This window comes from Streptomyces sp. NPDC127595, assembly GCF_042671685.1.
Lineage (GTDB): Bacteria > Actinomycetota > Actinomycetes > Streptomycetales > Streptomycetaceae > Streptomyces.
On record NZ_JBHXWK010000014.1, the window covers coordinates 1 to 57,417 of the forward strand.

At 69.0% G+C, this 57,417-nt stretch carries 51 protein-coding genes (1 of these 51 only partly in view); 20 read left to right on the top strand and 31 right to left on the bottom strand.

Annotation, left to right across the window (positions count from 1 at the left end):
• Positions 1-201 precede the first annotated feature (201 nt).
• From ACFVKT_RS33915 to ACFVKT_RS33930, 4 genes are all read left to right on the top strand, one after another.
• Positions 202-1,614 (top strand): hypothetical protein, encoded by a 1,413-nt coding sequence (locus ACFVKT_RS33915; RefSeq protein WP_385738742.1) that lies wholly within the window; start codon positions 202-204, stop codon positions 1,612-1,614.
• A 180-nt stretch (positions 1,615-1,794) separates the two neighbouring features.
• Positions 1,795-3,051 carry an AAA family ATPase gene (locus ACFVKT_RS33920; protein WP_385738744.1) on the top strand — a complete coding sequence of 419 codons (1,257 nt, stop codon included), beginning with the start codon at positions 1,795-1,797 and terminating at the stop codon, positions 3,049-3,051.
• Complete coding sequence (locus tag ACFVKT_RS33925) at positions 3,048-4,358, top strand: VWA-like domain-containing protein (RefSeq protein WP_385738746.1); 1,311 nt, start codon at positions 3,048-3,050, stop codon at positions 4,356-4,358. The genes ACFVKT_RS33920 and ACFVKT_RS33925 overlap by 4 nt, the downstream gene beginning before the upstream one ends.
• 230 nt (positions 4,359-4,588) lie before the next feature.
• Entirely contained in the window at positions 4,589-5,263 is a 675-nt protein-coding gene (locus ACFVKT_RS33930; protein ID WP_385738748.1) for a response regulator, read from the top strand.
• A 238-nt stretch (positions 5,264-5,501) separates the two neighbouring features.
• Here the strand turns inward: ACFVKT_RS33930 and ACFVKT_RS33935 are convergent, their stop codons facing one another.
• Positions 5,502-6,719: a sensor histidine kinase gene (locus ACFVKT_RS33935; protein WP_385738750.1), complete on the bottom strand. Its 1,218-nt coding sequence runs from the start codon at positions 6,717-6,719 to the stop codon at positions 5,502-5,504.
• 302 nt (positions 6,720-7,021) lie between these two features.
• Here ACFVKT_RS33935 and ACFVKT_RS33940 point away from each other — a divergent pair, with 302 nt between their 5' ends.
• A complete protein-coding gene (locus ACFVKT_RS33940; protein WP_385738751.1) occupies positions 7,022-9,298 on the top strand; it encodes an MMPL family transporter in 2,277 nt (758 codons plus the stop codon).
• Between the two features lie 137 nt (positions 9,299-9,435).
• On the opposite strand, the gene ACFVKT_RS33945 is transcribed toward ACFVKT_RS33940, so the two are convergent.
• Positions 9,436-10,242 (bottom strand): HAD family hydrolase, encoded by an 807-nt coding sequence (locus tag ACFVKT_RS33945; protein ID WP_385738753.1) that lies wholly within the window; start codon positions 10,240-10,242, stop codon positions 9,436-9,438.
• 305 nt (positions 10,243-10,547) lie between these two features.
• On the opposite strand from ACFVKT_RS33945, the gene fahA reads away from it, so the two are divergent.
• Entirely contained in the window at positions 10,548-11,834 is a 1,287-nt protein-coding gene (gene fahA, locus ACFVKT_RS33950; protein WP_385738754.1) for a fumarylacetoacetase, read from the top strand.
• Between the two features lie 489 nt (positions 11,835-12,323).
• Here fahA and recQ read toward each other — a convergent pair whose 3' ends face one another.
• Positions 12,324-14,384 carry a DNA helicase RecQ gene (recQ, locus tag ACFVKT_RS33955; RefSeq protein WP_385738756.1) on the bottom strand — a complete coding sequence of 687 codons (2,061 nt, stop codon included), beginning with the start codon at positions 14,382-14,384 and terminating at the stop codon, positions 12,324-12,326.
• 233 nt (positions 14,385-14,617) lie between these two features.
• Between recQ and ACFVKT_RS33960 the strand changes: the two genes are divergently transcribed.
• A complete protein-coding gene (locus tag ACFVKT_RS33960; protein WP_385738758.1) occupies positions 14,618-15,112 on the top strand; it encodes a hypothetical protein in 495 nt (164 codons plus the stop codon).
• 111 nt (positions 15,113-15,223) lie between these two features.
• On the opposite strand, the gene nuoN is transcribed toward ACFVKT_RS33960, so the two are convergent.
• The 14 genes from nuoN to ACFVKT_RS34030 are packed head-to-tail and all read right to left on the bottom strand — an operon-like array spanning position 15,224 to position 31,199.
• Entirely contained in the window at positions 15,224-16,873 is a 1,650-nt protein-coding gene (gene nuoN, locus ACFVKT_RS33965; RefSeq protein WP_385738760.1) for an NADH-quinone oxidoreductase subunit NuoN, read from the bottom strand.
• Positions 16,870-18,465 (bottom strand): NADH-quinone oxidoreductase subunit M, encoded by a 1,596-nt coding sequence (locus ACFVKT_RS33970; RefSeq protein ID WP_385738762.1) that lies wholly within the window; start codon positions 18,463-18,465, stop codon positions 16,870-16,872. Before ACFVKT_RS33970 ends, nuoN begins: the two co-directional genes overlap by 4 nt.
• 5 nt (positions 18,466-18,470) lie before the next feature.
• Entirely contained in the window at positions 18,471-20,384 is a 1,914-nt protein-coding gene (gene nuoL, locus ACFVKT_RS33975) for an NADH-quinone oxidoreductase subunit L (protein WP_385738764.1), read from the bottom strand.
• A 14-nt stretch (positions 20,385-20,398) separates the two neighbouring features.
• Positions 20,399-20,698 (bottom strand): NADH-quinone oxidoreductase subunit NuoK, encoded by a 300-nt coding sequence (nuoK, locus tag ACFVKT_RS33980; RefSeq protein WP_003974374.1) that lies wholly within the window; start codon positions 20,696-20,698, stop codon positions 20,399-20,401.
• Positions 20,695-21,510, bottom strand: a complete 816-nt coding sequence (locus ACFVKT_RS33985) for an NADH-quinone oxidoreductase subunit J (protein WP_385738766.1) — start codon at positions 21,508-21,510, stop codon at positions 20,695-20,697. Before ACFVKT_RS33985 ends, nuoK begins: the two co-directional genes overlap by 4 nt.
• A complete protein-coding gene (gene nuoI, locus ACFVKT_RS33990; RefSeq protein ID WP_385738768.1) occupies positions 21,507-22,109 on the bottom strand; it encodes an NADH-quinone oxidoreductase subunit NuoI in 603 nt (200 codons plus the stop codon). Before nuoI ends, ACFVKT_RS33985 begins: the two co-directional genes overlap by 4 nt.
• Complete coding sequence (gene nuoH / locus ACFVKT_RS33995) at positions 22,102-23,475, bottom strand: NADH-quinone oxidoreductase subunit NuoH (RefSeq protein WP_385738770.1); 1,374 nt, start codon at positions 23,473-23,475, stop codon at positions 22,102-22,104. Before nuoH ends, nuoI begins: the two co-directional genes overlap by 8 nt.
• The gene (locus ACFVKT_RS34000; RefSeq protein ID WP_385738772.1) at positions 23,472-25,976 is read right to left on the bottom strand and encodes an NADH-quinone oxidoreductase subunit G; all 2,505 of its coding nucleotides are present in this window, start codon (positions 25,974-25,976) and stop codon (positions 23,472-23,474) included. Before ACFVKT_RS34000 ends, nuoH begins: the two co-directional genes overlap by 4 nt.
• The gene (gene nuoF, locus ACFVKT_RS34005) at positions 25,973-27,358 is read right to left on the bottom strand and encodes an NADH-quinone oxidoreductase subunit NuoF (RefSeq protein ID WP_385738774.1); all 1,386 of its coding nucleotides are present in this window, start codon (positions 27,356-27,358) and stop codon (positions 25,973-25,975) included. The genes ACFVKT_RS34000 and nuoF overlap by 4 nt, the downstream gene beginning before the upstream one ends.
• On the bottom strand, positions 27,358-28,200 hold the full coding sequence (gene nuoE, locus ACFVKT_RS34010; RefSeq protein ID WP_385738776.1) for an NADH-quinone oxidoreductase subunit NuoE: 843 nt from the start codon (positions 28,198-28,200) through the stop codon (positions 27,358-27,360). The genes nuoF and nuoE overlap by 1 nt, the downstream gene beginning before the upstream one ends.
• The gene (locus ACFVKT_RS34015; RefSeq protein WP_385738778.1) at positions 28,197-29,540 is read right to left on the bottom strand and encodes an NADH-quinone oxidoreductase subunit D; all 1,344 of its coding nucleotides are present in this window, start codon (positions 29,538-29,540) and stop codon (positions 28,197-28,199) included. Before ACFVKT_RS34015 ends, nuoE begins: the two co-directional genes overlap by 4 nt.
• A complete protein-coding gene (locus ACFVKT_RS34020; RefSeq protein ID WP_385738780.1) occupies positions 29,537-30,274 on the bottom strand; it encodes an NADH-quinone oxidoreductase subunit C in 738 nt (245 codons plus the stop codon). Before ACFVKT_RS34020 ends, ACFVKT_RS34015 begins: the two co-directional genes overlap by 4 nt.
• Positions 30,271-30,825 (bottom strand): NuoB/complex I 20 kDa subunit family protein, encoded by a 555-nt coding sequence (locus ACFVKT_RS34025; protein WP_385738782.1) that lies wholly within the window; start codon positions 30,823-30,825, stop codon positions 30,271-30,273. The genes ACFVKT_RS34020 and ACFVKT_RS34025 overlap by 4 nt, the downstream gene beginning before the upstream one ends.
• Before the next feature lie 14 nt (positions 30,826-30,839).
• Positions 30,840-31,199: an NADH-quinone oxidoreductase subunit A gene (locus tag ACFVKT_RS34030; RefSeq protein WP_007383963.1), complete on the bottom strand. Its 360-nt coding sequence runs from the start codon at positions 31,197-31,199 to the stop codon at positions 30,840-30,842.
• A gap of 713 nt (positions 31,200-31,912) precedes the next feature.
• On the opposite strand from ACFVKT_RS34030, the gene ACFVKT_RS34035 reads away from it, so the two are divergent.
• A complete protein-coding gene (locus ACFVKT_RS34035) occupies positions 31,913-32,752 on the top strand; it encodes a C40 family peptidase (RefSeq protein WP_385738784.1) in 840 nt (279 codons plus the stop codon).
• A 295-nt stretch (positions 32,753-33,047) separates the two neighbouring features.
• The gene (gene def, locus ACFVKT_RS34040) at positions 33,048-33,674 is read left to right on the top strand and encodes a peptide deformylase (protein WP_385738786.1); all 627 of its coding nucleotides are present in this window, start codon (positions 33,048-33,050) and stop codon (positions 33,672-33,674) included.
• Between the two features lie 23 nt (positions 33,675-33,697).
• On the opposite strand, the gene ACFVKT_RS34045 is transcribed toward def, so the two are convergent.
• The gene (locus ACFVKT_RS34045; RefSeq protein ID WP_385738788.1) at positions 33,698-34,993 is read right to left on the bottom strand and encodes a geranylgeranyl reductase family protein; all 1,296 of its coding nucleotides are present in this window, start codon (positions 34,991-34,993) and stop codon (positions 33,698-33,700) included.
• Between the two features lie 98 nt (positions 34,994-35,091).
• Here ACFVKT_RS34045 and ACFVKT_RS34050 point away from each other — a divergent pair, with 98 nt between their 5' ends.
• Positions 35,092-35,598: a GNAT family N-acetyltransferase gene (locus ACFVKT_RS34050; protein ID WP_385738790.1), complete on the top strand. Its 507-nt coding sequence runs from the start codon at positions 35,092-35,094 to the stop codon at positions 35,596-35,598.
• Between the two features lie 81 nt (positions 35,599-35,679).
• Positions 35,680-36,021, top strand: a complete 342-nt coding sequence (locus ACFVKT_RS34055; RefSeq protein ID WP_385738792.1) for a PASTA domain-containing protein — start codon at positions 35,680-35,682, stop codon at positions 36,019-36,021.
• 58 nt (positions 36,022-36,079) lie between these two features.
• Here the strand turns inward: ACFVKT_RS34055 and ACFVKT_RS34060 are convergent, their stop codons facing one another.
• The 4 genes from ACFVKT_RS34060 to ACFVKT_RS34075 form a co-directional block, all read right to left on the bottom strand.
• Positions 36,080-36,775, bottom strand: a complete 696-nt coding sequence (locus tag ACFVKT_RS34060) for a demethylmenaquinone methyltransferase (RefSeq protein WP_385738794.1) — start codon at positions 36,773-36,775, stop codon at positions 36,080-36,082.
• An 82-nt stretch (positions 36,776-36,857) separates the two neighbouring features.
• Positions 36,858-38,195 carry an acyltransferase family protein gene (locus ACFVKT_RS34065; RefSeq protein ID WP_385738796.1) on the bottom strand — a complete coding sequence of 446 codons (1,338 nt, stop codon included), beginning with the start codon at positions 38,193-38,195 and terminating at the stop codon, positions 36,858-36,860.
• A complete protein-coding gene (locus ACFVKT_RS34070; RefSeq protein ID WP_385738798.1) occupies positions 38,196-40,514 on the bottom strand; it encodes a bifunctional polysaccharide deacetylase/glycosyltransferase family 2 protein in 2,319 nt (772 codons plus the stop codon).
• 19 nt (positions 40,515-40,533) lie between these two features.
• Positions 40,534-40,974, bottom strand: coding sequence for a hypothetical protein (locus ACFVKT_RS34075; protein ID WP_385738800.1), 441 nt, complete (start codon positions 40,972-40,974; stop codon positions 40,534-40,536).
• Positions 40,975-41,281: 307 nt separating this feature from the next.
• On the opposite strand from ACFVKT_RS34075, the gene ACFVKT_RS34080 reads away from it, so the two are divergent.
• Positions 41,282-42,307 (top strand): chitinase, encoded by a 1,026-nt coding sequence (locus ACFVKT_RS34080; protein WP_385738802.1) that lies wholly within the window; start codon positions 41,282-41,284, stop codon positions 42,305-42,307.
• A gap of 9 nt (positions 42,308-42,316) precedes the next feature.
• On the opposite strand, the gene ACFVKT_RS34085 is transcribed toward ACFVKT_RS34080, so the two are convergent.
• From ACFVKT_RS34085 to ACFVKT_RS34100, 4 genes are all read right to left on the bottom strand, one after another.
• Complete coding sequence (locus tag ACFVKT_RS34085; RefSeq protein ID WP_385738803.1) at positions 42,317-42,766, bottom strand: hypothetical protein; 450 nt, start codon at positions 42,764-42,766, stop codon at positions 42,317-42,319.
• A 21-nt stretch (positions 42,767-42,787) separates the two neighbouring features.
• Positions 42,788-43,987 (bottom strand): cyclic dehypoxanthinyl futalosine synthase, encoded by a 1,200-nt coding sequence (mqnC, locus tag ACFVKT_RS34090; RefSeq protein WP_385738805.1) that lies wholly within the window; start codon positions 43,985-43,987, stop codon positions 42,788-42,790.
• Between the two features lie 275 nt (positions 43,988-44,262).
• The gene (locus ACFVKT_RS34095) at positions 44,263-45,156 is read right to left on the bottom strand and encodes a prepilin peptidase (RefSeq protein WP_385738807.1); all 894 of its coding nucleotides are present in this window, start codon (positions 45,154-45,156) and stop codon (positions 44,263-44,265) included.
• Entirely contained in the window at positions 45,153-48,125 is a 2,973-nt protein-coding gene (locus ACFVKT_RS34100) for a BTAD domain-containing putative transcriptional regulator (RefSeq protein WP_385738809.1), read from the bottom strand. Before ACFVKT_RS34100 ends, ACFVKT_RS34095 begins: the two co-directional genes overlap by 4 nt.
• Positions 48,126-48,488: 363 nt before the next feature.
• Between ACFVKT_RS34100 and ACFVKT_RS34105 the strand changes: the two genes are divergently transcribed.
• The 4 genes from ACFVKT_RS34105 (at position 48,489) to ACFVKT_RS34120 (ending at position 51,959) form a co-directional block, all read left to right on the top strand.
• Positions 48,489-49,145, top strand: a complete 657-nt coding sequence (locus ACFVKT_RS34105) for a hypothetical protein (protein WP_385738811.1) — start codon at positions 48,489-48,491, stop codon at positions 49,143-49,145.
• A gap of 95 nt (positions 49,146-49,240) precedes the next feature.
• A complete protein-coding gene (locus ACFVKT_RS34110) occupies positions 49,241-49,906 on the top strand; it encodes a hypothetical protein (RefSeq protein ID WP_385738813.1) in 666 nt (221 codons plus the stop codon).
• A gap of 338 nt (positions 49,907-50,244) precedes the next feature.
• Positions 50,245-50,892: a hypothetical protein gene (locus ACFVKT_RS34115; RefSeq protein WP_385738814.1), complete on the top strand. Its 648-nt coding sequence runs from the start codon at positions 50,245-50,247 to the stop codon at positions 50,890-50,892.
• Between the two features lie 2 nt (positions 50,893-50,894).
• Positions 50,895-51,959: a hypothetical protein gene (locus tag ACFVKT_RS34120; RefSeq protein WP_385738816.1), complete on the top strand. Its 1,065-nt coding sequence runs from the start codon at positions 50,895-50,897 to the stop codon at positions 51,957-51,959.
• A 14-nt stretch (positions 51,960-51,973) separates the two neighbouring features.
• Here the strand turns inward: ACFVKT_RS34120 and ACFVKT_RS34125 are convergent, their stop codons facing one another.
• On the bottom strand, positions 51,974-52,381 hold the full coding sequence (locus tag ACFVKT_RS34125; RefSeq protein ID WP_385738818.1) for an ATP-binding protein: 408 nt from the start codon (positions 52,379-52,381) through the stop codon (positions 51,974-51,976).
• A 238-nt stretch (positions 52,382-52,619) separates the two neighbouring features.
• Here ACFVKT_RS34125 and ACFVKT_RS34130 point away from each other — a divergent pair, with 238 nt between their 5' ends.
• From ACFVKT_RS34130 to ACFVKT_RS34145, 4 genes are all read left to right on the top strand, one after another.
• Complete coding sequence (locus tag ACFVKT_RS34130; RefSeq protein ID WP_385738820.1) at positions 52,620-53,471, top strand: helix-turn-helix domain-containing protein; 852 nt, start codon at positions 52,620-52,622, stop codon at positions 53,469-53,471.
• 8 nt (positions 53,472-53,479) lie between these two features.
• Positions 53,480-53,683: a DUF397 domain-containing protein gene (locus ACFVKT_RS34135; protein WP_385738822.1), complete on the top strand. Its 204-nt coding sequence runs from the start codon at positions 53,480-53,482 to the stop codon at positions 53,681-53,683.
• Positions 53,684-53,815: 132 nt separating this feature from the next.
• Positions 53,816-53,989 carry a hypothetical protein gene (locus ACFVKT_RS34140; protein WP_385738824.1) on the top strand — a complete coding sequence of 58 codons (174 nt, stop codon included), beginning with the start codon at positions 53,816-53,818 and terminating at the stop codon, positions 53,987-53,989.
• A gap of 79 nt (positions 53,990-54,068) precedes the next feature.
• A complete protein-coding gene (locus ACFVKT_RS34145) occupies positions 54,069-54,407 on the top strand; it encodes a hypothetical protein (protein ID WP_385738826.1) in 339 nt (112 codons plus the stop codon).
• Between the two features lie 15 nt (positions 54,408-54,422).
• Here ACFVKT_RS34145 and ACFVKT_RS34150 read toward each other — a convergent pair whose 3' ends face one another.
• The 4 genes in view from ACFVKT_RS34150 to ACFVKT_RS34165 are tightly spaced (at most 1 nt apart) and all read right to left on the bottom strand, a layout consistent with a single transcriptional unit that may run on beyond the window.
• Complete coding sequence (locus tag ACFVKT_RS34150; protein ID WP_385738828.1) at positions 54,423-55,097, bottom strand: hypothetical protein; 675 nt, start codon at positions 55,095-55,097, stop codon at positions 54,423-54,425.
• 1 nt (position 55,098) lies between these two features.
• Entirely contained in the window at positions 55,099-55,770 is a 672-nt protein-coding gene (locus tag ACFVKT_RS34155) for a hypothetical protein (RefSeq protein ID WP_385738829.1), read from the bottom strand.
• Positions 55,767-57,131 carry a putative T7SS-secreted protein gene (locus tag ACFVKT_RS34160; protein WP_385738831.1) on the bottom strand — a complete coding sequence of 455 codons (1,365 nt, stop codon included), beginning with the start codon at positions 57,129-57,131 and terminating at the stop codon, positions 55,767-55,769. Before ACFVKT_RS34160 ends, ACFVKT_RS34155 begins: the two co-directional genes overlap by 4 nt.
• Positions 57,128-57,417 carry the 3' portion of a hypothetical protein gene (locus ACFVKT_RS34165; RefSeq protein ID WP_385738833.1) on the bottom strand. It continues 22 nt past the right edge of the window, so only the last 290 of its 312 coding nucleotides appear in the window; the start codon falls outside the window, past its right edge; the stop codon is at positions 57,128-57,130. The genes ACFVKT_RS34160 and ACFVKT_RS34165 overlap by 4 nt, the downstream gene beginning before the upstream one ends.

Here is a 57,417-nt window from a genome sequence, read left to right on the forward strand (position 1 = left end):
CGTCCGCCCCGGGCACCCGCTAGCCCGGGGCGGACGCACCCGACAGCCTCGTGCCGACGCACCCGACACACCCGTGCAGACGCACCCGACGCACCCGCTGAAAAGAAGCTGCCGGATCGCGGGTGGGGGCGTTACGCTCGCCGCGATGATGAATCAATCTCCTCGCAGATTGGGGGACCCGTCCGCGCAAGGTGAGTGCTGATGCTCACTGAGACCGCGAACGAGGACTCCCGCCTTTCCTTCTGGTTGCGCGTGCGCGAGTTCGCCGTGCCACCCTCGATGATCGAGACCGCGACCGCCCGGCGTCTTGCCGGGGACTGGGCGGGTGCGTGTGCCGCCGCAGGCATCGATGTCGATCTCAACCTGCGCTCCGTGGCACGCAGTCACGGCCGCGATCTCGCCGCCCGTATCCGGGCCGATCTCCGCCATCTGGCACCTGACCTGCTGCGCTGGCATCTCCCGAGGGTCGCGCCCGACGGGCTGTTGCGCCCGGGTCTGACCATCGCGCTGGCCGAGTACGAGGCCGAGTCCGAGTCCGACGGTGGACGCCCGGTGTACCTCGTGGTGCGGACTCCGCCTGCCTGGGCGGACGCCGGTCAGCGGATCAGCCTCGCGCTGTGGGGCGGTCCCGGCTTCGAGGCCGGGGCGTTCCGGCATCCGCATCCCCGCCCCAACCGGCGGTTCCGCCTCGATCTGCACCGCCATCTCTGGGACGCACGCAGGGCCGGCGAGCTGCGGGTCCGGTCCGGGGCCGACCGGCACCCTTCCATGAACCCGGATCCGCCGGGGATGGTGCCGCGGGGGCGGCGGTGTGCCGTCGAGCGGTGGGCGGCCGAGGCGGGGATCCTGCTGCACGCCGAGGGGCGGGCGACCGGTGCGGGTGCCGTCGCCGTGCGGGTCGGGGGCCGGCGTCGGCTGATCCTGAACCTGGCCGGGGACGCAGACCGCTCTGGTTCTCCCGCCCTGCGGATCACGGCGGCGCCCACGCCCATGAAGGCCGGCGCCTCCGCACTGCCGGTCCTGCCCGACGCGGCGACCTGGGTGCTGCCCGACCTGGAACTGCTCCGCGCAGGTGCGTTGGAGGCCGACCGGCTGCATCCGCTGGTCGCCTCGGCACTGGTACCGGGTCGTACGCCCACCCGCGCCTCCCCCGTTCCGGCCCTGGCCGCAGGTCAACCACGACTCGTGGAGTGCCGTGGGGCCGAGCACCGTATCGGCCTGGTCGACGGGGTACTGGCGGCGCTGGATCACGACCCGGCCGAGATCCGCCGCGAGGAACTGCTGGTCGCGCTGACCGGAACCCCGCTTCCCTGCCTGCAAGCCATTGATGAGGCACACCGTCGTCCCGAGTGTCTCGCGGGCATCCGCGAACGCCTGGTCCACGGCGACATCGCCGGTGCGCTGGCCGTCGTCGAGGGCCTGTTGGGGCCCGACGCGGTGCTGCGCGGCGGCGCTCTACGAGACGAGCTGGAGGCGGCCGCGGAGCGCCGGATCACCTACGGGTTGTTCCGGGCAGGCCTGGTCGAACCCGGCCCCGGCCGCATCCACTTCCACCCGGACTGTCACCGTCCTCGCGGCCGCCGCACCCACTCGCACCACGCGCTCGCCGGCTGACCCGCGGACCTCCGCCTCCTTCGGCCGACCCGCGGGCCCCCGCCTCTTTCGCGGGCCTCCATCTCTTTCGCGGACCTCCGCCTCCTTCAAGGGCCTCCGTCTCTTTCGAGGGCCTCCGGCCTTCGCACCCACTCGCCTTCGCACCCACTCGCTGCACCACGAACCCAAAGGTGATCAAACATGCCCACACGCACGCTGTCGCCCTCCTCATCCCCCACATCCCAACTCGACGTAGCCGGCGAGTTGCTGACCCTGCTGCGCGACTCCGGTACCGAACCGCGCCCCGACATCCAGCTGGAGGCCCTGACGCTCGCGGTCGCGGCCGATCTGCCCGTACTTCTGTGGGGTGAGCCGGGGATCGGCAAGACCGCGGCCCTGACGCAGCTCGCGGCGGCCCTGGATCTTCCGCTGACCACGGTGATCGCCAGCGTGCACGAGCCGTCCGACTTCTCGGGGCTGCCCATCATCGGAGACGATCCCGCGGAGCAAGGTGTCCCGATGGCCCCGCCGGACTGGGCGGTACGCCTGGTGCGGGCCGGCCGAGGGCTGCTGTTCCTGGACGAGTTGTCCACCGCGCCGCCGGCCGTCCAGGCCGCCCTGCTCCGTCTCGTACTGGAGCGGCGGATCGGCTCACTCCAACTGCCGCCCGGCGTACGGATCGTGGCCGCCGCCAATCCGCGTTCCTCGGCGGCCGACGGCTGGGAGCTGAGCCCGCCGCTGGCCAACAGGTTCGTCCATCTTCAGTGGACCCACGACCACGAGGTCGTCGTACGCGGTCTTGGTGGGACGTGGCCCCGGGCGACGTTGCCGCAGCTGGACCCGGAAAGGCTGTCGGGGGCCGTCGAGTTCGCCCGGCGTGCGGTGTGCGAACTCCTCGCCGCCCGCCCCACGCTCGTACACCGGCTGCCCAGCAACGAAACCCGCCGGGGCGGCCCCTGGCCGTCACCCCGGAGCTGGGAGATGACCCTGTGCCTGATCGCCTTCGCGACCGCGGCCGGCTCCTCACGGGAGGTGCTGTCCCTGCTGGTCAGAGGCACCGTCGGGGACGGCCCGGGGCTCGAACTGCTGGCAAGCCTGGACCGGATGGACCTCCCCGACCCCGAAGTCCTGCTCGCCGACCCGGCGGGGGCGAGCCTGCCCGAGCGCGGGGATCTGCGCCAGGCGGTGCTCGACGGTGTGGTGGCGGCGGTCCGCCGGCGCCCGGAGAGATCCCGCTGGGACGCGGCCTGGGCGCTCCTGGTCCGGGCCTTGGAGACCGGAGCCCCTGACCTGGTGGTCGTCCCCGCGACCACACTCGCCACACTCCGGCAGGAGGACTGGGACGTTCCGGCATCGATCGAGCGGCTCGCCGGAGCGGTGTCCCTGTCCCGGCGTGCGGACCAGGCCGCGGCCCAGTCCGCTTCCCGTGCGGCGGTCACCACGAAGGCGGGCCGATGACACCGGACGCACCGACAACACCCAGCCACCGTCCCAGCCCCAACTTCGACCTCGCTTTCGACCTCGACCTCGACCTCGACAAGCTCTTCGCCGCCCGGCTGCACGCCGCCCGGGTCCGGCCCTACTTGGCGACGGCGCTCTTCGCCCTGTACACCGTGCCGTCACGGCGGGTACCGACGATGGCCGTCGACCGGCACTGGCGGTGCTATGTCTCGCCGGGGTTCGTGGACCGCACACCGGTGGAGGAACTGGCCGCGGTATGGGTGCACGAGGTGTCGCACCTGCTGCGCGACCATCACGGGCGCAGCGACCGGTTCGCGCGGCAGCACGGCCTGACCGGCCCTGCGGAACGGCTGCGGATGAACATCGCCGCGGACTGCGAGATCAACGACGACGTGTACGGCGACGGACTGATCCGGCCCGAAGACGCCCTCCAGCCAGTGTCCTTGAGGTTGCCCGAGGGACAGCTCATGGAGGAGTACCTGCGCCAGTTCCGACTCGGGCCGCTCACCCAACACCTGGCCTGGCTGGACTGCGGAAGCGGCGCCGACGGACTGGAACGGGAGTGGGAGCTGGGGCCCGACGGTGCGCACGGCCTCAGCGCGCAGGAGCGGGACGCGGTCCGGTTCCGGGTGGCGCAGGGCATCAAGGCCCGCCCGGGGCGCTCCTCCAGAGGTTGGCAACGGTGGGCGGAGGAGGCGTTCCATCCGCCGCAGCCGTGGCGGGAGTTGCTCGGCGCGGCGGTCCGCTCGGCGGTCTCCGGCTCCGGCGCGGGCGAGGACTACACGTACGGCCGTCCGTCACGGCGCTCTGCCGGGGTGCCGGGCGCCATACTGCCGAGCCTGCGGCGCAGGCCGCCTCGGGTCTGCGTGGTCATCGACACCTCCGCGTCGGTCAGTGACACCGAACTGGGCAGCGCGCTCCTCGAAGTCGCCGCGATCTCCCGCGCCCTGGGCGGCCGCCGCGACCTGATCACCGTGGTGCCGTGCGACGCGGCGGCCCGGATCGCCCACCCGCTGTGCCGCGCCGAGGGGATCCCCCTGATGGGCGGCGGGGGTACGGATCTACGCACAGGCTTCGCCAAGGCCCTGCGAACCGGCCCCCGGCCGGACGTCGTCGTCGCCCTGACCGACGGCCAGACGCCCTGGCCGTCCACGCGCCCACCCTGCCGGACGGTGGTGGGCCTCTTCCCCCGACAGGACGAAACCCCGTCCTGGGACGAGGACGACCCCGACTACGTACCGGATTCGCCGCCGGAGTGGGCACGGGTGGTGGAGATCGGGTCGGCTCCGGCCATGCGCTCTTGAGTGCCGGGCAGGCCCGCGAACCGATCTCGGGCCCACGGCGGTGGAGCCGGAGAACGGTGTCGGCCGAATGACCGACAGCTGCGCGTGAAACCGCGACGTGGGGCTGACTCGGAGGCGCTCGGCCCCGAGCGAGCATGGGCGGACGATGCACTGGCCGTTCGGTGGGGACGGCGGGGCCCGGCGGCCGTCGGTCGGGGCGGCGCCGCTGATCGCTGTGGTAGGAACAGATAGTGGCCGATACACGGATCAATGTGGTGATCGCCGACGACCAGCAGTTGGTGCGCACCGGATTCAGCCTGATTCTGGGGGCGCAGCCGGGCATCACCGTGGTCGGGGAAGCGGCTGACGGTGTCGAGTGCATCGATCTTGCCCGCCGGCTGCGCCCGGATGTGGTGCTGACCGACATTCGTATGCCCCGGCTGGACGGTCTGGACGTGGTGCGGCAGTTGGCCGGGCCGGGCGTGGCCGATCCGCTGAACGTCGTGTTGATCACCACGTTCGACCAGGACGACTACGTACGGACCGGCCTGCGCAACGGGGCCTGCGGATTCCTGCTGAAGGACGCCTCTCCGGGGCTGCTGGTGGAGGCGGTTCAGGCAGCGGCCCGTGGGGACGCCCTGGTGTCACCGGCGGTGACGGTCCGCCTGTTGCGTCGGCTGGAGGAGACCGAGCGGGGCGCGGCGTCGGGTGACGCGGGGGCTGCCGGGCTCAGCGAGCGCGAGCTGGACATTGTGCGTCTGGTGGCTGTGGGACGTACGAATCAGGAGATCTGCGACGGGCTGTTCTTGTCGTTGTCGACGGTGAAGACGTATCTGGCGCGTATCCAGGCCAAGTTGAAGGCCCGGAACCGGGTGGAAGTCGCGGCGTGGGCCTGGGAGCACGGCGCGGTTCACCCGGAGCGCTGACGCTGAGCCCGTCAACGCTTGGGCTGGTCGTAGGGCACGGTTCACCCGGAGTGCTGACGCCGGGCCCGTCAACACTTGGGCTGGTCGTACGGCGTGGTCCACAGGGACCGCCGACACCGAACCCGTCAATGCTTGGGCCGGTCGTACGGCGTGGCCCACAGGAACCGCCGACACCGGGCCCGTCAACGCTTGCGCTGGTCGTACGGCGTGGCCCACAGGAACCGCCGACACCGGCCCGTCAACGCTTGCGCTGGTCGTACGGGAGCGCGTTGGCGGTGGGTGTTGCCAGGGGGACGGTGGCGTGGACCTCCCAGCCTCCATGGGGGAGTGCGCCGGCGCGGACCGTTCCGTCGAGGGCTTCGACGCGTTCGCGCAGGCCCAGTAGGCCGAAGCCGCCGCGGCCGCCGGCGGGTGTGGCGGTCCTGTGCGAGGGCGCGGTGTTGGTGACCGTCACGCGCAGCCAGGCACGGTCTACGTCCAGGTGGACGGTGGTGCGGGCGCCGGGGGCGTGCCGGCGGACATTGGTCAGGGCTTCCTGGACCAGCCGCTCCACGGTGAGCTCGATTTCGGGGCTGAAGAGGGTGGTGCGGGCGGCTGCCGTGACTTCGAGCCGGGCCGGTGTGTCGGCGCCGGCGGCGGAGTGGGCGGAGACAAGGTCGGCCAGTTCGGTGAGCAGGTCGCCCGGACGCAGGGCGGGTTGGTTGTCCTCCCGCAGGACGTGTACCAGACGGCGCATCGACTCCAGGGTTTCCGTGCCGGACCGGGCGATGGTGCGCAGGATGGGATCCACCTTGTCCGGAGCGGTGGCCTGGATGGTCAGCGCTGCATTGGCCTGGACGATGATGCCGGTCATGTGGTGGGCGATCAGGTCGTGCAGGTCCCGGGCGAGGGCCAGGCGTTCCGCCTGGCGTACGTCGTGCACGGCCCGTTCCCGGCGGACCTCCAGGGCACGGACGGCACAGCCGATGACGATGCAGATCGCCAGGGCAATGGTCAGGACGTAGCCGCCGGCGAGGAAAGCGCCCCATGATCTGCTGCGCAGCGGCAGTGCGAGGATCGCGGCGACCAGCGCGAGGGTGTAAGCGGTCGCGCGTCCCGGCCGCCAGGCGTGCGCCGTGGTGTGCACGGTGAGGAAGAGCAGCCCGCAGGTCTCCAGAGCCCCCCACCAATGCAGGGTGGGGGGCTCGACCAGGCTCCAGACGGTCAGGGCGAGGGAGATCGTCACGGCGCCGATGACGCGCCTGTCCAGGCCGGCCGAGCGGGGCATGCCGAGTGCGAGCAGCCCGATCAGCGGACCGGTGACGATCACGGGCAGCCATGCCGTGGGTGATCCGAACGGATCGGGGCCCCGGGCGAGCAGAGCGAAGTCCGCGAACCAGGTGAGCGTGAACGCCACCAGGCTGCTGATCTTGATGAGCCTGCCGCCGGCCGGGTTGAGCGGGAGTTTCCAGTCCACGCGGATCAGCGTAGGAGCGCAGGCCCGGATCGGTGTCGGCCGAATGACCGACAGGCCGGTGCGCGTGAGGTCCGAACGGCCGACGCAGCACGCCCCGGCCCGGCGGAACCATGGTGCCCACGGCGGTCGGCGCCCCACCCCCCGAGGCCTGGCCGCCGGCTTCATCACCGGTACCGGGCTCCTACCGGTACCGGGCTCCTCGTCGACGGCGGAGTCTCCTCCGTGCTCGCCGCCCTCCCGCTGAGCCCCACCAGCCGGGCACTGCCCGTTCGTATCGACAGACAGAGAGTTGTCGCACCCTCATGGCCACCTTCCTGCACCGAATCGGCCTGGCCGCCTTCCAGCGGCGCCGACTGGTCGTCCTTCTGTGGGCGCTCGTCCTGGGCGTCATGGGCGCCGCCGCCGCCACCAGTTCGGGCCCGCAAAGCTCAAGCGTCTCCCTGCCCGGTACGGAAGCCCAGCGCGCCAATGATCTGCTGGCGACGAAGTTCCCGTCCGCCAACGCCGAAGGCGCCAGCGCCCGCGTTGTCATCAGGGCCCACAACGGGGAGAAGATCAGCAGCACCGAGAACAAGGCAGCACTCGAAGCGACCCTGGCCGAGGTGAAGGACTCCTCGCCGCATGTCGCCCAGGTCAGCGACCCGTTCACGGCGAAGACGGTCAGCGCGGACGGCACCACCGCCTACGCGCAGGTCACCTACAACGTCAAAGACTCGGACCTGACCGACCGTGACCACACCGGCCTCGACAAGTCACTGGAGTGGGGCCGCGGTCAGGGACTGACGGTGGAGGCATCCGGCAACGCGGTGCCGACCACCGCGGAGGGCTCCTCGGCCGAGGTCATCGGCTTCGCCCTGGCCGCCGTCATCCTGTTCATCACCTTCGGCTCACTGATCGCCGCCGGTCTCCCCCTCGTCACCGCGATGGTCGGTGTGGGCGTGACCATGACCGCAATCACCACGCTCAGCGGGCCGCTCAACCTCAGCAGCAGCACCTCGTCCCTGGCCACGATGCTGGGCATCGCCGTCGGCATCGACTACGCGCTGTTCATCGTCTCCCGCTACCGCGCCGAACGCGCGGCCGGCCATGACGCAAGAGAAGCCGCCGCCCGCGCCAACGGCACCGCCGGATCAGCCGTCGTCTTCGCCGGACTGACCGTGGTGATCGCTCTCGTGGGGCTGGCCGTGGTGAACCTGCCGATCCTGACCATGATGGGTCTGGGCGCCGCCGGTGCCGTCGTCGTCGCCGTTCTCGTCGCCATCACGCTGATCCCCGCGCTCCTGGGCTTCGCCGGCGAACGTATCGGCGGCAAGGCCCGCGAGCGGTCCGCCACCCGAATCTCCGGGATCCGACTCCCCGGGTCCCGACTCCCCGGGTCCCGACTCTCCGGGATCCGGTCCGTCCGCCCGGGACTGGCACAACGGTGGATCTCCTACGTTCTGCGCAAGCCGGCGAGGGTCCTGATCCTGGCGGTGATCGGTCTCGGCGTCGTCGCCCTGCCCGCCGCGAAGCTCGAACTCGGGCTGCCGGACGACGGTTCCGCGGCCACCTCCTCAACCCAGCGCAAGGCCTACGACATGCTGTCGCAGTCCTTCGGTCCCGGCTTCAACGGCCCGCTCACGGTGACCGTCGACAACCAGGACCCCGCCGTCGCACGCACCGGCTCCCAGCAGATGGGCAAGTCCCTCGCCGAGTTGCCCGGTGTGGCCGCGGTGACCCCGGCCGTCTTCAACGAAGCGGGCGACACCGCCATCATCACGGTCATCCCCAAGAGCCCACCGGCCAGCGACGCGACAAAGGAACTCGTCGGCGACATCCGTTCCCTGGCCGACAGCACCGGCGCGGAAACGGGAGCCCGCTCCCTGGTGACCGGCACGACGGCCCTCAACATCGACGTCTCCGCCAAGTTCAGCAAGGCGATCGCGCCCTACCTGGCGGTCGTCGTCGGCCTGGCCGTTCTCGTACTGATCCTGGTGTTCCGATCGATCCTGGTGCCCGTCAAGGCCGCCCTCGGCTTCCTGCTCTCCGTACTGGCGTCTCTGGGAGCACTCGTGGCCGTCTTCCAGTGGGGCTGGCTGAAGGACCTGATCGGTCTCGACCAGACCGGCCCCATCATGAGCCTGATGCCCATCCTGATGGTCGGCATCGTCTTCGGCCTGGCCATGGACTACCAGGTGTTCCTGGTCACCCGCATGCGCGAGGCATACGTCCACGGCGCCGACGCCCGTACGGCGGTCGAGGCGGGATTCAGGCAGAGCGCCACCGTTGTGACCGTCGCGGCCCTCATCATGATCACCGTCTTCTCCGGGTTCATGGGCGGCCACGACGCCATGATCAAGTCACTGGGCTTCGGACTAGCCGTCGCCGTCGCCTTCGACGCTTTCATCGTCCGCATGACGATCATCCCTGCCGCACTGGCCCTTCTCGGCGAGCGCGCATGGTCCCTGCCTGCCTGGATCGACCGCATCCTGCCCAACGTCGACATCGAAGGGGAGAAGCTGGGGCACCCCAAGCCCCCGTCGTCCTCGGAGGAGCAGCCGGGCCGCGCCCTCACTCACGACTACAGCAAACAGAGCTGACACACACATGGGGGGGTGGTGCCGTCGCCAGTCGGGCACCCCCCCTCACCGTTTTCCGGCGTCACCCGAAGCCGAACGGCCCGAGACGACTCGGCGGCCGGCCGGTACCCGACACGTTCCTCGTGCGGACGCCCCGGCTAGCCGAACAGCCGCTCCAGTACCACCGCGATCCCGTCATCCTCATTGGACAGCGTCACCTCGTCCGCCACCGCCTTGAGCTCCAGATGCGCATTGGCCATGGCCACCCCCCGCGCCGCCCAGTCGAACATCGGGATGTCGTTGGGCATGTCACCGAAAGCGATGGTGGCGGAGGAACTGAGGCCGAGATGACGGGCGGCGAGAGCCAGGCCCGTCGCCTTGGTCACGCCGCATGGCTGGAGTTCGACGGTCCCCGGCCCCGACATGGTGACGGTCGCCAGCGAACCGGCCACCGCTCGCGCCGTCATCGCCAACTCGTCGTCCGACAAGTACGGGTGACGGAGCAACACCTTGCTGATCGGTTCCGCCCACAGGTCGTCACGCCGCCGCACCCGTACCGCCGGGAGCGTCGGATGCGGCATCACGTAGCCCGGCTCGATGAGCGTGAGCCCGTCCACGCCGTCCTGGTCCACGGCCGCGTAGACCTGCCCGACCTCCGCCTCGATCTTGCCGAGCGCCGTCTCGGCCAGCTCCCTGTCCAGGGCCACCGACCACAGCAGACGGTCCGCCCCCGCGTCGTACAACTGTGCCCCCTGACCGCACACCGCCAGCCCCTGGCTGCCGAGTTCGTCGAGCAGCGGCCGCACTCTCGGCGCGGGCCGGCCCGTCACCACCAGATGCCGGGCACCCTCGGCCGTGGCCTTCGCCAACGCGGCCCGCGACCGGTCGGAGAGCGTGTCGTCGCCGCGCAGCAGCGTTCCGTCCAGGTCGGTGGCGATAAGTGAATATGCAGTCGGAGCGGCCATGATCCGAAGAATACGGATCGAACGACTCATCGGCCCGGCGTGAACCGGACGACGTCCGGTATCCCGTCAGCAACGCCGTTCACCGCACGGGGATTACGAGCGGTACGAAGCCCTGACGGCCACAACCCGGCTCCCCGCACCCGGCATAACTTGACGCCCCCGAATGGCACTTACGGAGCATTACGAACCCACCAGGCACAGCCCCAACAAGTTCATCCCCCGTAACGTGTGCCGCGACCAAGCAGAACCCATGTCCCGCATGGCAAGTACGCCCCCCGCAAGCCACGAGAGCGAGGCACCCCCCGATGCCGAAGCCGCTGCCGACGCCCCTCTTCGACGTCCCCGAGGGCGATCCCTTCGGCCCGCACAACCTGCCGTACGGGGTGTTCTCCTTGAACACCCCGACCCCAACCCCGACCAGCCCGGCCACCGCCACCGCCACCGCCACCGCCACCGCCACCGCTCGAACCATCGGCGTCCGCCTCGGCAACCACGTACTCGACGCGGGCGCGGCAGCCCGGGCACTCGGCTCCCCGTACGCGGAACTGCTCGCCCGACCGACCCTGAACCCCCTCCTCTCAGCCGGCCGCACCGCCTGGTCCGACGTCCGCCGCGCCCTCACCGCATGGGTGACGGTCCCGGCTCACCGCGAGACGCTCGAACCTCACCTCCACCCGCTCTCCGAGGTGACCCTGCACCTCCCCTTCGAGGTCGCGGACTACGTCGACTTCTACGCCTCCGAGAACCACGCCCGGAACGTCGGCCAGATCTTCCGCCCCGACGCGGCCGACTCCCTCACCCCCAACTGGAAGCACCTGCCCATCGGCTATCACGGCAGGTCCGGCACGGTCGTCGTGTCAGGAACGGACGTCGTACGCCCCTCCGGCCAGCGCAAGGCACCCACGGACGCGGCCCCCGTCTTCGGCCCCTCCATCCGTCTGGACATCGAAGCGGAGGTCGGCTTCGTGGTCGGCACCCCCTCGGCCATGGGCGCCCCCGTCCCCCTCTCCGCCTTCCGCGACCACGTCTTCGGCCTCTGCCTCCTCAACGACTGGTCGGCGCGCGACATCCAGGCCTGGGAGTACGTCCCTCTCGGCCCCTTCCTGGGCAAGTCGTTCGCCACGTCGGTGTCCGCGTGGATCACCCCGCTCGACGCTCTGACCGACGCCCAAGTCGCACCCCCATCACGCACACACCCCCTCCTCCCCTACCTGGACGACTCCGAGGACGAGCCCGGCGGCTACGACCTCCGCATCTCCGTCGCCATCAACGGCCACGTCGTCTCCGAACCCCCCTTCTCCACCATGTACTGGACGGCCGCCCAGCAACTGGCCCACATGACGGTCAACGGCGCCTCCCTCCGCACAGGCGACCTCTACGGATCCGGAACCGTGAGCGGCCCCTCCGCCTCCGAGCGCGGCTCCCTCCTCGAACTCACCTGGAACGGCCGAGACACCCTCGACCTCCCCACCGGCAAGCGCACCTTCCTTGAGGACGGCGACGAGGTGACACTGACAGCCTGGGCCCCGGGCCCAGGCGGAACCCGCGTAGGCCTGGGCGAGGTAACGGGCCGAATCAAGCCGACCCCCTGAGCGACATCCCCCCTCCCCCCACCCCCACACACCCGGCAACAACCCCCGAGCACCACGCACCCCTATCCGCTACCGCAGCCGGAGCCACAGGGAGAGCCGGAATCGAAACCGGAGCCGGAGCCGGAATCGAACCTGAGTTGATGCCGGAGCCGAAACCGGAGCCGGAGCCGGAGCCGGAATCGAAACCGGAGCCGAAGCCGCAGCCGCAGCCGGTGCCGTCGCCGGAGCCGCAGTCGGAGTCGGAGTCGGAGTCGGAGCCTGTGCCATCACCGCAGCCGCAGCCGCAGCCGCCAAACCACGGAAGGGGCCGTGCCGGTACGTCCAAATGCTCGTCGCGTACGTTCGCGTCACCGGACCCCCACCCCACTGCCCGACGTCTGATCCGGCGGCGACGAGCGGGACGTACCGGCACGGCCCCGACCCGCCCAGCCACGGCCGCCGCCCCCGCCAAGGCCAGCGCCGCGCCCGGCAGCAGACCCCGCCGACGCCCTAGGCCCAGTCCTCCGGCTCGGGCTCAGGCTCCTCGCCCATCTCCGGCCAGTCCGGATCCGGAGCCTCACCAACCGCCGAAGCCGCAGCTCCCCCGGCCCCCGAACCCCCGGATACCCCTGAACCCCCGGCCCCGGAACCCCCAGATGCCCCAGAGTCCCCGGAGTCCCCGGAGGCACCCCCAAGCGCCCCAAGCACCCCCAACACCCCCTCCCCCCAAGTCGCCAGCTTCTTCTCACCCACGCCGCTGATCGTCCCCAACTCAGCCACCGACTTGGGCCACACCGTGGCAATCTCCCGCAGCGTCGCGTCATGGAAGATGACGTACGCCGGAACACCCTGCTCCCGAGCCTGCTCGGCACGCCAGGCACGCAGGGCCTCGAAGGCGGGGACCAGCTCCAGTGCCAGCTCGGCCACGGCGGCCTTGGCCTTCTTCTCGCCCCGAGAGGAGGACGAACGGGCGCCCACCGGCTTGGGCGGCTCCTTCCGCAACGGCACCTCCCGCTCGCGCCGCAACACCGTCCCGCTCGCCTCGGTCAGCACCAGCGTCCCGTACTCACCCTCGACGGCAAGCAGCCCCTGCGCCAGCAACTGCCGTACGACGCCCCGCCATTCGTTCTCGGAGAGATCCTCACCGATGCCGAACACGGACAGCTGGTCGTGGTCGAACTGGATCACCTTGGCGGTCCGGCGCCCGAGCAGGATGTCGACGATCTGGACCGCACCGAACTTCTGCCCACGCTCGCGCTGCAATCGCACCACCGTGGACAGCAGCTTCTGCGCCGCGACCGTGCCGTCCCAGGTCTCGGGCGGCAACAGACACGTGTCGCAGTTGCCGCACGCGGGGGTGTGCGGGTCCTGGCCGAAGTAGGCGAGGAGCTGGGAGCGCCGGCACTGGGCCGTCTCGCACAGGGCCAGCATTGATTCCAGGTGGGCGGCCGCCCGGCGGCGGAACGCCTCGTCGCCCTCCGAGCCCTGGATCATCTTGCGCTGCTGGACCACGTCCTGAAGCCCGTATGCCATCCAGGCCGTGGACGGGAGTCCGTCGCGCCCCGCGCGGCCCGTCTCCTGGTAGTAGCCCTCGACGGACTTCGGCAGGTCGAGGTGGGCGACGAACCGTACGTCCGGCTTGTCGATGCCCATGCCGAACGCGATGGTGGCGACCACGATCAGGCCCTCTTCGCGCAGGAACCTCGACTGGTGACGCGCGCGGGTGCCCGCGTCCAGGCCCGCGTGGTACGGCACGGCCTCGATGCCGTTGCGGGAGAGGAACTCGGCCGTCGCGTCCACCGACTTGCGCGAGAGGCAGTAGACGATGCCCGCGTCGCCGGCGTGCTCCTCGCGGAGGAAGGACAGCAACTGCTTCCTGGGGTCGGCCTTCGGCACTATCCGGTACTGGATGTTGGGGCGGTCGAAGCTCGCCTCGAAGTGCCGGGCGTCCGGCATGCCCAGGCGCTGAGTGATCTCCTTGTGCGTGGCGCGCGTGGCGGTGGCCGTCAGCGCGATCCGCGGCACGTCCGGCCAGCGCTCGCCCAGCACCGAGAGCGCCAGGTAGTCGGGGCGGAAGTCGTGCCCCCACTGGGCGACACAGTGAGCTTCGTCGATCGCGAAGACCGAGATCTTCCCCCGTGAGAGCAGGTCCAGCGTCGTGTCCAGACGCAGCCGCTCCGGAGCCAGGTAGATCAGGTCGAGCTCCCCCGCGAGGAACTCCGCCTCGACCGTCCGCCGCTCGTCGAAGTCCTGCGTCGAGTTCATGAAGCCGGCGCGCACGCCCAGCGCCCGCAGCGCGTCCACCTGGTCCTGCATCAGCGCGATGAGCGGGGAGACCACGACACCCGTACCAGGTCTGACCAGGGCCGGAATCTGGTAGCAGAGCGACTTGCCGCCGCCGGTCGGCATCAGGACGACGGAGTCACCGCCCGTCACCACATGCTCGATGATCGCTTCCTGTTCGCCGCGGAAGGCGTCGTACCCGAAGACCCGGTGGAGCGTGGCCAGCGCCTCGCTCTCACCCAGCGTCTCCGTCGTACCCGCTTCGGTCATCACACCCGTCCCACCCATCGCCCGTCCCCCGTCCGTCGTACTTCGCCCACGACTGCCACCTTAGGCCTCCGCACCGACAGCCTCGGAGTTATCCACAGGCTGCCCCTCGGACCGCCCCACCCTCCGTCAGTCCAATGGGTTCGCCGGATGGCGGTCACCAGGCGGAACGGGACATTCTGCTCGTGCGGGACGGGGGAGGCCCGCTCCGCTCACGGGCGCCCCACGCGCCCCTCTCCCCAAGGAGCCCCCACATGTCCCCCCTCAAGGCCGCCTGCGCCCTCGCCCTGGCCACCGCCCTCTCCCTGGCCGCCGCCCCGGCCCACGCCGCCGACGAAGACACCGGCGCCTGGGCAGAGCTCAACACGACGTACACGGCGACCGGCGCGTACGCGTACGAGCCGTTCGGCGTCGCCGCCGGATACAAGCGCTCCGACGAATGCGCCTTCGATTCGGTGGGCGGCAAGGGCGCCATGGGCTACCACTACTTCAACGAGTCATATGTCGACTCGCTCGACCCCGCCACACCCGCGGCCCTCCTGTACGAGACCGGCCTCGGCGGGAAGCGCAAGCTGGTCGCGGTGGAGTGGATGGTCAAAGACACCGGTCAGGCCAAAGCGCCGACGCTGTTCGGCAAGGAGCTCGACAACACCGTGGCCGAAGGCTTCTACACACTCCACGCCTGGATCTACAAGCCCAACCCCAGCGGCCTGTTCAAGCCGTGGAACCCTAACGTGAAGTGCCCGTGACAACGAGTCGGGGCCCACTCCCCGAAGGGAGCGGGCCCCGATCCGTACCCGGATCGATCCGTACGCGGCTCGATCCGTAGCCGACCCGACCCGTCGCCGACCCGGCGCGGCTCAGCGCACGAACACCCCGGCCTGACCCGCCAGGTCCAGGAAGTACTGCGGCGCCACACCCAGCACCAGTGTGACCGCCACGCCCACCCCGATCGCCGTCATGGTCAGCGGCGACGGCACGGCGACCGTCGGCCCGTCCGCCCGCGGCTCACTGAAGAACATGAGCACGATCACGCGGATGTAGAAGAACGCCGCGATCGCCGAGGAGATCACACCGACCACGACCAGCGCGCCCGCGCCACCCTCCGCCGCCGCCTTGAACACGGCGAACTTCCCGGCGAAGCCGGAGGTCAGCGGGATGCCCGCGAAGGCCAGCAGGAAGACCGCGAACACGGCCGCCACCAGCGGAGACCTGCGCCCGAGCCCCGCCCACTTGGACAGGTGGGTCGCCTCTCCGCCCGCGTCCCTCACCAAAGTCACCACGGCAAAGGCGCCGATCGTGACGAAGGAGTACGCGCCGAGGTAGAAGAGCACGGACGAGACACCGTCCGGCGAGGTCGCGATGACACCCGCGAGGATGAAGCCGGCGTGCGCGATGGACGAGTACGCCAGCAGCCGCTTGATGTCGGTCTGTGTGATCGCGACGATCGCACCGCCCAGCATGGTGACGATCGCGACGGCCATCATGACCGGCCGCCAGTCCCAGCGCAGGCCGGGCAGGACGACGTACAGCAGGCGCAGCAGCGCCCCGAAGGCGGCCACCTTTGTCGCGGCGGCCATGAAGCCGGTGACCGGTGTCGGCGCGCCCTGGTAGACGTCCGGGGTCCACATGTGGAACGGCACCGCGCCGACCTTGAACAGCAGGCCCATGACGACCATCGCGACGCCGATGAGCAGCAGCGCGTCGTTGCCCATGGTGTCTGCGAGCGCCGGGTCGACGTTCTGGATGGTGCCGTCGACGACCTGGGAGATGGTGGCGTACGACACCGAGCCCGCGTAGCCGTACAGCAGGGCGATGCCGAAGAGGGTGAACGCGGAGGCGAAGGCGCCGAGCAGGAAGTACTTGACCGCCGCTTCCTGTGACAGGAGCCGCTTGCGGCGGGCCACGGCGCACAGGAGGTACAGCGGGAGCGAGAAGACTTCCAGCGCGATGAACAGCGTCAGCAGGTCGTTGGCCGCCGGGAAGATCAGCATGCCGCCGACCGCGAAGAGCAGGAGCGGGAACACCTCGGTGGTGGTGAACCCGGCCTTCACGGCGGCCTTTTCGCTGTCACTGCCGGGTACGGACGCGGCCTGCGCGGCGAAGGAGTCGACCCGGTTGCCGTGTGCCTCCGGATCGAGCCGCCGCTCGGCGAAGGTGAACACGCCGAGCAGTCCGGCCAGGAGGATCGTGCCCTGGAGGAACAGTGCGGGCCCGTCGACGGCAATCGCGCCCATGGCCGCGATGTGCGCCTTCGTGGTGCCGTATCCGCCCGCCGCGAGCGCCACGACCGCGGCGAACGCGGCGGCGAGTGCGACGGCGGACACGAACACCTGGACGTAGTAACGGGACTTGCGCGGGACGAACGCCTCGATCAACACTCCGACGATCGCCGCCCCGATGACGATCAAGGTGGGCGACAATTGCCCGTATTCGATCTTCGGCGCGTCGATCTTCGAGATCGGGTCGGCTGCGGTTGTCCACAGGCTGTGGACGGCTGCTGTACTCACTTGGCCGCCTCCACCTCGGGCTGAGGGTCCGTTTTATGGACGTCTGACATGGTCTGCTTGACCGCCGGGTTGACGATGTCGGTGAGCGGCTTCGGGTAGACACCCAGGAAGATCAGCAGGGCGATCAGCGGGGTGACGACCAGAAGTTCACGCACCCTGAGGTCGGGCAACTGCGCCACCTGTGGCTTCACCGGGCCGGTCATCGTCCGCTGGTAGAGGACGAGCGTGTACAGCGCGGCGAGGACGATGCCGAAGGTGGCGATGATGCCGACGGCCGGATAGCGCGCGAACACGCCGACCAGGACCAGGAATTCACTCACGAAGGGCGCGAGCCCGGGGAGCGAGAGAGTCGCCAGGCCGCCGATCAGGAAGGTGCCCGCGAGCACCGGGGCGACTTTCTGCACCCCTCCGTAGTCGGCGATCAGACGCGAACCGCGCCGCGAGATCAGGAAGCCCGCCACCAGCATCAGGGCGGCGGTCGAGATCCCGTGGTTGACCATGTAGAGCGTGGCGCCCGACTGGCCCTGGCTGGTCATCGCGAAGATGCCCAGGATGATGAACCCGAAGTGCGAGATCGACGCGTACGCCACCAGCCGCTTGATGTCCCGCTGGCCGACCGCGAGCAGCGCCCCGTAGATGATGCTGATGAGCGCCAGTACGAGGATGACGGGCGTCGCCCACTTCGAGGCCTCCGGGAAGAGCTGGAGGCAGTAGCGGAGCATCGCGAAGGTGCCGACCTTGTCGACAACTGCCGTGATCAGTACCGCGACCGGGGCCGTGGCCTCCCCCATGGCGTTGGGCAGCCAGGTGTGCAGCGGCCACAGCGGCGCCTTCACGGCGAACGCGAAGAAGAAGCCCAGGAAGAGCCAGCGCTCCGTGTTGGTCGCCATCTCGAACGAGCCGTTGGCCCGGGCCTCGGCGATCTCCTGGAGCGAGAAGTTTCCGGCCACCACATAGAGGCCGATCACCGCGGCCAGCATGATCAGGCCGCCGACCAGGTTGTAGAGGAGGAACTTCACGGCGGCGTACGACCGTTGCGTCGCCGCGACCTCGTCGCCGTGCTCGTGGGCCTTGTCCCCGAAGCCGCCGATGAGGAAGTACATCGGGATGAGCATGGCTTCGAAGAAGATGTAGAAGAGGAAGACGTCGGTGGCCTCGAAGGAGATGATCACCATCGCCTCGACGGCCAGGATCAGTGCGAAGAAGCCCTGCGTCGGCCGCCAGCGGCCCGCAGCGAAGCTGCCAAGAGATTCAGCGCCCGTCTCGTGCGGGTCGGCGTCGTGCCAGCCCGCCAGGATGATGAACGGGATCAGCAGCGCGGTCAGCGCGACGAGCGCCACTCCGATGCCGTCCACACCCAGCTCGTACCGCACCCCGAAGTCCGCGATCCAGGCGTGGGATTCGGTGAGCTGGTAGCGGCCGCCGTCGGGATCGAAGCGGACCAGGACCACGATCGCCAGCACCAGGGTGGCCAGCGAGACGAGCAGCGCCAGCCACTTGGCGGCGACTCTTTGCGCGGCCGGCACGGCGGCCGTGGCGATCGCCCCGAGGGCCGGGAGCGCCGCCGTCGCTGTCAGCAGAGGAAACGACATCGGTATCAGACCGCCCTCATCAGCAGGGTCGCGGCGATGAGGATCGCCGCACCGCCGAACATCGAGACCGCGTACGACCGCGCGTACCCGTTCTGCAGCTTGCGGAGACGGCCGGAGAGGCCGCCCATCGAGGCCGCCGTGCCGTTGACGACGCCATCGACCAGGGTGTGGTCGACGTACACGAGGGAGCGGGTGAGGTGCTCCCCGCCGCGCACCAGTACGACGTGGTTGAAGTCGTCCTGGAGCAGGTCGCGCCGGGCCGCCCTGGTGAGCAGCGAACCGCGCGGGGCGACGGCCGGGACGGGACGGCGCCCGTACTGGGCGTACGCGATTCCGACGCCGATGACGAGCACCACCATGGTGGCCAGGGTGACCGTGGTGGCGCTGATCGGTGCGTCGCCGTGGTCGTGTCCGGTGATCGGCTCCAGCCAGTGCAGGAACCGGTCGCCGATGCTGAACAGGCCGCCCGCGAAGACCGATCCGAAGGCGAGCACGATCATCGGGATCGTCATCGACTTGGGCGACTCGTGCGGGTGCGGCTCATGGCCCTCGGCGTCCGGCTGCCAGCGCTTCTCCCCGAAGAAGGTCATCAGCATCACGCGCGTCATGTAGAACGCCGTGATGGCCGCGCCCAGCAGGGCCGCGCCGCCGAGGATCCAGCCCTCGGTGCCGCCCTTGGCGAAGGCCGCCTCGATGATCTTGTCCTTGGAGAAGAAGCCGGACAGGCCGGGGAAGCCGATGATGGCGAGGTAGCCGAGGCCGAAGGTGACGAAGGTGACCGGCATGTACTTCCGCAGGCCGCCGTACTTCCTCATGTCGACCTCTTCGTTCATGCCGTGCATGACCGAGCCGGCGCCGAGGAAGAGGCCGGCCTTGAAGAAGCCGTGTGTCACCAGGTGCATGATCGCGAAGACGTAGCCGATGGGGCCGAGGCCTGCGGCCAGCACCATGTAGCCGATCTGCGACATCGTCGACCCGGCGAGGGCCTTCTTGATGTCGTCCTTCGCGCAACCGACGATCGCACCGAAGAGGAGTGTGACGGCGCCGACCACGGTGACGACGAGCTGTGCGTCCGGCGCCGCGTTGAAGATCGCGCCGGAGCGGACGATCAGGTACACGCCCGCGGTCACCATCGTCGCGGCGTGGATGAGGGCCGAGACCGGTGTCGGGCCCTCCATCGCGTCGCCGAGCCAGGACTGCAGCGGCACCTGGGCGGACTTGCCGCAGGCCGCGAGGAGCAGCATCAGCGCGACGGCCGTGAGCTTGCCCTCGGTGGCGTCGCCGACGAGACCCGGCTCCTCATGGGTGCCGAGCAGCGGTCCGAAGGCGAAGGTCCCGAAGGTCGTGAACATCAGCATGATGGCGATCGACAGGCCCATGTCACCGACGCGGTTGACCAGGAAGGCCTTCTTCGCGGCGGTGGCGGCGCTGGGCTTGTGCTGCCAGAAGCCGATCAGCAGGTACGAGGCGAGGCCGACGCCCTCCCAGCCGACGTACAGCAGCAGGTAGTTGTCGGCGAGGACGAGCAGCAGCATCGCCGCAAGGAACAGGTTCAGATAGCCGAAGAAGCGGCGGCGCCGCTCGTCGTGCTCCATGTACCCGATCGAGTACAGGTGGATCAGCGAGCCGACGCCGGTGATCAGCAGGACGAACGTCATCGACAGCTGGTCCAGCTGGAAGGCGACGTCCGCCTGGAAGCCCTCGACCGGGATCCAGCTGAACAGGTGCTGGCCGATGGCCCGGTGCTCGGCGTCCTTGCCCAGCATGTCGGCGAAGAGGATCGCGCCGATCACGAAGGAGGAGGCCGCGAGGGCCGTACCGATCCAGTGGCCGACGGCGTCCAGCCGCCGGCCGCCGCACAGCAGTACGGCCGCTCCGAGCAGAGGCGCCGCTACGAGCAGCGCAATCAGGTTGTCCACGATTCAGCGACCCCTTACAGCTTCATCAGGCTGGCGTCGTCGACCGAGGCCGAGTGGCGGGAACGGAACAGCGACACGATGATCGCGAGCCCGACCACAACCTCCGCGGCGGCGACGACCATCGTGAAGAAGGCGATGATCTGGCCGTCGAGATTGCCGTGCATACGGGAGAAGGCGACGAACGCGAGATTGCAGGCGTTGAGCATGAGCTCGATGCACATGAACACCACGATCGCGTTCCGCCTGATCAGCACACCGGTGGCGCCGATCGTGAACAGGAGGGCGGCGAGGTAGAGGTAGTTGACGGGATTCACTTCGACGCCTCCTCTGTCTTCGTGCGCTCCAGGCGTTCCTCGGCGCGCTGTTCCAGGGCCTTCAGGTCGCTCAGCGCCTGGGTCGACACGTCACGGATCTGGCCGCGGTCCCGCAGCGTCTTGTTGACCGTGAGCTCGGACGGGGTGCCGTCCGGGAGGAGGCCCGCGATGTCCACCGCGTTGTGCCGGGCGTACACACCGGGCGCCGGCAGCGGCGGCAGGTGCTTGCCCTCACGGACCCGCTTCTCGGACATCTCGCGCTGGGTCAGCGCCCGTTCGGTGCGCTCGCGGTGGGTGAGGACCATGGCGCCGACGGCGGCCGTGATGAGCAGGGCGCCGGTGATCTCGAAGGCGAACACGTACTTCGTGAAGATGAGGGCCGCGAGGCCTTCCACGTTCCCGCCCGCGTTCGCCGCGGCCAGGCCGTTGAACTCCGTGATGGACGCGTTGCCGATGCCGGCGAACAGCAGGATGCCGAAGCCGAGTCCGCACACCAGGGCCAGCCAGCGCTGCCCCTTGATGGTCTCCGTCAGGGAGTCCGCCGCGGTGACACCGACGAGCATGACCACGAAGAGGAACAGCATCATGATCGCGCCTGTGTAGACGACGATCTGCACGATGCCCAGGAAGTAGGCGCCGTTGGCGAGGTAGAACACCGCCAGGATGATCATGGTTCCGGCCAGCGAGAGCGCACTGTGCACGGACTTCTTCATGAAGACGGTGGACAGCGCGCCGATCACGGCGACAGTGCCGAGGACCCAGAACTGGAAGGCCTCTCCGGTGGAGGTGGAGTAGGCAGCCAGGTTGCTCATGTGCCCACCCCCTCTTCCTCGGGCTTCTCGCCCCTGGAGACGGCGACCTGGCGCTGCGTACCGGGCGCGGCCTCCGTGACCAGGCCCTGGTAGTAGTCCTGCTCGTCCGTGCCGGGGAAGATCGAGTGCGGGCTGTCGACCATGCCCTCTTCGAGCCCGGCGAGCAGCTGCTCCTTGGTGTAGATCAGGTTGGCGCGGCTGCTGTCGGCGAGCTCGAACTCGTTCGTCATCGTCAACGCGCGCGTGGGGCACGCCTCGATGCACAGGCCGCACAGGATGCAGCGGGCGTAGTTGATCTGGTAGACGACGCCGTACCGCTCGCCCGGCGAGTAGCGCTCCTCGTCGGTGTTGTCCGCGCCCTCCACATAGATGGCGTCCGCGGGGCAGGCCCAGGCGCACAGCTCGCAGCCGACGCACTTCTCCAGGCCGTCCGGGTGGCGGTTGAGCTGGTGCCGGCCGTGGAACCGCGGGGCGGTGATCTTCGGCTGCTCCGGATACTGCTCGGTCAGCCGCTTCTTGAACATGGCCTTGAAGGTCACGCCGAAGCCGGCGACGGGGTTCTGGAAACCGGTCTTGGTCTCCTTCGGCTCCTCAGCCATCGGACCCCTCCTTTCCGTCACGAGATCCGCCAGTTGATCCGTCACTCGCAGTATCGGACCCACCACTGACAATCAACTCCCGCTCGCGGCGCGGGCCGCGCCGTGGCACCGGTGGAAGCTCCTGCCCCGGCAGCGGCGGCACGGGGAATCCACCGGCCATCGGGTCGAACACCGGGGTCTCGGCGGGCACTTCCTCGGCTCCCTGCTTCTCTCGGAAGATGTCCACGAGGAACGAGAGCAACAGCAGGACGAGGACGCCTCCGCCGACGTACAAGGCGATGTCGGCGAAGTCGTAGTTCTCGTTCCTGAGCGTCCGCACGGTCGCGACGAGCATCAGCCAGACCACGGAGACCGGGATGAGGACCTTCCAGCCGAGCTTCATGAGCTGGTCGTAGCGGACGCGAGGGAGTGTGCCGCGCAGCCAGATGAAGAAGAACAGCAGCAGCTGCACCTTCACCACGAACCAGAGCATCGGCCACCAGCCGTGGTTGGCGCCCTCCCAGAAGCTGCTGATGGGCCACGGGGCACGCCAGCCGCCCAGGAAGAGCGTCGTCGCCACGGCCGAGACCGTCACCATGTTCACGTACTCGGCGAGCATGAAGAGCGCGAACTTGATCGACGAGTACTCCGTGTTGAAGCCACCGACCAGGTCGCCCTCGGACTCCGGCATGTCGAAGGGGGCGCGGTTGGTCTCGCCGATCATCGTCACGATGTAGATCAGGAACGAGACCGGCAGCAGGACGATGTACCAGCGGTCCTGCTGTGCGTCGACGATCGTCGAGGTCGACATCGACCCCGAGTAGAGGAACACCGAGGCGAACGCGGCGCCCATGGCGATCTCGTACGAGATCATCTGCGCGCAGGACCGCAGACCACCGAGCAGCGGGTACGTGGATCCGGAGCTCCAGCCCGCGAGCACGATTCCGTAGATGCCCACCGAGGCGACCGCGAGGATGAAGAGCATCGCGATGGGCAGGTCCGTGAGCTGCATCGTGGTGCGGTGGCCGAAGATCGAGACCTCGTTGCCGGAGGGCCCGAAGGGGATCACCGCGATCGCCATGAAGGCCGGGATGGCCGCGACGACCGGTGCGAGGACGTAGACCACCTTGTCCGCGCGTTTGACGATGAGGTCTTCCTTGAGCATCAGCTTCACGCCGTCGGCGAGCGACTGGAGCATGCCCCAGGGGCCGTGCCGGTTGGGGCCGATGCGCAACTGCATCCAGGCGACGACCTTGCGCTCCCACACGATGGAGAAGAGCACGGTCACCATCAGGAAGGCAAAGCAGAAGACCGCCTTGACGACAACCAGCCACCAGGGGTCGGTGCCGAACATGGAGAGGTCTTCCGCGGCGAGGTACGGCGTCATGCCTCCACCTCCTTGGGGGCCTCGGTGGCGAGCGTCGCCGGACCGATGCGGACGAGTGCGCCGGGCAGCGCCCCGGTGTCGGAGGCGACGCCCCCTCCGGTGGAGTTCAGCGGGAGCCAGACCACCCGGTCGGGCATCTCGGTGATCTGCAGCGGCAGTTCGACCACTCCGAAGAGGCCGGTCACGGCCAGCAGGTCACCCTCCTTGACGCCCGCCTCGGCGGCCGTGGCGGGCGACACGCGTGCGCGTGCCGCGTGCCTGGTCCCGGCCAGCGCGTCGTCGCCCTCCTGGAGGCGGCCCTGGTCGAGCAGCAGGCGGTGACCCGCGAGCACGGCCTCCCCCGCGGCGGGCCGCGGCAGCCCCACCGCGGTCTCCAGGGGATCGGTGGCCCGCGGCCCGTCCCAGGCGCCCAGCCGGTCCAGCTCCCCGCGCGCGGTGCGCAGGTCCGGCAGACCGAGGTGTACGTCCATGGCGTCGGCCAGCATCTGCAGGACGCGTGCGTCGCTGGGCGCAAGCCGTCGGGTCATCTGGTCGGGCTTGAGCGCGGCCTCGAAGAGGCGTGCCCTGCCCTCCCAGTTGAGGAAGGTGCCCGCCTTCTCGACGACCGCGGCCACCGGGAGGACGACGTCCGCGTGCTCGGTGACCTCACTGGGACGCAGTTCGAGCGACACCAGGAAGCCCACTTCGGAAAGTGCTTCACGCGCGCGTGCCGGTTCGGGAAGGTCGGCGACCTCCACACCGGCGACGACCAGTGCCTGCAGCTCACCACTGGCCGCCGCTTCGACGATCTGCCCGGTGTCGCGGCCGTGCCGGTGCGGGAGTTCGGAGACTCCCCAGGCCACCGCGACCTCGTCCCGCGCGCGCGGGTCGGTCGCCGGACGTCCGCCCGGCAGCAGCGTGGGCAGTGCCCCCGCCTCGATCGCGCCGCGCTCTCCGGCCCGGCGCGGAATCCACACCAGCTGGGCGCCGGTCGCGGCCGCGGCCCGGACGGCGGCCGTGAGCCCGCCCGCCACGGCGGCGAGCCGCTCTCCGACAGCGATCACCGAGCCCTCGGCCTGCAGCGCCTCGGCGGCCCTGGCCCCGTCGCCCTCCAGACCGAATCCGCTCGCGAGCGCGTCCAGCCACTCGGTCTCGGTGCCGGGTGCGGCGGGCAGCAGCGTGCCGCCCGCCTTCTCCAGACCGCGCGTCGCGTGCGTGGCCAGCGAGAAGGTCTTCTGCCCGTGCGTGCGCCACGCCTTGCGCAGCCGCAGGAAGACACCCGGTGCCTCCTCCTCGGCCTCGAAACCGACGAGCAGGACGGCGGGCGCCTTCTCCAGAGAGGTGTACGTGACGCCCGTACCGTCGAGATCCCGTCCGCGTCCGGCGACCTTGGCGGCCAGGAAGTCGGCCTCCTCGCTGCTGTGCACGCGCGCGCGGAAGTCGATGTCGTTCGTGTCGAGGGCCACGCGCGCGAACTTGCTGTACGCGTAGGCGTCCTCGACGGTGAGACGGCCGCCGGTCAGCACGCCGGTCCTGCCGCGAGCCGCCAACAGCCCCTGAGCTGCGGCTTCCAGGGCCTCGGGCCACGAAGCAGGCTCAAGGACCCCTTCCGGGGAGCGCACCAGGGGCGTCTCGATCCGGTCCCGCTGCTGGGCGTACCGGAAGCCGAACCGCCCCTTGTCGCAGAGCCACTCCTCGTTGACCTCGGGGTCGGGAGAGGCGAGGCGCCGCATGACCTTGCCGCGCCGGTGGTCGGTGCGGGTGGCACAGCCGCCGGAGCAGTGCTCGCAGACGGAGTGCGAGGAGATGAGGTCGAAGGGGCGCGAGCGGAAGCGATACGCCGCCGAGGTCAGGGCGCCCACCGGGCAGATCTGGATGGTGTTACCGGAGAAGTACGACTCGAAGGGGTCGCCCTCTCCGGTACCGATCTGCTGGAGCGCGCCCCGCTCGACCATCTCGATCATCGGGTCGCCGGCGATCTGGTTGCTGAACCGGGTGCAGCGGGCGCACAGCACGCACCGCTCACGGTCGAGCAGTACCTGTGTGGAGATCGGGACCGGCTTCTCGTACGTCCTCTTCTTGCCCTCGAAGCGGGACTCGGCCTGGCCGTGCGACATGGCCTGGTTCTGCAGGGGGCACTCGCCGCCCTTGTCGCAGACCGGGCAGTCCAGCGGGTGGTTGATGAGCAGGAGCTCCATCACACCGTGCTGGGCCTTCTCGGCGACGGGCGAGGTCAGGTGGGTCTTGACGACCATCCCGTCCGTACAGGTGATCGTGCAGGACGCCATGGGCTTGCGCTGGCCCTCGACCTCGACGATGCACTGGCGGCAGGCGCCGGCCGGGTCGAGGAGCGGGTGATCGCAGAACCGCGGGATCTCGATGCCGAGTTGCTCGGCGGCCCGGATGACCAGGGTGCCCTTGGGCACGCTGATCTCCACGCCGTCGATCGTCAGCGCGACGAGGTCCTCCGGCGGGACCGCCGCTTCCCCGCCTCCGGAGGGAGCGCTGGTGGTCACTGTCATGCGTTCACCTCCGTGTGGTGGTCCGCCCAGACGGTCGACTTGGCGGGGTCGAAGGGGCAGCCGCGGCCCGTGATGTGCTGCTCGTACTCCTCGCGGAAGTACTTGAGCGAGGAGAAGATCGGCGAGGCGGCGCCGTCACCGAGGGCGCAGAACGACTTGCCGTTGATGTTGTCGGCGATGTCGTTCAGCTTGTCGAGGTCGGACATGACGCCCTTGCCGGCCTCGATGTCGCGCAGCAACTGCACGAGCCAGTACGTCCCTTCGCGGCACGGTGTGCACTTGCCGCAGGACTCGTGGGCGTAGAACTCGGTCCAGCGGGTGACCGCGCGTACGACGCAGGTCGTCTCGTCGAAGCACTGGAGCGCTTTGGTGCCGAGCATGGAACCCGCGGCGCCCACTCCTTCGTAGTCAAGAGGGACGTCGAGGTGCTCGTCGGTGAACATCGGGGTCGAGGAGCCGCCCGGTGTCCAGAACTTCAGCCGGTGTCCGGGGCGGATCCCGCCGCTCATGCCGAGGAGTTGGCGGAGCGTGATGCCGAGCGGGGCCTCGTACTGGCCCGGATTGGCGACATGGCCGCTGAGCGAGTAGAGCGTGAAGCCCGGGGACTTCTCGGTGCCCATCGACCGGAACCATTCCTTGCCCTTTTGCAGAATGGCGGGAACTGATGCGATCGATTCGACGTTATTTACAACAGTTGGGCACGCATAGAGGCCCGCGACGGCAGGGAAAGGGGGACGGAGCCGCGGTTGACCACGGCGGCCTTCGAGCGAGTCGAGCAGTGCGGTCTCCTCACCGCAGATGTACGCGCCCGCGCCCGCGTGCACGGTGAGCTGGAGGTCAAGGCCACTGCCCAGGATGTTCTCGCCGAGGTAGCCCGCCGCGTAGGCCTCACGTACGGCCTCGTGCAACCGCCGCAGTACGGGGACCACTTCACCACGCAGATAGATGAAGGCATGCGAAGACCGGATGGCATAACACGCGATCACAATGCCCTCGATGAGGCTATGCGGGTTCGCGAAGAGGAGCGGGATGTCCTTGCAGGTTCCCGGCTCCGACTCGTCGGCGTTGACAACTAGATAGTGAGGTTTGCCATCGCCCTGAGGAATGAACTGCCACTTCATTCCGGTAGGGAATCCAGCACCACCACGGCCACGCAGACCGGAGTCCTTGACGTACGCGATGAGTTCGTCCGGCGACATGGCGAGCGCCTTGCGCAGACCCTCGTACCCCTCGTGCCTTCGGTAGACGTCCAGAGTCCAGGACTTCTCCTCGTCCCAGAAGGCCGACAGCACGGGTGCGAGCAGCTTCTCGGGACTCGTCTCGCCCCCACGGTCGAATTCGCTCGCGTGGGCGGTGCCCCCGTTTTCGGGTGCCAAGGTCATCACTCCCCCTCCTCGGCGACAGGACCCGCCGGGTGGGACGGGTCGGACGCCGACGTGTCCTGCGGCGCGTCGTGTGAGCTCAGGTGCTCGGCGGGCGGCTGGTCCTTGGGGACCCCACCACGCGGATGTACTACGCGCACAGGCTGCGTCTCGCCCTTGGCCAGGCGCAGCCCGATCAGTGAGGCCGGTCCCCCGCTGCCACCCGCCTCGACGGCGCCCTCGCGCTCGTCGGGGAAGCCCGCCAGGATCCGGGCGGTCTCCTTGAAGGTGCACAGGGGGGCGCCCCGGGTGGGGTCGACCTGGGCTCCCGCGCGCAGGTCGTCCACGAGGCGCTTCGCGGAGGCCACGGTCTGGTTGTCGAAGAACTCCCAGTTGACCATCACGACCGGCGCGAAGTCGCAGGCCGCGTTGCACTCGATGTGCTCCAGGGTGACCTTGCCGTCGTCGGTGGTCCCGCCGTTGCCGACGCCCAGGTGGTCCTGGAGGGCCTCGAAGATGGCGTCGCCGCCCATGACGGCGCACAGGGTGTTGGTGCACACACCCACCTGGTAGTCACCGCTCGGCCCGCGCCGGTACATGGAGTAGAAGGTCGCGACGGCGGCGACCTCGGCCGTGGTCAGGTCGAGGACCTCCGCGCAGAACCGCTGCCCGGTGCGCGTGACATGGCCCTCCTCCGACTGCACGAGATGCAGCAACGGAAGGAGCGCGGAGCGGGAGTCCGGGTAGCGGGCGATGATCTCGCGCGCGTCGGTCTCCAGCCGGGCCCGGACGTCGTCCGGGTAGGCGGGCGCGGGCAGTTGGGGCATGCCCAGGCCTACACCCTGGGAGGGAGTGGTGGTCACCGGTCGACGCCTCCCATCACGGGGTCGATGGACGCGACGGCGACGATGACGTCGGCGACCTGGCCGCCCTCGCACATCGCCGCCATGGCCTGAAGGTTGGTGAAGGACGGGTCGCGGAAGTGGACCCGGAAGGGGCGGGTGCCTCCGTCGGAAACGGCGTGCACCCCGAGTTCCCCCTTGGGTGACTCGACCGCCGCGTACGTCTGTCCCGGCGGGACGCGGAAGCCTTCGGTCACCAGCTTGAAGTGGTGGATCAGGGCCTCCATGGAGGTGCCCATGATCTTCTTGATGTGGTCGAGGGAGTTGCCGAGACCGTCGGGGCCGAGCGCGAGCTGGGCGGGCCAGGCGATCTTCTTGTCGGTGACCATGACCGGGCCGGGCTGCAGCCGGTCCAGGCACTGCTCGACGATGCGCAGGGACTGGCGCATCTCCTCCAGGCGGATCAGGAAGCGCCCGTAGGAGTCGCAGGTGTCGGCGGTCGGGATCTCGAAGTCGTACGTCTCGTAGCCGCAGTAGGGCTGCGACTTGCGCAGGTCGTGCGGCAGGCCCGCGGAGCGCAGGACCGGGCCGGTGGCGCCGAGGGCCATGCAGCCGGCCAGGTCGAGATAGCCGACATCCTGCATACGGGCCTTGAAGATGGGGTTCCCGGTGGCGAGCTTGTCGTACTCGGGAAGGTTCTTCGTCATCTTCTTCACGAACTCGCGGATCTGGTCCACCGCGCCCGGCGGCAGGTCCTGGGCGAGTCCGCCGGGGCGGATGTACGCGTGGTTCATCCGCAGGCCGGTGATCAGCTCGTAGATGTCGAGAATGAGTTCACGATCACGGAAGCCGTAGATCATGATCGTGGTGGCGCCCAGCTCCATACCACCGGTGGCGATGCACACCAGGTGGGAGGAGAGCCGGTTCAGCTCCATCAGGAGCACGCGGATGATCGTGGCGCGGTCGGGGATCTGGTCCTCGATGCCGAGGAGCTTCTCGACGGCGAGACAGTAGGCCGCCTCGTTGAAGAAAGGCGTCAGATAGTCCATGCGTGTCACGAACGTGGTGCCCTGCGTCCACGTGCGGAACTCGAGGTTCTTCTCGATGCCGGTGTGCAGATAGCCGATGCCGCAGCGGGCCTCGGTGACCGTCTCGCCGTCGATCTCCAGGATGAGCCGGAGCACGCCGTGCGTGGACGGGTGCTGCGGGCCCATGTTGACGATGATGCGCTCGTCGTCGGACTTCGCGGCCGACTGGACGACCTCGTCCCAGTCGCCGCCGGTGACCGTATATACAGTGCCCTCGGTCGTCTCGCGGGCCGCGGCGGCGGACGCGCCGGGGGAAGGGGTCTGCGTGCTCATGAGTACGACCTCCGCTGGTCCGGAGCCGGGATCTGGGCGCCCTTGTACTCGACGGGGATGCCGCCGAGGGGGTAGTCCTTGCGCTGCGGAAAGCCCTGCCAGTCGTCCGGCATCATGATCCGCGTCAGCGCCGGGTGACCGTCGAAGATCAACCCGAAGAAGTCGTACGTCTCGCGCTCGTGCCAGTCGTTCGTCGGGTACACGGCGACGAGCGAGGGGACGTGCGGGTCGGCGTCGGGGGCGCTGACCTCCAGGCGGATCAGCCGGTTGTGGGTGATCGAGCGCAGGTGGTAGACGGCGTGCAGTTCGCGGCCCTTGTCGTGCAGGTAGTGGACACCTGAGACGCCGGTGCACAGTTCGAAGCGCAGGGCCGGGTCGTCGCGCAGGGTCTGGGCGACCGGAACCAGGTACTCGCGTTCGATGTGGAAGGTGATCTCGTCGCGGTCGACGACCGTCTTGTCGATCACGTTCTCGGGGACGAGTCCCTGTTCTTCCAGGGCGCCTTCGAGTTCGTCGGCGACCTCGTCGAACCAGCCGCCGTACGGGCGGGTGGTCGGGCCCGGCAGCCGGATCGAGCGGACCAGGCCGCCGTAGCCGGAGGTGTCGCCGCCGTTGTTGGCGCCGAACATGCCGCGCTGGACGCGGATCTCCTCGCCGCCCTCGCCCCGCATGCCGGGCAGGTTGGAGGCGCCGAGGTCCTTCTCGGGGTTGACCCCGTTGCTGGCGTCGCTCACCGCAGCAGCCCCTTCATCTCGATGGTGGGGAGCGCCTTGAGCGCCGCTTCCTCCGCCTCGCGGGCCGCCTCCTCGGCGTTCACGCCGAGCTTGGAGGTCTGGATCTTGTGGTGGAGCTTGAGAATCGCGTCGATCAGCATCTCGGGCCGCGGCGGGCAGCCGGGCAGATAGATGTCGACCGGGACGATGTGGTCAACACCCTGCACAATTGCGTAGTTGTTGAACATTCCACCCGATGAGGCACAAACCCCCATGGAGATCACCCACTTGGGGTTGGGCATCTGGTCGTAGACCTGTCGCAGCACCGGCGCCATCTTCTGGCTGACCCGGCCGGCGACGATCATCAGGTCCGCCTGCCGCGGTGATCCGCGGAAGACCTCCATACCGAAGCGCGCCAGGTCGTAGCGCCCCGCACCGGTCGTCATCATCTCGATGGCGCAGCAGGCGAGTCCGAACGTGGCGGGGAAGACGGACGACTTACGCACCCAGCCCGCGGCCTGCTCGACGGTGGTCAGCAGGAATCCGCTCGGCAGTTTTTCTTCGAGTCCCATGTCTTAAAGGCCCCTCAGTCCCATTCCAGGCCGCCGCGCCGCCATACGTACGCGTACGCGACAAAGACGGTGAGCACGAAGAGCAGCATCTCCACGAGCCCGAAAACACCCAGGGCGTCGAAGGTGACGGCCCAGGGGTAGAGGAAGACGATCTCGATGTCGAAGACGATGAAGAGCATCGCCGTCAGGTAGTACTTGATGGGGAATCGCCCGCCGCCGGCCGGCGTGGGGGTCGGCTCGATACCGCACTCGTAGGCCTCGAGCTTGGCTCGGTTGTACCGCTTTGGACCGATAAGCGTGGCCATGACCACGGAGAAGATCGCAAAGCCTGCCCCGAGGGCTCCCAGTACGAGGATCGGCGCATACGCGTTCACGCTCCTCGCTCCTCTCAGTCGGCGTTGACTGCTGGCGGTTGCGTCGGACAGGTACCTCCGCCCCGCGTGCCTCACGAGCCCCACCCGTCCCGGCGAAGATCGCGCACATGTGAAGCAGGTCACAAGCCCAACTGCCCCGCATCTTATGCCCGCCGGTCTGTGATCTGCGACACGGGGTACGACAACGACTTTGTGATCTCCACCACCTGGCGAACGATCATGAAGTCGGACGAGCGTCGATCTTCGTACGTGAAGCGTCCAACCGGTCACGAGAGGTGATATTCCTGCTCGTCACCCCAGGTCCAGGACGGCGTCTCCATATCAAGAGACTTCCGCTGCATGCAAATTGGTGCTGGACGCACGGACTTGATAGAGGGCGCGTTCACACGCCAGAGGGAGGGCGACGGACGGATGTGGACGCGTGCACGCGTTCACGAACGGCGACGGCCGGGGAGCCCGCGCGAGACGCCGTCGCCGCGGTGACCGTTCCGTGACCTGTGCCACATCTCCCTATGGTCCAGATAAGCCGGGCTTGGCCATCAATCCAACCGGTGATAGGCGCCGGGCAATCCGGACGTAATGCGGAAAGCCCATGATCACGGGCTTGATGGGCCGTGTCCGCAATGCCCGTTACGGCGTCAATAAGGAGTGACGCCAGGTGAATTCGACACAGGGATTGAACAACTGTGGCGCAGCACACGTTTCTTGAAGGTATGAGGGAGTCCCTGGTACCGGTTGTTCTCATGTCCCACACCGCTCACATACGCAGCCACCGGAAACCCCGCCGCAACGGGTCGACGCTCGCGATGCGCGCCGGAGTTGCCGGTGGCGTTCTCAGCACCCTGGCAGTGGCCGGGGCGTCGGGTTCGGCGAACGCCGCCGAGTCGTCCACGACGCAGACGCTCGACCTGTCCGCTCTGACGGCCGATCTGGCCACTCAGATCGCGCAGTCCGCGGACGCCACCCAGCAGGCAGCGGCGAACTACGAGCTGCAGGCGGAGCGAGACGCTGCCGCCGCCGCGGCCGCGCAGCAGGCGAAGACGGACCTCGCCGACGCGAAGGCGAAGGCAGCGGCCAAGAAGAAGGCCGACGAGGCCGCGCGCAAGGCCGCCGCCGAGGAGGCCGCCTCGCGCTCCGCGGAGCGGACCACCCTGTCCGCCTCCACGTCGACGTCCACGACCGTCTCGGCCCCGGCCAGCGGCAGTGTCGCGACCGTTATCGCCTTCCTCAAGGCGCAGGTCGGCGACGCGTACGTGATGGGCGGCACGGGCCCCAACTCGTGGGACTGCTCCGGTCTCGTGCAGGCCGCGTTCAAGCAGGCCGGCGTGGACCTGCCGCGCGTCTCCAGCGACCAGTCGACGGCCGGCACGCCGGTCTCGCTGTCCAACCTCGCGGTCGGGGACATCCTGTACTGGGGCTCGGCCGGTTCGGCGTACCACGTGGGTGTGTACATCGGCGACGGCCAGTACCTGGACGCGGCCAACCCCTCCAAGGGTGTGGTGATTCAGGACCTTTCGGGCTACCCCGCCACCGGTGCGGTGCGCGTCCTCTGAGTCGCAGGACTGAGCTGAGCCGCACGATTCTTCACGGCTCGGGGCCGTCGCTTCTTCACGGCTGAGGGCCGTCGCTTCTTCACGGCTGAGGGCCGTCGCTTCTTCACGGCTGAGGGCCGTCGCTCGGGAGAGCGGCGGTCCCTTCGCCATGTCCGGTTCCCCGCCGGGCGCGCTGTCGGCGCCGTGCGGGGTGCGCTGTGGCGCTGTGCCAGGTGTTCTGCTGTTGTGGAGCCGCAAGGGCTCACAAGGGCCCCCAGGGCTTCACAACAGCCCCACACCTGAAGGAGACACAGTCATGCCCCGAGTGTTCGTACAGGGCAAGCCCGTCGACTCGTACCCGGCGCTCTCGCCGGAGGCCCGGCGCGGGGTGGTGCGGCGGATCACCGAGGCCGGGGAAGAGGTGCTGCACCGGCCTTGTCGGGACGTGACCGAGTTCGGTCCCGATCTCGCGGCGCTCATCGGCGACATGTTCCTGACGATGCGCGTCGCGGACGGAGCGGGCCTCGCCGCCAATCAGGTGGGCGTCGATCTGCGCCTGTTCGTGTACGACTGCCCGGACGACGACGGAGTCCGGCATGTCGGCCATATCGCCAACCCGGTACTGGATCAACTCGCCCCGGCCGGACGGCGGCTCCTCGACGAGGGAGAGGGGTGCCTGTCGGTGCCGGGCGCCGTCATGGACGTACCCCGCCCCGATCGCGCCGTCGTACGCGGCTTCGACAAGGACGGGAACGCCCTCACGGTCGAGGGAACGGGGTACTTCGCCCGCTGCCTCCAGCACGAGACCGACCACGTCAACGGCCAGGTCTACCTGGACCGGCTCTCCAAGCGGGAACGGCGGGAAGCGCTCCGGCAGATGGCGGACCGGCGGGAGCGGGTCGTCGCCCGCCGCGCCGCCAGGACGGCGGAACTCGACCGCTGATCAGGCCATCGCGAGAAAGCTGATCAGGCCTTCGGAGCCACCTTCGACAGTCCGTTGATGATGCGGTCCATCGCGTCGCCGCCCGTCGGGTCCGTCAGGTTGGCGAGCATCTTCAGCGTGAACTTCATCAGGATCGGGTGGGTCAGGCCGCGCTCCGCCGCGATCTTCATGACCTTCGGGTTGCCGATGAGCTTCACGAAGGCGCGGCCGAGCGTGTAGTAGCCGCCGTAGGTGTCCTTGAGCACGCGCGGGTAACGCTGGAGGGCCAGTTCACGCTGGCCGGGAGTGGCCCGCGCGTGCGCCTGGACGATGACGTCGGCGGCGATCTGCCCGGACTCCATGGCGTAGGCGATGCCCTCGCCGTTGAAGGGGTTCACCAGGCCGCCGGCGTCGCCGACCAGCAACAGCCCCTTGGTGTAGTGCGGCTGGCGGTTGAAGGCCATGGGGAGGGCGGCGCCGCGGATCGGGCCCGTCATGTTGTCCGGGGTGTAGCCCCAGTCCTCCGGCATCGACGCGCACCACGCCTTGAGGACCTCGCGCCAGTCCAGTTCCTTGAAGGAGTCGGAGGTGTTCAGGACACCGAGGCCGACGTTCGACGTGCCGTCGCCCATGCCGAAGATCCAGCCGTAGCCGGGGAGGAGACGGTCCTCGGCTCCCCGGCGGTCCCAGAGCTCCAGCCAGGACTCCAGGTAGTCGTCCTCGTGACGCGGGGAGGTGAAGTACGTACGGACCGCGACGCCCATCGGGCGGTCCTCGCGGCGGTGCAGGCCCATCGCCAGGGAGAGGCGGGTGGAGTTCCCGTCGGCCGCGACGACCAGCGGCGCGTGGAAGGTGACCTCGCGCTTCTCGCCCGAGTCTCCCAGCTTCGCGTGCACGCCGGTGATGCGGCCGGTGCGGTCGTCGATGATCGGGGCGCCGACGTTGCAGCGCTCGTAGAGGCGCGCGCCCGCCTTCTGTGCCTGGTGCGCGAGCTGCTCGTCGAAGTCGTCGCGCTTACGGACGAGTCCGTAGTCGGGGAAGGTGGCGAGATCCGGCCAGTCGAGCTGGAGGCGGACGCCGCCGCCGATGATGCGCAGGCCCTTGTTGCGGAGCCAGCCGGCCTCTTCCGAGATGTCGATGCCCATGGAGACGAGCTGCTTGGTGGCGCGCGGGGTCAGACCGTCGCCGCAGACCTTCTCCCGTGGGAACGCGGTCTTCTCCAGGAGCAGGACGTCGAGTCCGGCCTTGGCCAGGTAGTACGCGGTGGTCGAACCGGCTGGCCCGGCCCCGACGACGATGACATCGGCGGTGTTTTCGGAGAGGGGCTGGGGCTCGGTCACGGCGGGTTCTCCCCAAGATTCGCAATCAACGTGCCGATGGGCACTGGACATGGGCAGTCTATGCAGCGGTACTGATCACCTGGCTGAAGGGCTGCCCCGTGAACCGAGCTCTCCCCGACGTGACACTCCGAGTCCCCACCGACGAGGACGCCTTCACCTGGTACCGGATCTTCGCCGACCCGGAGGTCATGGAGTTCCACGGGGGCAGAGCGGCCGAGCTGTCCGTGTACGAGGAGCTCACCGCGCGCCAGCGCCGGCATGACGCGGAGCTCGGCTTCTGTCTGTGGACCATGCTCGGCTCGCAGGGTGAGGTGCTGGGGTTCACCGGCGCGCAGCCGTGGCCTCGGGAATGGGGACCCACGGGCGAGATCGAGATCGGCTGGCGGCTCGGGCGGGCGCACTGGGGCAAGGGGTACGCCATGGCGGCCGCCCTCGCGACCCTGGAGAGGGTGCGTGCGGCAGGCGTCCCCCACGTCGTCGCCGTGGTCCGAGCCGACAACGAGCGGTCCATCGGCCTGACCCGGCGCCTCGGCATGGAACTGGCCGAGCACTTCCTGCACCCCGAGCTGGGGCAGCCCGCGCACTGCTACCGGCTGGCCTTCTGACCGCTGCCGGCAAACCACCCGACGGCTTCCGGAAGGGCACAGCCGGGGCTTACCCTTCCGGTACCGCTGGGGGTGACGTCCGTGCGCCTAACACCCAAAACACCCGAAGTGCGCGTGCCGCGGCTCGTGGGCCTGATGGCTGTGGACGCGCGTGAGACGGCCGATGCGCGAGGTGTGCTGCTCGCCACGCCCGACCGGCCCGACTTCCATCTCACGGTCGTCGACTATGTCGTACGGCAGTATCCGCCGCCCGATGCGGAGGTGCCGCGCGGCACCGTGATCACCGTGTGGTTCGACTTCGGTGACTCCGAGGGCGGCGGGGGCGCGGGGGTGCGTGAACCGCGCCGGACCGGTCCCCCGCCGGGCGGTCTGTACCGCGAACTCGACGAGCCGGGCGACCCGTTCGATGTCCTCAGGTACTGACGACCGGAGCCCATGACCGTAAGGCCCGCACGCAGCCCTCGGCTCAGGAGGCCTCGGCTCAGGAGGCCTTGAAACCCCGGTGGAGTGCCACAACCCCGCCCGTCAGGTTCCGCCAGGCCACCTTGGACCAGCCCGCCTTGCGCAGGCGCTCGGCCAGCGCGGGCTGGTCGGGCCACGCACGGATGGACTCGGCGAGATAGACGTACGCGTCGGGGTTGGAGGAGACGGCACGGGCGACCGGCGGCAGCGCGCGCATCAGGTACTCCGTGTAGACGGTGCGGAAGGGCGCCCAGGTCGGGTGCGAGAACTCGCAGATCACGACGCGGCCGCCGGGCTTGGTCACCCGGTACAGCTCGCGCAGCGCCGCGTCCGTGTTCTGCACGTTGCGCAGCCCGAAGGAGATCGTGACGGCGTCGAAGGTGTCGTCCTTGAAGGGCAGCTTCGTCGCGTCGCCCGCGGTCAGCGGCAGCCAGGGGTGGTGCTTCTTGCCGACGCGGAGCATCCCGAGGGAGAAGTCGCAGGGGACGACGTACGCGCCGGTACGGGCGAAGGGGAGGGACGAGGTGGCCGTGCCCGCCGCCAGGTCCAGGATCTTCTGCGCGGGCCGCGCGTCGACCGCCTTCGCGACCTCCTTGCGCCACACCCGGTCCTGGCCGAGGGAGAGCACGTCGTTCGTCAGGTCGTAGCGTTCCGCGACGTCGTCGAACATCGAGGCGACTTCGTGCGGCTGCTTGTTCAGGGATGCGCGGGTCACGCTCCCATTGTGGCAGTACGGACCGGGCGACTCTCCAGCGCCCGGCCCGTACGCCGGTCTCCATAAAAAGGGCCTTACCGCCCTACGGCAGCAGTTTCGGCTTCTTCTTCGCCGCGACGTCCTCGACCCAGCCGAAGAGCGGGATCGCGATCCAGATCAGCACCCAGCCGATGCCGAACATGAACCACTGGCTCTCCAGCGGCAGCCATTTCTCGAACGCGGGAACCTTCCAGAACTGGTCGATCAGTGGAACCGCCAGTACCAGTGCGATCTCGTGCCAGAGATAGATCGTCACGGCCCGCCCATTGAAGATCGTCACGATCCGATCGAGCCGTTTGAAGCGGGCCAGCCACGCGAAGTCGACGTCGTAGTGCGCCTTGAAGTACATCAGGAGCGTCACGAAACCGGCCGACCAGAAGGCCTGCGCGAGCGGGATCTCGTCCAGGTCGTAGGTGCCGAACTCCCCTTGGTGGGCGAAGGCGTACCAGCCGCCGTACGCCAGCGCGGCCAGCGACACCAGGACCACCGGTGGAGGTCTCAGCCGCTGGAGCACGCCCTCGCGGTGCGCGAAGCCGAGGAGCCAGCAGAACAGATAGGTGGCGAGGTCCGTGATCGCGCTGCCGAAGCGGTTCCACGGCGGCGTCCACCCGTACTGGAACACCACGATCGGGACGAGGGAGAGCAGCAGGACCGGGATCGGTGCCTTCCGGAAGATCCACAGGAGCAGCGGCGACAGCAGTACGAACCAGAGGTATGTCCGCAGGTACCAGAGGATCTCCCAGGCCTGGACGCCCCAGTGGTTGCCCGGCGGGTCACCGAGCGGCACGATCCAGAAGACGATCTGCCAGCCCGGCATCCAGTCGTGGATGAGCATCGCCACCACGACGAAGAACCCCCAGAACCAGAAGGGTGGCAGCAGCCGCCGCATCCGGCTCCTGACCACCTTGAACGCGGGGCGTTCCAGGGACTTGGCCATCAGGGTGCCGGCGAGCGCGAACATCACGCCCATCGACGGGAAGACCAGGCCCGCCCACGCCCAGCCGAAGGTGTGGTAGGTCACCACCCGGACGAGGGCGACGGCACGCAACGCGTCGAAGTAGCGGTCGCGGCCGCCGGCCTTGGGCTCGGGCGGGGACTCCGGCTCGGGCTCCGACTCCCGCTCCGGCGCCAACTCCGGCTCCCGCTCCGGCTCTTCCAGTACGGGGGCCGGCGGGGCGGCGGTCGAGACGCCTTCGGGCTCCTCGGGAACGTACGGCCAGGGCTGCTCGTACGGCGCGGGCTGCCCGTACGGCTGCTGTACGTACCCCTGTGCCGCCTGGTCGTACTGCTGCGGATACCCCTGCGCATACGGCTGAGGCTGCTCCCCGTACCCGTAGCCGTACTCCTGTTGCTGCCCCGGCTGCTCCGGCCCCCAGCTCACCTAGCTCACCCCCGCCGGGGTACCGACCTCGCCCGTGCGCTTGAGCTTCTGCCAGCGGAGTCGTCCGCCGGTGAGGGCCGTGACGCTGGAGTGGATCAGGACCAGGTACATCATCTGGCGGTAGGCGAGTTGCTGGAGCGGCATCATCGCGAGGTAGCGGTACTTCTCCTTGTCGAGGCGGAAGGCGTAGGCCGCGCAGAAGAGTTGGATACCGAGGACGGCCAGCCAGGCGAGCAGCGCCGCCTTGAAGTCCACGAAGATCATCGAGTAGACGGTGAACACGTCGATGAGCGGCGCGAAGATCGGCGTGAAGATCTGGAAGATCACGACGAGCGGCATGCCGACGCGGCCGAAGCGGCCCGAAGGCCCCCTGTCTATAAGGGACTTACGGTGCTTCCACAGCGCCTGCATGGTGCCGTACGACCAGCGGTAGCGCTGCGACCAGAGCTGTTTGAAGGAGCCCGGCGCCTCCGTCCAGGCGATGGCGTGCTCCTGGTAGACGACCCGCCAGCCGCCGCGGTGCATGGCGATGGTGATGTCGGTGTCCTCGGCGAGCGTGTCCTCGCTCATGCCGCCGACCTCGAGCACGGCGTCCCGGCGGAACGCGCCGATCGCGCCCGGGATGGTGGGCATGCAGCGCAGCAGGTCGTACATGCGGCGGTCGAGATTGAAGCCCATCACGTACTCGATGTGCTGCCAGGCGCCGATGAGGGTGTTGCGGTTGCCGACCTTGGCGTTGCCCGCGACCGCGCCGATCTCCGGGCGCGCGAAGGGCTGCACGAGCTGGTGCACGGCGTCCGGCTCGAAGACGGTGTCGCCGTCCATCATCACGACGATGTCGTAACTCGCGTTGCGCACACCGTTGTTGAGCGCGGCGGGCTTGCCCGCGTTCTCCTGGCGGATGACGCGGACGTTCGGCATGCCGAGCGACTCCGCGATCTCCTTCGTGCCGTCCGTGGAGCCGTCGTCGACGACGATGATCTCGATCGGATGGGTACTCTCCGCCAGCGAGCGGAGGGTGTTGGCGATGCACTCCTTCTCGTTGTACGCGGGCACGATCACGGTCACCGGCCTGGTGACCGTCGGCCCCCAGCTGAACTCGCCGCGCTTGCCGCGTTTCCTGTTGCGCTGTCTGTGGTGCCGGCGGGCGAGGACCAGCATCATCCCGAACCTGCCCATGACGGCGAAGCCGACGACGGCCAGGAACCAGGCGAGTACCGGTACGACCCACTCGGCGACCGCGACCGCCGCGACGAGCGCCTTGCCCTCGTAGAGGGTGGCGCCGGTGGCCCTGGTCTGGGCTGCCTGCTCGGTGTTCCGGCCGGCGGTTCCCTGCGCCGCCGGTGGCAGCTGACCGGACTGGGCGGCCTGACCGGACGGGGCTGCCTGACCGGGCTGTTGAGCGACCCCGACTGCTGCCGCGTCGCCCGAGTCCTCACTGCGCAGCTTGGCCTCGGCGCCGCTGACCGTGGTGAAGGAGTAGCCCTTCGCCTTCATGTCCTTGATGTACGTGCCGAGCGCCTTGACCGTCTGCGCGCGGTCACCGCCCGCGTCGTGCATGAGGACGACGGCGCCCTTGCCATCCTTGGGCGTGGCCCCCTTGATGATCTCCGAGACACCCGGCTGCTTCCAGTCGTCGCTGTCGTCGTCGACGAAGACGGTGGTGTAGTCCAGGGCGCCGACCTCCTGGTAGACGGGCCAGCTGTAGTTGTCGACGGCGTCGATCTCGGCGGAGTACGGGGCACGGAACAGCGTCGTCTGGATCCCCGCGGCACCCGCCAGTGCGAGCTGCGTCTGTTTCAACTCGCGCTGGAGCCGCGCCGTGCTCTGGTAGGAGAGGTCGACGTGCGTGAAGGTGTGGATGCCCACCTCGTTGCCCTGGGTCACCAGGTCCTTCACGATGCCCGGATTGCGCGAGACCGCCGAACCGACCATGAAGAACGTGGCACGTACGTCGTTCTCCTCAAGGATCTTGAGGATCTGGGGAGTCCAGGTCGGGTTGGGGCCGTCGTCGAAGGTGAGCACGATGGTCTTGTCGGGCACGGACTGCGTCTTCTCCGCGCCGTTGTCGAACGTCAGGATGGGGCCGCCGTCAAGGACCTTCTGGGGAACCTTGTCGTAGGCCGCGCCGTCGCGGATGCGCGAGTCGTTGCCGATCTCCGAGCGCAGATAGCCGTCCAGGAGCATCACGCTGGAGAGGGCCACCAGGAGCAGCACGGCAAGGATCACACGCGGTTTCTGCAGTGCCGCGGCCCTGCCGGCTGCCCGCTCCATCCTGGAGGGGGCCCGCCGGCGGCCGCGCGAGGTCGTCGTCGTCATAAGTGTCGCTGCGCTCCGGTCAGTTGGCGCCGGTGGAGGCGGACGCGGAGGGGGACGCGGAGGAAGACGGGGCTTCCCCGGTGGGTACGTCGGTGGGTACGCCGGAGGGTGTCGCGTCCGCGGGCTGCGCGGGCGGGGTCCCGGTGCGGGCCAAGCCGCCCGGCAGCAGTCCGTGACCCCCGGCTCCGGGTGCGCCTCCTGCCTGGCCGCCCCTGAAGGGAATGAGTGCGGAAGGCGTCACCGAGATGCCCCAGCCCATGAAGGCCATGCCGAGCACGACCGCGTAACCGAGGCAGACGACACCGACGAGGGTGCCGACCCGGCGCAGCAGACGTGATCTGCGCCCGGAGTTGTCAACGAACACGGGGCCGTCGGCGGGACCGTCCGCGGACCCGTCGCCACGTTTCCTGCGGCGGCCCGGCGCAGTGGTTCGGTTTTCGATGGCGGACTCGGATTGCATTCCCCAGACATTAGGTGGGGTTTATGTGTCAAAAACTCTGTTTCTCATGTGAGGCGCCAATGAGAAGCGTCTCATCCTGTCTTTTCCCTAAGAGAATCCACCGGCATCCTCCCAGCTCAGGAAGGTCCTATATAGACCTTATGCGCCATTTTCACGACCGACTTATCCGATTCGCGAGCACTTTCCCGTGAGTCGCCTGTACCCTTCCTGTATTCAGGATTCACGGTCGGATGTGACACCTTTCCATTGCGGAAACACACTTTGTTTCCATCCTGAGACAGAAATCACGAGAGCGGGTGCATGCGCGATGAGGAGTTTCCTGAAGCCGGCCGCCGGGCTCGTCTGCCTGGTGGCTCTGGCCTGTGGGGGGTGCTCCTCGGGCGGCAACGACGGTTCGGGCGCGGCGACTTCGGAGCCCTCAGGGGCCGCGTCGTCCCCCTCACAGAGCGAGTCGTCGTCCACCTCGTACGCCCCGTATGTGAGCGCCACGGACGCCTCCGACACGGACTCCACCGGGTCCCCGACGACGTACAACCTGGCTTTCGTGATCTCGGACGGCAGCGACTGCACGCCGACGTGGAACGGCACGGACGCGATCGACGACTCGGCCGTGACGTCCCGGATCTCCGCGCTCACGGAGTCCGGCGCGGATGTGCGCGTCTCCTTCGGCGGAGCGTCCGGCAAGGAGCTCGCCGAGACCTGCGACAGCGCGTCGGCGCTCGCGTCGGCCTACGGCTCCGCGCTCGACGCCGCCGGTTCGAGCCAGGCGGACTTCGACATCGAGGGTGACGCGCTGGCCGACTCCGCCTCGGTCGCCCTGCGCTCCGAGGCGATCGCGCTGCTCCAGAAAGAGCGCCCCGACCTCCAGGTCTCCTTCACCCTGCCCGTGATGCCCTCCGGCCTCGACGCCGACAGCCTGGCGCTCCTGGAGTCCGCCAACGACAACTCCGTGGCGGTCTCCACCGTCAACATCATGACCATGAACTACGGCAGTTCGTACGACGGTGACATGGGCGACTACGCGATCACCTCCGCCAAGGCCGCCCACACGCAGCTGGAGGACGTCTTCGGCCTCTCCTCCGAGAACGCCTGGCACGGCCTCGCCCTCACCTCGATGATCGGCGTCAACGACGTCGCCAACGAGACGTTCACACTGTCCGACGCGGCCCAGGTCAAGACGTTCGCCGACGAACAGGGGATCGCCTGGGTCTCGCTCTGGTCCACCTTCCGCGACCAGCAGTGCGAGGACGGCTCGTCGAACGACGACGCGGCCACGGACTGCAGTGGGGTCGAGCAGAGTGCGGGGGCGTTCGCGGAGGCGCTCGCCGGATGACCGGGTGACTTAACGGCGCCGGTGCACCAGGCGCCCCGCGCACACGGTGGCGATGCAGGTGCTGCCGTCGGCGTCGAAGACCGCGAGGTCGGCACGTCCGTTGTCGGCGATCGCGGTCTTCTTCATGTGCGGGAGTACGGCGATGTCGTTGCGGGAGGCGGCGGTGCGCAGGTCGGGCGTGCCGGCGTACTGCGCCAGTACGGCGGTGGCGCCCGACTTCAGTACGGCGTGCAGGCGTTCGCGCGGTGACGGCGCCTCGGGCAGCGGCCCCTCGTGAACGAGGGCGGGCCCGATGACCCCGGGCCACTGCCGCACCCGCGCCCCCGGAAACCGCTCGCGCAGCTCGTCGAGCGTGCCGACGCCGGCGATCCGGTCACCGTCGACGGCGACCCCGGCATCCTTGAGCGGCTCACCGTCCCAGGCGCGCCGCACCTCGTCGGCGGCGTGAATCGTCAGCACGGCTGAGTCGGTTCTCAGTTGTCAGTTGGACGCGAGCAGCTTCAACTCGGGGTGTGCCGTGCCGCCCTCGATCGCGGTGGACGAGATGTGCGAGGCGACGCGCTCGTCGACGGGGTCGTTCGCCGGGTCGTCGTGGACGACGATGTGCTCGTACGTCGTGGTCCGCTGGGCGGGCACACGGCCGGCCTTGCGGATCAGGTCGATGATCTCCATGCGGTTGGAGCGGTGCTTGGCACCGGCGGAGGAGACGACGTTCTCCTCCAGCATGATCGAACCGAGGTCGTCCGCGCCGTAGTGCAGCGACAGCTGGCCGACCTCCTTGCCGGTGGTGAGCCAGGAGCCCTGGATGTGGGCGATGTTGTCCATGAACAGCCGCGCGACCGCGATGATCCGCAGGTACTCGAAGAGCGTGGCCTGCGTCTGGCCCTTCAGGTGGTTGTTCTCGGGCTGGTAGGTGTACGGGATGAAGGCGCGGAAGCCGCCCGTCCGGTCCTGTACGTCGCGGATCATCCGCAGGTGCTCGATGCGCTCGGCGTTGGTCTCGCCGGTCCCCATGAGCATCGTGGACGTCGACTCGACACCAAGACCGTGCGCGATCTCCATGATCTCCAGCCAGCGCTCGCCGCTCTCCTTCAGCGGGGCGATGGCCTTGCGCGGCCGCGCGGGCAGCAGCTCCGCGCCGGCGCCCGCGAAGGAGTCGAGGCCCGCGGCGTGGATCCGCGCGATGGCCTCCTCCGCCGACACCTTGGAGATACGGGCCATGTGCTCGACCTCGGACGCGCCGAGGGAGTGGATGACCAGCTGCGGGTACGCGGCCTTGATCGCGGCGAAGTGCTTCTCGTAGTACTCGACGCCGAAGTCCGGGTGGTGCCCGCCCTGGAACATGATCTGCGTGCCGCCGAGCTCGACGGTCTCCGCGCAGCGGCGCAGGATGTCCTCGAGGTCACGCGTCCAGCCCTTGGCGGCGTCCTTGGGCGGCGCGTAGAAGGCGCAGAACTTGCACGCCGTGACGCACACGTTCGTGTAGTTGATGTTGCGCTCGATGATGTACGTGGCGATGTGCTCGGTGCCCGCGTACCGCTGCTTGCGTACGGCGTCGGCGGCGGCGCCGAGCGCGTGCAGCGGGGCGTCGCGGTAGAGGTCGAGCGCCTCTTCCGGGGTGATCCTCCCACCCTCGGCGGCACGGTCGAGGACGGACTGAAGGTCGGCCTTCTCGGTCACCGGGAGTGTCCCTTTCATCAGGGTGTGGACGGACCCGGCCAGCCTACGCCAGCCATGTGACAGGCCCGACGTCAGGCCGCCTACACCCCCGAGCAAGCCCCCGACGTCAGGCCGCGTACGCCCCCGAGCAAGCCCCCGACCTCAGGCCGCGTACGCCCCGAGCAAGCCTCCGACGTCAGGCCGCGTACGCCCCGATCAGGACCACGACCTCAGGCCGCGTACGCCCAGCAAGCCCCCGACCTCAGGCCGCGTACGCCCCGAGCAGGCCTCCGACGTCAGGCCGCGTACGCCCCGATCAGAAGCCCGGCGTACGCCCCCGCGATCAGGAACGGTCCGAACGGGATCGACGTCTTGCGCCCCGCGCGCCGGGCGATCACCAGCCCGGCTCCGTACAGCGCGCCGAGCAGGAACCCGGCGAAGGTCCCCAGGAACACCGTGCTCCACCCGTACCAGCCGAGCACCGCGCCGAGTCCGAGCGCGAGCTTCACATCGCCGAACCCCATGCCGTTCGGGTTGATGAGGAAGAGCACGAAGTACGCGCCGCCGAGCGCGAGCGCCCCGAACAGCGCGGTCAGCCAGTCCCCCGCGTGCTCGGGAACGGCCGCGGCGACCGCCAGCAGCGCCAGGGCCGCCGCCGCGAGCGGCAGGGTCAGGGCGTCGGGCAGCCGCTGCACCTTGAAGTCCACCACCGCGAGCAGCACGCCGAGCGGCGCGAGCAGCAGCCAGACGCCGAGTTCGGGGCGGGTGCCGGTGGCGAGCGCGAGCGCCGCGCAGAGGAGGGCGGTGACCAGGGAGACGAGGGGGGTGCTGGGGCCGTACGACGGACGGCGAGCGGGTCCGTACGGCGGCACGCTCGTGGGTCCGTACGGCGGCACGCTCGTGGGTCCGTACGCCGGCCCGCCTTCGGAGTCTGCAAGTCCCGTGTCTCCGGGCGCCTCCCCCGCGGGGCCGGCGCCGGTGCTGCCGGGCGCCTCCCCCGCCGTACAGGCACCGCACCTCGCGAAGCCGAGCCAGCCCTTCGCGGGGCCCGTGATGGGGTGCCCGGCCGGGCAGCGGTCGCGCCACGACTCGTCGGGTTCGACCGCGAGCCGGTACGCGACGCGGGGCAACAGCAGCCCCGCCGCCGCACCCCACACCACGGCGACGGCGATCAGCGCCAGTTCACTCATCCCACGGCTGCCACGCCACTGCGCCACATCGGCAGCAGCTCGTCGAGGAGCGCCTCCGTACGCGGCGGCACCCCGCGGGCGCCGCTGCGGGAGACGAGGTCGGCGGCGAGGCGCTTGAGGCGGTCGCTGTCACCCGTCGCATGGGTCGCGCGCAGCAGTTCGTTCCAGAGGCGTTCGTCCGAAGGAGCCGAGTTCAGGGAGGCGTTGAGGGCCTCGATGGCCTTCTCGGCGCGCCCCTTCTCCAGGTGGAACTCGGCGAGCGCGAGCCCGATGTCCGCGACGAGCAGCGGGAGTTGGGCGTCGATGATCTCGTGGGTGAGCCAGCCGTACCGGCCCTGCGGGCGGTCGGCGAGCAGCGGGCCGCGTACGAGTACGAGCGCGTCCGTGAGCAACCGCCCGCGCACCGCACGGCTGTTGACGCCCTGCCCCTGGGTCGCCTCGTGGTAGAGCGAGCGCAGCACGTCCAGATCGGAGACGACCGATTTGGCGAGCGTGAGGCGCCCGCTCGCGTCGGTGCCGAGCCGCGGCGTGCCGTCCGGGTCGGTGCCCAGCCAGCTCCGCAGCCGCTCGACGAGCGCGTCGCGTACGTCGTCGGTGACCCCGCGCGGCCACAGCGCGGAGGACAGCACCCGCGGGTGCACCCCCTCGCGGTGCAGCAGCAGCAGCGCGAGCGCCTCGTGCATCAGCGGGCTGCGCTCACCGTCGGGTGTCTCCAGACCGATGATCTCGTACGGGCCCACGAGCCGTGCGTACACGGCCGGCCGCCCCTGCTCGCTGATGTCGACGAGGAACGGCGGCGTGGCGGCGTTGGTGCTCTCCCGCTCCGGGTCCGCCTCGACGAACAGCTCGACGACCGCCTGCTGCAAGGCCAACGGCAGTGACTGCGCGTCGAGTTCGAGCCCGAGCAGCGGGGCGAGCAGCTTGCCCCCGGCGGTGATCTCCATCTCCCAGGCGGCGCCCGGCAGATCGCCGCTCTCGGTGCCGACGAGGTATCCGATGCCCAACCGGCTGGCATCGGCGGCGAGTTCGGCGAGCCTGACCGCGTCCTCGCCCTGCGGTTCGGCCGCGAGCAGCACCAGGTGCGGGGCCCAACGGGTGTGCTGGGCAGGGCCCGTACGCCCGGTGAGGACCGAGTCGTGACCGGCGGCGCCCAGTGCGCCGCGCCGCTGCCGGGTCTCCGCCTCCATGGTCTCAAGCAGCGCCTCGATGTCGTCGAGGTGGCGCAGCCGGTTGGGCGCGAGCGGAGTGAGGTCCTGCCCGAAACCGACGAGCGTGATCGTCATGCGGTCGGACCAGCCGTTGGTGGCCAACTCGGCGGCCACGGAGGCGAAGACACCGGCGCGGTCGCTCGCGCTGCCGCTGAGGGAGACGATCCCGGGGACCGACTCGAGGTTGAGGAGCAGTCGCGAGTCGTCCATGGTCCCGAGGCTGACGAGCCCGGGGTACGGAGCGGCGGTGTCGACATCCTCGTACCGCTCCGCGTCCGTCCGCGCGAGCATCCAGAACGTCTGGTCCTGCCCGAGCTGCCACGGCGCGGGCGGCTTCCCGGCCGGCTGGGCGAGCTGGAGGTGCAGATCGCCGTTGCCGCTGAGCCAGGCCGCGTAGACGGTCGGCAGCGCCCGCGACTCGGCGGCGAGCGCCGCGGCGAGCCCGCGCAACGACAGATCGAGCAGGCGTACGCCTTCGGGGTCGGCGCCCACGAGCAGCGCGTCCTGCGCGTCCGCGGCGGAGCCTGTCGGGGTCGGCGGCTCCATCCCGCGCCGCCCGCCGACGGCGCCGAGCGCGGACTGCCAGAGCGCCTGGCGGCGCCGGCGCCCGAGCGCGCCGAGCAGCCCGGCGGCGAGCAGCGGCGCACCGACGAGGGCCTCGGGCAGCCCGAAGGAGAAGCCGCTGTCGTCGGCGGAAGCCGCCTGCGCGGGTTGCGCCTGCTGCTGCTCGCTGTCGGGCCGCTGCTGGGGCACGTGGATGTGCGCGGTGTCGCGATCACCGGAGCCCGCGCCCTGTTGCTGACCACCGGTGGCCGGCCGCTGCTCCCCCGCCCCTGTCTTGGCGTAGTCCTGGATCTGCCGCTGGGCCGGCTCCGAGGCCTTGGGCGCCTCGTCGGGCATCTCGACGAGGTCGCCGCCGCGGGCGTCGGCGGGCATCTCCAGGATCCAGCCGGGCCGGATGAGACTCGCCTCCGACAGCTTGGAACCATCGGGCTGCGTGCGGTCCTTGTTGAGCTCGTAGATCTCCTTGTACCGGCGACCGTCGCCCAGGTGCCGCTCGGCGACCTCCCACATCGAGTCGTGGTGACGGCCCTCGGGCGGCTGGATCCGGTAGTACTTGGTGTCGCCCCCCGTCGCCGTACTGCTCGAACTCTCCGCGTGCGACGCGGCGTTGGCGGCCTGCTCGGCGATGGCGGCGGCCGCGTTCGAGGCGGCCTGTTCCTGCTGCTGCCCGAACAGCCCGCCCGGCGTCTGCTGAGCGACGGCGACGCTCCCCCGCTGGTTCCCCTCCATGCCCTGCCCGAACTGCGAGAGCCCCGGCGTGAAGCTGGCCGCGGTGGCGCCCACCAGCAGCAGCGCGGCGACGAGCTGGCGCGCGAGCAACTGGCTGGGCCCGGCGCCCGGTACGCGGTTCGGCATCCCCACGCCCGACAGCGCGGCCTTCACCTCGACGAGCACGCAGGCGGTGAACTGGGCCCATGCGAACCAGACGAGGACGGTCAGCACGTTGATGAACGTGCTGACGGTGATCTCCTGCTGCAGCCAGTCCAGCGACGGCGCCCCGCTCGGCAGCGGCCACCCGATCTGCGTCGCCAGCGCGCCGGGCACCCCGACCAGCAGCACGACCAGAGCGAGGAACGCCCCGAACGCCTTCACGATGTCCCCGAACGTCCGGCGACGCCGGGGCAGGGGCTGCGGCGTCCGATTCCTCGGACCCGGCGGGCTTCCCGTGGAGCTTGAAGAAGTGGTGCGTCGGGCCATGGCGGGTGTCCTGGGGTCGTGTGCGGAGGGGGTGGGATGAGGGGGGCGTACTGAGCCTACTGAGATCTTATGTACGGCGCGGAAACCCAACCAGGGGGCGGGGACCACCACCCGGCCCGATTCCTCACCTTCCGCCCACTAAGCCCGACTTGCCCACCGATTCGCGCCCGTCCCACCACCCACCCTGCACACCATTCGCAACCGTCACGCCACACTTCTCACGGCCCTCACACAATCCCCCACGACCGCCCTGATCCCCATCTACTCACCCTTGATAGCTTCGTTCTCTGTCGCACATCTCTGTCGCACATCTCTGTCGCACATCTCTGTCGCACACAGCCGAATCACTGGGGGAGCAGGCCCGTGGCCCGTCGCACCATGACCACCGCCGCCATCGCGTTCACCGCGAGCACCGCCCTGTCCCTGTTGCTCACCGCCTGCGGCGGAAGCGACGACTCGCCCTCGGACGACATCAAGGGGGCGGACACGGGTACGAACAGCCCGTCGGCTTCGGCGTCCGCTTCGGCCGCATCTGCCGTCAAGCGCCCCGATATCACTCTGCCGAGCGACTTCAAGCTGACGTTTGAGGACTGGAGCAGCAGCCACGCGGTCGAGCAGGCGGTTCTCGACGACGCCAAGGAACAACTCCGCGCAGGGTACGCGGCCATCATCGCGAAGCAGCCCGACGGCGGTCCGGCTCTGGCCTTCTACGACACCGAATCCAGCCTTGCCCAGGACCGGCAGTGGATCAAGACTTACTCGGACAAGGACCTCACGGTCTTCGGTGACCTGCCCGCCTTCGATCCCGAGGTCACCTTGGGATCGAACAAGACGAGCGCGTCGCTCAATTACTGCACCGACGAGAGCAAGGCGTATTCAAGGGACCGCGGGACCGGCAAGGTCGAGGGCAATCCCGCGGGTACAGACCCGGAGATCTTCTACGTGGTCTCCCTCGCCAAGAACGCGCAGGGCATCTGGCAGAACGTGTCGACCCGGTCGGAGAGGGGCGCCTGCCAGTGATGAAGAGAGCCTTCACGGATGGCCGTCTTTCACCATTGCCACACTGATCACGATCGTTCTGTCGCACACAGCCGCATCACTGGGAGAGCAGGCCCGTGGCCCGTCGTACCTTGACCACCGCCGCCATCGCGTTCACCGCAAGCACGGCCCTGTCCCTATTGCTCACCGCCTGCGGCGGAAGCGACGACTCGCCCTCGGACGACATCAAGGGGGCCGCCACGGGGACGAACAGCCCGTCGCCCTCGACCGCCGCCTCGGCGTCAGCGGCATCCGACGTCGAACGCCCCGAGATCACCCTGCCGAGCGACTTCAAGCTGACCTTCGAGAACTGGACCAGCAGCGACGCGGACGAGCAGGTCGTCCTCGACGACGCCAAGGAGGAACTCCGGGCGGGGTACGCGGCGATCATCGCCAACGAGCCCGACGGCGGTGAAGCCCTGGCGTTCTACGACACGACGAACGGTCTCTCGCAGAGCAAGAAGTGGATCAGGTCCTACACAGACAAGAACGTCACTGTCGTCGGCGAGCTGCCCGCCTTCGACCCTAAGGTCACCCTGGCCAGCGGCGGGGAGACGGCGGCCCTCAGCTACTGCACGGACGAGAGTAAGGCGTACACGAAGAACCGCGAGACCGGCAAGGAAGTGGGAAACCCCGCGGGCACGGACCCTGAGGTCGCTTACTCGGTCACGCTGCGAAGGAGCGATCAGGGCGTGTGGCAGAACGACTCCGTCGCCGCAAAGAGGGGCGGGTGCTCGACGTGAAGCCGTGATGCAAGGCGCTCGCGGTGATCGCGATGTCGATGGCCGCGACGCTCCCGGGCTCCGCTCCTGCCAATGCGTTCGGAGGATCTGACACCAGGGGCGAAGCACACGGCAAGGAGACCTCCGCGTCGGACCAGTCCCCGATCAAGGGTTCATGACATCTTCGACGCGGTGGCCGACACATTCCGTTTAGTTCGCAACCGTCACGCCACACTTCTCACGGCCCTCACACAATCCCCCACCACCGCCCTGATCCCCTCTACTCACCCTTGATAGCTTCGTTCTCTGTCGCACACCGCGTCTGTCGCACACAGCCGAATCACTGGGGGAGCAGGCCCGTGGCCCGTCGCACCATGACCACCGCCGCCATCGCGTTCACCGCGAGCACCGCCCTGTCCCTATTGCTCACCGCCTGCGGCGGAAGCGACGACTCGCCCTCGGACGACATCAAGGGCGCGGACACGGGGACGAACAGCCCATCACCCTCGGCCTCCGACTCGGCCGCGTCGGACGCGCACCGCCCGGACATCAAACTCCCCGAGACCTTCCAGGCGGACTTCGAAGGCTGGACGAACAGCGACCCCGCGCTCCAGACCGCCCTCAACGACGGCAAGGAGCGGCTCCGGGCCTCGTACGCCGCGATCATCGACGGCGATCCGGAGGCCGACTATCTCTCGTACTACAGCGGAACAGCGGCCATGAGTACCGGTTCCGCATGGGTCAAGGGCTACAAGGGCTTGACGATCACCGGTGAGGTCAAGGTCTACGACCCCGAGATCACCTACCTCGGGGACGCGAAGACGAGCGCCACGCTCTTCTACTGCGTTGACGAGAGCAAGGGTTACAGCAAGGACCTCAAGACCGGCGAGACCGCCGGCACCCCGGAGGGTGAGTCCCCGAAGGTCCAGTACCGGACGAGCCTCGGGAAGCAGTCGGACGGGGTCTGGAAGACCTTGACGGTCGAGACGGAACCGGGAGGGTGCTGACGATGGCCACGACCCGCAAGATCCTGGGAGCCATGGTCGCCCCTCTGATACTCGTCACCGCTCTGGCTCCGTCCCCGACTCTCGCCCTGGGCAAGCCCGGGCACGAAGGCCAGCCGAGCGGCGGCTCGGAAGACCAGAACCTGTACGCCTCCGCCAAGCACTCCCAGATCAAGATCACGTACGTGAAGGGCGGCGACGGCGGCAAGACGGGCAACCTCGGGACGGTCGACCCGAATTGGGAACCCCCGGCGTGCTGGTACGAGCCTGTCTTCACCCCCGACGGGCTCAAGAGGTTCGTGGACGAGACGGACGGTAGCGGAGACGTCGGAATCCACCAGTCCTGGTTCGGCAAGGAGCTGTGGACCGACCACTACCAGGACAGCAAACCCGAGCCGAACATGGACGACAGGATGACGTCCGCTCCGGGCTACGACAACTACAACATCGGCAAGGACGGCTACTTCTGGCGGAGCGTCGCCCCCGACGACAGCGACCCCAAGTCCTGGGACTGCGGCCTCATCATGTTCTGGCAGGACGCCGGCCAAATCCCGGCCGTCCCCCATGCCCCCACGGCCAAGACCCTCGCCGAGTACGCGTACAACAAGGTCAAGGTCCCCGACACCGAGATCGAACTGAAGCCCGAGACCAAGTCGACGGTGAACCTGCCCACCTGGGTCTGGCTCGACAAGGGCACGTTCCAGGAGGTCAAGGTCCGCGCCGAGTTGCCGAACACCGGCCTGTGGGCGGAGACGACGGCCAAGCCGATCGCCCTCCACCTGGAGCCGGGCACCGGCGACGCGACGACCTACCCCGCCTCTGGCGAGTGCAAGATCAACGACGACGGCTCCATCGGCACCCCATACACGAAGGGCGACGCCGACAAGACCCCGCCCTGCGGCCTCACTTACCTCCGCGCCACCGACGGCACCCCTTACGAACTGAAGGCTTCCGTCACCTGGCAGATCACCTGGGAGGGAGCGGGCGGCACCGGCGGCGACCTCCCCGACGGCACCTTCGAGACGACCCAGGACATGAACGTCCTGGAGATCCAGGCGGTCAACCGCTGAGCGCGAACCGCGCACTACGCGGCAACCAGGTCACACCACACGTACTTGCCGGTGTCGCCGCCCTGCCGCAGCGGATGCCAGCCCCAGTCATCGGCGCAGGCGCGGACGAGCGCGAGGCCGCGGCCTGCTTCCCCGTCGTGGGCGACCGCCAGATCGTACGGGGGCGGCACCGGACTGGCGTCCCACGCACCGATGCGGAGCACTCCGTTGCGATGGTGCAGGCGCAGGGCCGCAGGGCCCTTCGTATGCCGTACGGCATTGGAGACCAGCTCCGCCGCCAGCAACTCGGCGACGTCCGCGAGGCGGATCAGGCCGTGCATCGTGAGGACCAGCCGGACGGTACGGCGACACACGGTGACCGCACGGGCGTCGTGGGGGATGTGGAGTACGTACTCCCAGGGTTCGTTCTCGTTTTTCGGCATGGGTGAACTCCCGTTGCGGTGTGCGGAGTTGAGGGTGTGCGGCGGGGCGCGGGCGGTGGCAGTTTCACGGCCGTCACGGCATGACGGGGTGGTGCACTTCCGGGGTCCCAAGGTCCCGCTACGTGTGCGTCGCGTCACTGACGGTATGCCTTAAACTTGCGACCACGCAAGCCGTTCGCATAGCCTGACACCCGAACGGGGCTCCCCGGCAGGGGGGTTGGACCAGGAAGCTGGGCACATGGCAACAAGGCGACACCCCACCGCTCGACAGCTGCGCCTTGGCGCCGAGCTGCGCAAAATGCGGGACGCCGCGGGCCTGAAGGCCACCGAGGCGGCGGCCCTGCTGGGAGCGAATTCCGCCCAGATGAGCCAGATCGAGGCTGGCGTCGCAGGCGTGAGCGAGGAACGCGTACGCCGCCTCGCCTCGCACTACTCCTGCACCGACGATGAGTTGATCGACGCGCTGGTGGCCTGGGCAACGGACCGCACGCGGGGCTGGTGGGAAGAGTACCGGGGCCTGCTGCCCACGCCTTTCCTGGACCTGTCCGAGCTGGAGCACCATGCCACTTTTCGGTGGGATGTGGATTTCCTTCATATCCCGGGCCTCTTCCAGACGGAGGAGTACGCCCTCGGGGTCTTCTCACACAGGGTGCCCGAACTCCCCCAAAGTGAGCTCGCCTTGCGCATCGAGCACCGGATGAGACGGCGCACCATCATCGACGGCGCCCAACCCATTCCCTACAAGGCAGTGGTGCACGAAGCGGCGCTGCGCATCAGGGTCGGCGACCGCGCCGCATCCCGTGCGCAGCTCGACCGGGTCCTCGAACTCTCGGAAGCGGACCACGTGACCGTACGGGTCATCCCCTTCGACCTGGACCGATTCATCGATGCCGGAAGCGCGATGGTGTATGCGGGCGGCGCCGTCCCCAAGCTGGACACCGTCGTACGGGATGCACCGCACGGCTCGGCCTTCGTCGATTCCGAGGCTCAACTCAGCAGCTTTCGAACGCTCTTCCGTAGAGTGGAGGGTGTGTCACTCGAACCCGCACGGTCGCGTGACTTCATCCACAGGCTGACGAAAGAACTGTGAGGCGCACCATGACGAATCCGCACAACTGGCAGAAGTCGTCCTTCTCCGGTGGCGGCGACGGCAACTCCTGCCTCGAACTCGCCACCGGCCCCGCCTCGATCCACCTCCGCGAAAGCGACACCCCCACCACTCACCTGACCACCACCCCCACCCCCCTGGCCCACCTCCTCCAGGCCATACGCACCGGCACGGTCCCCACGCCTTGGGCGTAACAGCCCCTCGACGAAGCCCGGTTCGGCGTTCACAGGGGAAACACGTGTGACGTACTCCTTCCGATTGACCCTGATTCAGGGCACCTCGTCTTCCCCTTCCTCTACAGAGGCGAGGTCGACGGCACGCATGAGGTGTTCCTCATCCTCGACGAGGAAGCCAGCTCGGTTCGCCCATCGGACTCCAGCGGCAACCCCATCGAGGATCCGGGCGTGATCAACGGGTTCCCGCTGATGGCCGCCCATCTGCTGACACAGTGGAGGAGGCAGGGCCACCCGCCTCAAGAGATCCGTAAGTTCTTCGCGTGACACAGCCGGACTCGTCAGGGCGACACCCCGTACCCTCGTACGGCGCCGACCGACACGTTCCGACCTTGGGGGACCCGACATGGGTGACGGCAAGAGTGACCTCGCGCTCCCGCTGAGTGAGCTGGAGGACTACGGCAGCAGGCTGCGCTCCATCAAGACCCGGATGAACCGCACCAAGAAGCTCTTCGAGGCCTACAAGGAAGACCTCGGCGACAACACCGTCTACGACGCCCTGGACGACTTCGAGTCCGGCTGGGAGGACGGCCGCGAGGACATCACCCAGGCGCTCGACGCCCTCGCAGACATGTCCGACGCCGTCGTCCGCGAGTTCAAGAAACTCGACGACCAACTGGCCAAGGACGTCTCGGAGGGCGTGAAGCAAGGGGGCGAGGGGGGAGACAAGGGCGGCGGCGCGTAAGCCGTCCGGAACACTTCACATCCCCGGAGTTCCTGAGGCCGCCGGGTGCGGATCGGGAACGTGGACCCCTGCGCGACGGGCGCGGTCGAGGGCCTGCGGGCCGGCTCCGTGGGCTTCGGCCGACATGCTTTTGCCGTAGCTCGGGCGCTGGTGAATCACGTAGAGGCGCCGGGGGCCCGGCACCGCGATGACGGCGGCGAAGCGGGGGTCGCCGGCGAACCAGACCGTCTTGGCCTGCGCGGTCTTCTCTGTGCTGAAACCGCGCCCGAGGCGTCGCCTCCACCATGCGGACCGAATGTGCACACGCAGGACGACCGGCACCATCTCATCCGATCGCTCGGGGTGAGGAAAACTCAGCCAGACGTCACCCGCGGTCGTGTCGGAAATCGCGCCGATACCGCTCTCCGGGGCCTCGAACACCTGCCAGGCGTATTCCCTCAGGAGGCGCCGGGTGCGGAGGGCCCAGGTGATATAGGCGGGCTGGAGAAAGGTCCGGTAGAACGAGTAGAGCATCGGGATGAAGAAGAGCCACAGCGTCCAAGTGATCGACATGCTCACGTACGCCGCCAGGAGGCCCACCCACACGACCGGCCAGATGACCTGGCCCGCGATCGCGCAAGTGATGAGCTTCGTCCAGGCACGGCGCGTGGGCGGGTCGTCCCATGCTGTGGGGGTCTGCGTGGGGAGCATTTCATTCCTCATCGGGTACGTCAGAGAGCGGGTTGTCGAAGCTGACCGTGCTGGTGATGTCCCGCAGCAGGGTGCGGTAGTCCGGGCTGCGCTCGACCGCCGTCGTGGCCAGCTTCAGGATCGCGATCCGCTCGCCGTCAAGGCAAGGAACGTATCCGGTGACCTGGAGCAGTTGTCTCCCGGCGGCCGTACCCGCCTCCGGTGGTCCGGCCAGGCGCGTCTGTACGAGCGATGCGGGACCACAGGGGAGATCGAGGGTCTCGATGTGCTCGGCATCCTCCGTGTCCGCAGCGGCGCGGAGCGCGAGGACTTTGCGTGGCATCCAGTCGGTGGTCCGCCAGGAGAGGGTGAACAGGGACAGCAGCAGGCCGCCGTCGCCCTCATCATCTGTGTGCAGTCCCAGCGAGCAGTGGCTGGTTCCGGCCTCCAGGAGCACCTGGGCCATACGCCGGACCGGAGCGATCTCGGTCAGGAACTGCTGCCGGGACGAGGGATCGGGAAACGCCTCCAGCAGCGAACTCAGGGGATCCCCCGGGCTTGCTTCCTCCGGACTGTTCCCCGCTTCCGTCAACTCCAGGAGCGGGAGCGCGACGAACCCCGCGGGCAGTGCGAACCAGATGTCCGCCTCCTGACTCCGCGCGGACTCGTCAATCAGATAGGGCGCGTTGCTCATGACGCTCCCCTCGCGCCGACCAGCAGGAAGTGCAGAGCTCCCGCAGTCGCCGGAAGGTCGACTCCCAGGGTTCTGGGGCCGTCCAGGACACTGGTGACCACGCTGGCCGTGTCGTTGTCCAGACTCTCCACAAGGCTTCCGGCCACACCGTAGACGGCCGTTCCGGCTCCCAGGAGAGTCGCGGGTTTGTCGATGCTCTCCAGGACCGGGGCCAGTCGTCCGCCGAACACTCTGGGGTGGGCCAGGATGCTCGCGGCGCCTTCGGCAGCGGCGGCCTCCGTCTTGATCGAGGTCCCGATCGTCCTGACCGAGGTCCCGACCTGGGCGATCTTCTGGCCGAGCGTCAGCATCTCGCCGACCTCGCCCGCCGTTCTGGACGCCGCGACCAGCGCTTCCGGCGCCTTCATGAGGCCCTTGGTCGCCGCCCCCAACCCAGGCACCATCCCCAGAAAATCCCCCGCGACCCCCAACGCGTTACCCCAGAAGTCGGCATCCAGCTCGCCGTTCATGAGGCCGTCCTGCAATGACGCCATCACCTCGGGATCGCTGACCCGCAGCGCGAACGCCGCTCCGCTCAGCAGTCCCGCTGCGAGGAAGAGCATCCAGGGTGCGATCACCGTGAGTCCCAGGAGTGCGATCACGCCGAGTACGGCCGCGCATGCGCTGAGGATGTCAGGCAGGTTCTCGCCGAGCCAGTCCGTGAACTTGTCCCAGGCGCCTGGTTCATGGGGAGCAAGCTTGTGCGTGGCGTCCCCGATGAGACGGGCTCGCTTGCGCGCGGTGGTCTCGTGCTCGGTCGCGAGGGAGCGGGCACGGCGGAGTACGTCGTCCAGGTCCTCCTGGGCTGTGGTCACCGCGCCGTTCGCCGTGGTCAGGGCCGAGTGCGCGTCGTCGTACGCCCGCCCCTTGTCCTTCTCCAGAGCCGGATCGTTCTCCGCCTTCTCCGCGTGGCCCTGGGCGCGCTCCAGTGCGGTGCGCGCGTCCTCCGCCTCGCCGTCGAGTTTCTTCGCGCGGCGCTGGAATTCCTCAAGTTCCCCGGCCCACAGGTCCAGTTGCTTGGCGGCCTTGCCGACGGAGTGGGCGCCGTTCTGAAGGTTGAGCGGTAGCGGGCCGCCGTCGAGTTGCTCTCGGAAGGCGACCGCGGCGTCGCCCTCCCAGTAGCTGCCGTCCATCAGCTTCGTCACCTTGGAGTGGGCCTTCTCCATCTCCTTCACACAGCTGGTCAGCTTGTGGTGGAGGGCCCGTACGAGTTCCGCGGCGCCCGGCGCGGGATTGAAACCGAGGTGGGTGTAGGGGTTCGTGACGCCGGGGTCGGCTTTCAGGCCCTGAGGCCGGTCGGCGTCCACGGTGGGAACGGTCACTGCTGCCGTCCCTTCTGCGCCGCCTTCTCCAGGGCCTTCTCCAAGGCCACGTCCACCTCGTGGAAGTCGTCCTTGGCCTTCTTCGTGATGTCCGTGAGGTCCTCGATCTGGTCGGCGATCTCCTTGGCGCCGTAGTGCCAGTCCTCCTGGAACTGGTCGCACGCCTTGTCCAGATCGTCCGTGCCGAGGCCGGCGACGCCGGAGTCCTTCAGGGCCTTGTGGAGAGCGAGGAAAGAGTCCTTCGCCTTCGTCAAGTCTCTGTAGAACTTGTCCAGTTCGGTGCCGT

Excerpts from the sequence above, each read along its gene's own strand:
- ACFVKT_RS33915 (WP_385738742.1), top strand. The coding sequence starts at position 202 with ATGCTCACTGAGACCGCGAACGAGGACTCCCGCCTTTCCTTCTGGTTG.
- ACFVKT_RS33920 (WP_385738744.1), top strand. The coding sequence starts at position 1,795 with ATGCCCACACGCACGCTGTCGCCCTCCTCATCCCCCACATCCCAACTC.
- ACFVKT_RS33925 (WP_385738746.1), top strand. The coding sequence starts at position 3,048 with ATGACACCGGACGCACCGACAACACCCAGCCACCGTCCCAGCCCCAAC.
- ACFVKT_RS33940 (WP_385738751.1), top strand. The coding sequence starts at position 7,022 with ATGGCCACCTTCCTGCACCGAATCGGCCTGGCCGCCTTCCAGCGGCGC.
- ACFVKT_RS33945 (WP_385738753.1), bottom strand. The coding sequence starts at position 10,242 with ATGGCCGCTCCGACTGCATATTCACTTATCGCCACCGACCTGGACGGA.
- fahA (WP_385738754.1), top strand. The coding sequence starts at position 10,548 with ATGCCGAAGCCGCTGCCGACGCCCCTCTTCGACGTCCCCGAGGGCGAT.
- recQ (WP_385738756.1), bottom strand. The coding sequence starts at position 14,384 with ATGGGTGGGACGGGTGTGATGACCGAAGCGGGTACGACGGAGACGCTG.
- ACFVKT_RS33960 (WP_385738758.1), top strand. The coding sequence starts at position 14,618 with ATGTCCCCCCTCAAGGCCGCCTGCGCCCTCGCCCTGGCCACCGCCCTC.
- ACFVKT_RS33970 (WP_385738762.1), bottom strand. The coding sequence starts at position 18,465 with ATGTCGTTTCCTCTGCTGACAGCGACGGCGGCGCTCCCGGCCCTCGGG.
- ACFVKT_RS33985 (WP_385738766.1), bottom strand. The coding sequence starts at position 21,510 with ATGAGCAACCTGGCTGCCTACTCCACCTCCACCGGAGAGGCCTTCCAG.
- nuoI (WP_385738768.1), bottom strand. The coding sequence starts at position 22,109 with ATGGCTGAGGAGCCGAAGGAGACCAAGACCGGTTTCCAGAACCCCGTC.
- nuoH (WP_385738770.1), bottom strand. The coding sequence starts at position 23,475 with ATGACGCCGTACCTCGCCGCGGAAGACCTCTCCATGTTCGGCACCGAC.
- ACFVKT_RS34000 (WP_385738772.1), bottom strand. The coding sequence starts at position 25,976 with ATGACAGTGACCACCAGCGCTCCCTCCGGAGGCGGGGAAGCGGCGGTC.
- nuoF (WP_385738774.1), bottom strand. The coding sequence starts at position 27,358 with ATGACCTTGGCACCCGAAAACGGGGGCACCGCCCACGCGAGCGAATTC.
- ACFVKT_RS34015 (WP_385738778.1), bottom strand. The coding sequence starts at position 29,540 with ATGAGCACGCAGACCCCTTCCCCCGGCGCGTCCGCCGCCGCGGCCCGC.
- ACFVKT_RS34025 (WP_385738782.1), bottom strand. The coding sequence starts at position 30,825 with ATGGGACTCGAAGAAAAACTGCCGAGCGGATTCCTGCTGACCACCGTC.
- ACFVKT_RS34035 (WP_385738784.1), top strand. The coding sequence starts at position 31,913 with ATGAGGGAGTCCCTGGTACCGGTTGTTCTCATGTCCCACACCGCTCAC.
- def (WP_385738786.1), top strand. The coding sequence starts at position 33,048 with ATGCCCCGAGTGTTCGTACAGGGCAAGCCCGTCGACTCGTACCCGGCG.
- ACFVKT_RS34070 (WP_385738798.1), bottom strand. The coding sequence starts at position 40,514 with ATGACGACGACGACCTCGCGCGGCCGCCGGCGGGCCCCCTCCAGGATG.
- ACFVKT_RS34075 (WP_385738800.1), bottom strand. The coding sequence starts at position 40,974 with ATGCAATCCGAGTCCGCCATCGAAAACCGAACCACTGCGCCGGGCCGC.
- ACFVKT_RS34080 (WP_385738802.1), top strand. The coding sequence starts at position 41,282 with ATGAGGAGTTTCCTGAAGCCGGCCGCCGGGCTCGTCTGCCTGGTGGCT.
- ACFVKT_RS34095 (WP_385738807.1), bottom strand. The coding sequence starts at position 45,156 with ATGAGTGAACTGGCGCTGATCGCCGTCGCCGTGGTGTGGGGTGCGGCG.
- ACFVKT_RS34100 (WP_385738809.1), bottom strand. The coding sequence starts at position 48,125 with ATGGCCCGACGCACCACTTCTTCAAGCTCCACGGGAAGCCCGCCGGGT.
- ACFVKT_RS34120 (WP_385738816.1), top strand. The coding sequence starts at position 50,895 with ATGGCCACGACCCGCAAGATCCTGGGAGCCATGGTCGCCCCTCTGATA.
- ACFVKT_RS34125 (WP_385738818.1), bottom strand. The coding sequence starts at position 52,381 with ATGCCGAAAAACGAGAACGAACCCTGGGAGTACGTACTCCACATCCCC.
- ACFVKT_RS34130 (WP_385738820.1), top strand. The coding sequence starts at position 52,620 with ATGGCAACAAGGCGACACCCCACCGCTCGACAGCTGCGCCTTGGCGCC.
- ACFVKT_RS34135 (WP_385738822.1), top strand. The coding sequence starts at position 53,480 with ATGACGAATCCGCACAACTGGCAGAAGTCGTCCTTCTCCGGTGGCGGC.
- ACFVKT_RS34145 (WP_385738826.1), top strand. The coding sequence starts at position 54,069 with ATGGGTGACGGCAAGAGTGACCTCGCGCTCCCGCTGAGTGAGCTGGAG.
- ACFVKT_RS34150 (WP_385738828.1), bottom strand. The coding sequence starts at position 55,097 with ATGCTCCCCACGCAGACCCCCACAGCATGGGACGACCCGCCCACGCGC.
- ACFVKT_RS34155 (WP_385738829.1), bottom strand. The coding sequence starts at position 55,770 with ATGAGCAACGCGCCCTATCTGATTGACGAGTCCGCGCGGAGTCAGGAG.